Origin of the sequence: Plantibacter sp. LMC-P-059a, assembly GCF_030209505.1 — a bacterium.
Lineage (GTDB): Bacteria > Actinomycetota > Actinomycetes > Actinomycetales > Microbacteriaceae > Plantibacter.
Map to the genome: position 1 here is coordinate 454,683 of NZ_JARVRZ010000001.1, position 57,671 is coordinate 512,353.

At 69.5% G+C, this 57,671-nt stretch carries 46 protein-coding genes, 1 tRNA gene and 1 pseudogene (2 of these 48 cut by a window edge); 21 read left to right on the forward strand and 27 right to left on the reverse strand.

The features are described 5' to 3' along the window. Positions 1–951, reverse strand: the 5' portion of a protein-coding gene (locus QRN27_RS02195; protein WP_285040553.1) for a glycosyltransferase family 2 protein. 117 nt of this gene lie to the left of the window's left edge; the window shows 951 of its 1,068 coding nt (coding positions 1–951); its start codon is at positions 949–951; its stop codon lies beyond the left edge, outside the window. A 120-nt stretch (positions 952–1,071) separates the two neighbouring features. Next, entirely contained in the window at positions 1,072–2,739 is a 1,668-nt protein-coding gene (locus QRN27_RS02200) for a S1C family serine protease (RefSeq protein ID WP_285040554.1), read from the reverse strand. A gap of 158 nt (positions 2,740–2,897) precedes the next feature. Here QRN27_RS02200 and QRN27_RS02205 point away from each other — a divergent pair, with 158 nt between their 5' ends. After that, entirely contained in the window at positions 2,898–4,094 is a 1,197-nt protein-coding gene (locus tag QRN27_RS02205; protein WP_285040555.1) for an aminotransferase class I/II-fold pyridoxal phosphate-dependent enzyme, read from the forward strand. 60 nt (positions 4,095–4,154) lie between these two features. Here QRN27_RS02205 and QRN27_RS02210 read toward each other — a convergent pair whose 3' ends face one another. From QRN27_RS02210 to QRN27_RS02225, 4 genes are all read right to left on the reverse strand, one after another. Continuing rightward, positions 4,155–5,051: a glycine betaine ABC transporter substrate-binding protein gene (locus tag QRN27_RS02210; protein ID WP_285040556.1), complete on the reverse strand. Its 897-nt coding sequence runs from the start codon at positions 5,049–5,051 to the stop codon at positions 4,155–4,157. 68 nt (positions 5,052–5,119) lie between these two features. Further along, positions 5,120–6,121 carry an ABC transporter permease gene (locus tag QRN27_RS02215; protein ID WP_285040557.1) on the reverse strand — a complete coding sequence of 334 codons (1,002 nt, stop codon included), beginning with the start codon at positions 6,119–6,121 and terminating at the stop codon, positions 5,120–5,122. Further along, positions 6,118–7,488, reverse strand: a complete 1,371-nt coding sequence (locus tag QRN27_RS02220; RefSeq protein WP_285040558.1) for a quaternary amine ABC transporter ATP-binding protein — start codon at positions 7,486–7,488, stop codon at positions 6,118–6,120. The genes QRN27_RS02215 and QRN27_RS02220 overlap by 4 nt, the downstream gene beginning before the upstream one ends. 397 nt (positions 7,489–7,885) lie before the next feature. Then, entirely contained in the window at positions 7,886–8,368 is a 483-nt protein-coding gene (locus QRN27_RS02225) for an Lrp/AsnC family transcriptional regulator (protein ID WP_285040559.1), read from the reverse strand. A 170-nt stretch (positions 8,369–8,538) separates the two neighbouring features. Here QRN27_RS02225 and ald point away from each other — a divergent pair, with 170 nt between their 5' ends. Then, positions 8,539–9,660 carry an alanine dehydrogenase gene (gene ald / locus QRN27_RS02230; RefSeq protein WP_285040560.1) on the forward strand — a complete coding sequence of 374 codons (1,122 nt, stop codon included), beginning with the start codon at positions 8,539–8,541 and terminating at the stop codon, positions 9,658–9,660. 96 nt (positions 9,661–9,756) lie between these two features. On the opposite strand, the gene QRN27_RS02235 is transcribed toward ald, so the two are convergent. From QRN27_RS02235 to QRN27_RS02245, 3 genes are all read right to left on the reverse strand, one after another. Beyond that, a tRNA-Met gene (locus tag QRN27_RS02235) sits at positions 9,757–9,830 on the reverse strand. 168 nt (positions 9,831–9,998) lie between these two features. Further along, the gene (locus QRN27_RS02240; RefSeq protein WP_285040561.1) at positions 9,999–12,923 is read right to left on the reverse strand and encodes a UPF0182 family membrane protein; all 2,925 of its coding nucleotides are present in this window, start codon (positions 12,921–12,923) and stop codon (positions 9,999–10,001) included. Between the two features lie 70 nt (positions 12,924–12,993). Further along, positions 12,994–14,124: a YlbL family protein gene (locus QRN27_RS02245; protein ID WP_285040562.1), complete on the reverse strand. Its 1,131-nt coding sequence runs from the start codon at positions 14,122–14,124 to the stop codon at positions 12,994–12,996. A 120-nt stretch (positions 14,125–14,244) separates the two neighbouring features. Between QRN27_RS02245 and QRN27_RS02250 the strand changes: the two genes are divergently transcribed. Then, the gene (locus QRN27_RS02250; RefSeq protein WP_502929460.1) at positions 14,245–15,660 is read left to right on the forward strand and encodes a zinc-dependent metalloprotease; all 1,416 of its coding nucleotides are present in this window, start codon (positions 14,245–14,247) and stop codon (positions 15,658–15,660) included. A 171-nt stretch (positions 15,661–15,831) separates the two neighbouring features. Next, positions 15,832–16,539, forward strand: a pseudogene (locus tag QRN27_RS02255) (TOMM precursor leader peptide-binding protein); the annotation flags it as partial. Here QRN27_RS02255 and QRN27_RS02260 read toward each other — a convergent pair. Further along, complete coding sequence (locus QRN27_RS02260) at positions 16,493–18,223, reverse strand: ATP-dependent helicase (protein WP_285040563.1); 1,731 nt, start codon at positions 18,221–18,223, stop codon at positions 16,493–16,495. The pseudogene QRN27_RS02255 and the gene QRN27_RS02260 sit on opposite strands and share 47 nt — an antisense overlap. A gap of 25 nt (positions 18,224–18,248) precedes the next feature. Then, complete coding sequence (nudC, locus tag QRN27_RS02265; protein ID WP_194669578.1) at positions 18,249–19,187, reverse strand: NAD(+) diphosphatase; 939 nt, start codon at positions 19,185–19,187, stop codon at positions 18,249–18,251. A gap of 63 nt (positions 19,188–19,250) precedes the next feature. On the opposite strand from nudC, the gene QRN27_RS02270 reads away from it, so the two are divergent. After that, complete coding sequence (locus QRN27_RS02270; RefSeq protein ID WP_285040564.1) at positions 19,251–20,480, forward strand: phosphotransferase; 1,230 nt, start codon at positions 19,251–19,253, stop codon at positions 20,478–20,480. On the opposite strand, the gene QRN27_RS02275 is transcribed toward QRN27_RS02270, so the two are convergent. After that, positions 20,390–23,698 (reverse strand): ATP-dependent helicase, encoded by a 3,309-nt coding sequence (locus QRN27_RS02275; RefSeq protein ID WP_285040565.1) that lies wholly within the window; start codon positions 23,696–23,698, stop codon positions 20,390–20,392. The two genes, QRN27_RS02270 and QRN27_RS02275, sit on opposite strands and share 91 nt — an antisense overlap. Next, positions 23,662–26,835 carry a UrvD/REP family ATP-dependent DNA helicase gene (locus tag QRN27_RS02280; protein WP_285040566.1) on the reverse strand — a complete coding sequence of 1,058 codons (3,174 nt, stop codon included), beginning with the start codon at positions 26,833–26,835 and terminating at the stop codon, positions 23,662–23,664. Before QRN27_RS02280 ends, QRN27_RS02275 begins: the two co-directional genes overlap by 37 nt. Positions 26,836–26,975: 140 nt before the next feature. Here QRN27_RS02280 and QRN27_RS02285 point away from each other — a divergent pair, with 140 nt between their 5' ends. Beyond that, positions 26,976–27,200: a DUF3107 domain-containing protein gene (locus QRN27_RS02285; RefSeq protein ID WP_056007232.1), complete on the forward strand. Its 225-nt coding sequence runs from the start codon at positions 26,976–26,978 to the stop codon at positions 27,198–27,200. A 2-nt stretch (positions 27,201–27,202) separates the two neighbouring features. After that, positions 27,203–27,502, forward strand: a complete 300-nt coding sequence (locus QRN27_RS02290) for a hypothetical protein (protein WP_194669575.1) — start codon at positions 27,203–27,205, stop codon at positions 27,500–27,502. A 76-nt stretch (positions 27,503–27,578) separates the two neighbouring features. Here the strand turns inward: QRN27_RS02290 and QRN27_RS02295 are convergent, their stop codons facing one another. After that, positions 27,579–28,301: a ferritin-like fold-containing protein gene (locus QRN27_RS02295; protein ID WP_285040567.1), complete on the reverse strand. Its 723-nt coding sequence runs from the start codon at positions 28,299–28,301 to the stop codon at positions 27,579–27,581. 136 nt (positions 28,302–28,437) lie between these two features. On the opposite strand from QRN27_RS02295, the gene QRN27_RS02300 reads away from it, so the two are divergent. Beyond that, complete coding sequence (locus tag QRN27_RS02300; RefSeq protein ID WP_502929461.1) at positions 28,438–29,997, forward strand: DEAD/DEAH box helicase; 1,560 nt, start codon at positions 28,438–28,440, stop codon at positions 29,995–29,997. A gap of 143 nt (positions 29,998–30,140) precedes the next feature. On the opposite strand, the gene QRN27_RS02305 is transcribed toward QRN27_RS02300, so the two are convergent. Further along, a complete protein-coding gene (locus QRN27_RS02305) occupies positions 30,141–30,995 on the reverse strand; it encodes a PHP domain-containing protein (RefSeq protein WP_285040745.1) in 855 nt (284 codons plus the stop codon). An 82-nt stretch (positions 30,996–31,077) separates the two neighbouring features. On the opposite strand from QRN27_RS02305, the gene QRN27_RS02310 reads away from it, so the two are divergent. Further along, positions 31,078–32,115 carry an endonuclease/exonuclease/phosphatase family protein gene (locus QRN27_RS02310; protein ID WP_285040569.1) on the forward strand — a complete coding sequence of 346 codons (1,038 nt, stop codon included), beginning with the start codon at positions 31,078–31,080 and terminating at the stop codon, positions 32,113–32,115. A 41-nt stretch (positions 32,116–32,156) separates the two neighbouring features. Beyond that, complete coding sequence (locus QRN27_RS02315) at positions 32,157–33,554, forward strand: aminopeptidase P family protein (RefSeq protein ID WP_285040570.1); 1,398 nt, start codon at positions 32,157–32,159, stop codon at positions 33,552–33,554. A 43-nt stretch (positions 33,555–33,597) separates the two neighbouring features. Here QRN27_RS02315 and QRN27_RS02320 read toward each other — a convergent pair whose 3' ends face one another. After that, on the reverse strand, positions 33,598–34,101 hold the full coding sequence (locus tag QRN27_RS02320) for a YflT domain-containing protein (protein WP_056778286.1): 504 nt from the start codon (positions 34,099–34,101) through the stop codon (positions 33,598–33,600). A 68-nt stretch (positions 34,102–34,169) separates the two neighbouring features. On the opposite strand from QRN27_RS02320, the gene QRN27_RS02325 reads away from it, so the two are divergent. The 3 genes from QRN27_RS02325 to QRN27_RS02335 are packed head-to-tail and all read left to right on the forward strand — an operon-like array spanning position 34,170 to position 37,156. After that, on the forward strand, positions 34,170–35,483 hold the full coding sequence (locus QRN27_RS02325; protein ID WP_285040571.1) for a magnesium transporter MgtE N-terminal domain-containing protein: 1,314 nt from the start codon (positions 34,170–34,172) through the stop codon (positions 35,481–35,483). Next, on the forward strand, positions 35,461–36,003 hold the full coding sequence (locus tag QRN27_RS02330; RefSeq protein ID WP_056007258.1) for a DUF1003 domain-containing protein: 543 nt from the start codon (positions 35,461–35,463) through the stop codon (positions 36,001–36,003). Before QRN27_RS02325 ends, QRN27_RS02330 begins: the two co-directional genes overlap by 23 nt. After that, positions 35,996–37,156: an Mrp/NBP35 family ATP-binding protein gene (locus QRN27_RS02335; protein ID WP_285040572.1), complete on the forward strand. Its 1,161-nt coding sequence runs from the start codon at positions 35,996–35,998 to the stop codon at positions 37,154–37,156. Before QRN27_RS02330 ends, QRN27_RS02335 begins: the two co-directional genes overlap by 8 nt. A gap of 39 nt (positions 37,157–37,195) precedes the next feature. Here the strand turns inward: QRN27_RS02335 and QRN27_RS02340 are convergent, their stop codons facing one another. Then, entirely contained in the window at positions 37,196–37,624 is a 429-nt protein-coding gene (locus QRN27_RS02340) for a twin-arginine translocase TatA/TatE family subunit (RefSeq protein ID WP_285040573.1), read from the reverse strand. A 71-nt stretch (positions 37,625–37,695) separates the two neighbouring features. On the opposite strand from QRN27_RS02340, the gene QRN27_RS02345 reads away from it, so the two are divergent. Continuing rightward, positions 37,696–38,328 carry an O-methyltransferase gene (locus QRN27_RS02345; protein ID WP_285040574.1) on the forward strand — a complete coding sequence of 211 codons (633 nt, stop codon included), beginning with the start codon at positions 37,696–37,698 and terminating at the stop codon, positions 38,326–38,328. A gap of 88 nt (positions 38,329–38,416) precedes the next feature. Here QRN27_RS02345 and QRN27_RS02350 read toward each other — a convergent pair whose 3' ends face one another. The 3 genes from QRN27_RS02350 to dapE form a co-directional block, all read right to left on the reverse strand. Then, on the reverse strand, positions 38,417–38,590 hold the full coding sequence (locus tag QRN27_RS02350) for a DUF3117 domain-containing protein (RefSeq protein WP_079002123.1): 174 nt from the start codon (positions 38,588–38,590) through the stop codon (positions 38,417–38,419). Positions 38,591–38,693: 103 nt separating this feature from the next. Beyond that, positions 38,694–39,917 carry a hypothetical protein gene (locus QRN27_RS02355; protein WP_285040575.1) on the reverse strand — a complete coding sequence of 408 codons (1,224 nt, stop codon included), beginning with the start codon at positions 39,915–39,917 and terminating at the stop codon, positions 38,694–38,696. Next, positions 39,907–41,004: a succinyl-diaminopimelate desuccinylase gene (dapE, locus tag QRN27_RS02360; RefSeq protein ID WP_285040576.1), complete on the reverse strand. Its 1,098-nt coding sequence runs from the start codon at positions 41,002–41,004 to the stop codon at positions 39,907–39,909. The genes QRN27_RS02355 and dapE overlap by 11 nt, the downstream gene beginning before the upstream one ends. A gap of 70 nt (positions 41,005–41,074) precedes the next feature. On the opposite strand from dapE, the gene dapD reads away from it, so the two are divergent. Then, a complete protein-coding gene (gene dapD, locus QRN27_RS02365; protein WP_285040577.1) occupies positions 41,075–42,052 on the forward strand; it encodes a 2,3,4,5-tetrahydropyridine-2,6-dicarboxylate N-succinyltransferase in 978 nt (325 codons plus the stop codon). Positions 42,053–42,185: 133 nt separating this feature from the next. On the opposite strand, the gene QRN27_RS02370 is transcribed toward dapD, so the two are convergent. The 4 genes from QRN27_RS02370 to QRN27_RS02385 all read right to left on the reverse strand — a co-directional run bounded on the left by QRN27_RS02370 (position 42,186) and on the right by QRN27_RS02385 (position 45,646). Further along, positions 42,186–43,445, reverse strand: a complete 1,260-nt coding sequence (locus QRN27_RS02370) for a citrate synthase (RefSeq protein WP_056011358.1) — start codon at positions 43,443–43,445, stop codon at positions 42,186–42,188. Positions 43,446–43,624: 179 nt separating this feature from the next. Continuing rightward, positions 43,625–44,746 (reverse strand): succinyldiaminopimelate transaminase, encoded by a 1,122-nt coding sequence (gene dapC / locus QRN27_RS02375; RefSeq protein WP_285040578.1) that lies wholly within the window; start codon positions 44,744–44,746, stop codon positions 43,625–43,627. A gap of 4 nt (positions 44,747–44,750) precedes the next feature. Then, positions 44,751–45,074, reverse strand: coding sequence for a ferredoxin (gene fdxA / locus QRN27_RS02380; RefSeq protein WP_056007281.1), 324 nt, complete (start codon positions 45,072–45,074; stop codon positions 44,751–44,753). A 38-nt stretch (positions 45,075–45,112) separates the two neighbouring features. After that, a complete protein-coding gene (locus tag QRN27_RS02385; protein ID WP_285040579.1) occupies positions 45,113–45,646 on the reverse strand; it encodes a hypothetical protein in 534 nt (177 codons plus the stop codon). 202 nt (positions 45,647–45,848) lie between these two features. On the opposite strand from QRN27_RS02385, the gene efeU reads away from it, so the two are divergent. The 3 genes from efeU to efeB all read left to right on the forward strand — a co-directional run bounded on the left by efeU (position 45,849) and on the right by efeB (position 49,403). Continuing rightward, the gene (efeU, locus tag QRN27_RS02390; RefSeq protein ID WP_285040580.1) at positions 45,849–46,697 is read left to right on the forward strand and encodes an iron uptake transporter permease EfeU; all 849 of its coding nucleotides are present in this window, start codon (positions 45,849–45,851) and stop codon (positions 46,695–46,697) included. A gap of 52 nt (positions 46,698–46,749) precedes the next feature. Then, positions 46,750–47,961, forward strand: coding sequence for an iron uptake system protein EfeO (efeO, locus tag QRN27_RS02395; RefSeq protein ID WP_285040581.1), 1,212 nt, complete (start codon positions 46,750–46,752; stop codon positions 47,959–47,961). A 110-nt stretch (positions 47,962–48,071) separates the two neighbouring features. Further along, positions 48,072–49,403 carry an iron uptake transporter deferrochelatase/peroxidase subunit gene (gene efeB, locus QRN27_RS02400; protein WP_285040582.1) on the forward strand — a complete coding sequence of 444 codons (1,332 nt, stop codon included), beginning with the start codon at positions 48,072–48,074 and terminating at the stop codon, positions 49,401–49,403. 190 nt (positions 49,404–49,593) lie between these two features. Here the strand turns inward: efeB and QRN27_RS02405 are convergent, their stop codons facing one another. From QRN27_RS02405 to QRN27_RS02415, 3 genes are all read right to left on the reverse strand, one after another. Then, a complete protein-coding gene (locus tag QRN27_RS02405) occupies positions 49,594–50,025 on the reverse strand; it encodes a hypothetical protein (protein ID WP_285040583.1) in 432 nt (143 codons plus the stop codon). A 70-nt stretch (positions 50,026–50,095) separates the two neighbouring features. Beyond that, complete coding sequence (typA, locus tag QRN27_RS02410) at positions 50,096–52,003, reverse strand: translational GTPase TypA (protein ID WP_056007297.1); 1,908 nt, start codon at positions 52,001–52,003, stop codon at positions 50,096–50,098. 161 nt (positions 52,004–52,164) lie between these two features. After that, positions 52,165–53,889, reverse strand: coding sequence for an ABC transporter family substrate-binding protein (locus QRN27_RS02415; protein ID WP_285040584.1), 1,725 nt, complete (start codon positions 53,887–53,889; stop codon positions 52,165–52,167). Between the two features lie 296 nt (positions 53,890–54,185). Here QRN27_RS02415 and QRN27_RS02420 point away from each other — a divergent pair, with 296 nt between their 5' ends. The 3 genes in view from QRN27_RS02420 to QRN27_RS02430 are tightly spaced (at most 52 nt apart) and all read left to right on the forward strand, a layout consistent with a single transcriptional unit that may run on beyond the window. Further along, on the forward strand, positions 54,186–55,169 hold the full coding sequence (locus QRN27_RS02420; RefSeq protein WP_285040585.1) for an ABC transporter permease: 984 nt from the start codon (positions 54,186–54,188) through the stop codon (positions 55,167–55,169). A 52-nt stretch (positions 55,170–55,221) separates the two neighbouring features. Beyond that, the gene (locus tag QRN27_RS02425) at positions 55,222–56,097 is read left to right on the forward strand and encodes an ABC transporter permease (RefSeq protein ID WP_056011361.1); all 876 of its coding nucleotides are present in this window, start codon (positions 55,222–55,224) and stop codon (positions 56,095–56,097) included. Beyond that, a protein-coding gene (locus QRN27_RS02430) for an ABC transporter ATP-binding protein (RefSeq protein ID WP_285040586.1) crosses the window boundary here: on the forward strand, positions 56,060–57,671 show its 5' portion. The gene runs 524 nt beyond the window's last position; 1,612 of the gene's 2,136 nt are visible here — the first part of the coding sequence; its start codon is at positions 56,060–56,062; its stop codon lies off the right edge, out of view. Before QRN27_RS02425 ends, QRN27_RS02430 begins: the two co-directional genes overlap by 38 nt.

Consider the following 57,671-nt stretch of genomic DNA (forward strand, 5'->3'; position numbering starts at 1 on the left):
CAGGCTCGTACGCACGCCGTCCCGCCCGGTGACGACGATGCTCGCGAGCAGCACGATGAGCGCGTACCCGATGGGTGCCGCGAACCCGATCAAGAGCCACGGTGGGATGCCGGCAGCGAGCTGGAGGAGCCCGCCGAGGCCGAGCAGGGTGCCGAGGACGATCCCGAGCACGAGCACCGGCGGGGCGAAGTACCTGAGCGTGCCGCGAGTGGGGAAGCTGCGACTGAGCTCGCCGCGCCAGAGGCCGGTGGAGAAGAACTGGCGGGCGAGGGCGCGCAGGCTCGCGCGCGGGCGGTACACGACGCGCAGTTCGGGCGTGAACCAGACGAGGCCTCCCGCATGCTTGATGCGGCGGTTGAGCTCCCAGTCCTGCCCGCGCTTGATGCGCTCGTCGAACATGCCGACCCGTACGAGCATCTCGCGGTCGAACACGCCGAGGTAGACCGTGTCGGCCGGCCCCTCACGCCCGCCGACGTGGTGCGGCGTGCCGCCGAGGCCCACCCGCGAACCGTACGCGCGGGCCACCGCCGTCTCGAACGCGGTGCGGCCGCGGGCGTCCATGATCCCGCCGACGTTCTGCGCACCGGTGCGCAGCATCGTCTCCACGGCGGTCCGGGCGTAGTCGCTCGGCAGCTCCGAATGGGCGTCGACCCGGATGACGATCGGATGCGTCGACGCCGAGATGGCGAGGTTCAGCCCGGCCGGGGTCGAGCCGACGCGGTTCTCGAGCACGTGGATGCGCGGGTCCGCGGCTTGGAGCGACCGGACCAGCTCCGTCGTGCCGTCGATGCTCGGACCGACGGCGATCGTGATCTCGACGTCGCCCGGGTAGTCCTGAGCCAGCAGGCTGTCGACGGCTGCTCGGACGTGCCGCACGTCGTTCAACACGGGCATCACGTAGGAGACTCCGGGCAACGACGGTGCGTCGGCCTGGCCTCGGTCGTTCGACATGTGGGGTTCACTCCGTGATTCGTTCGATCGAGCCTAGCAGCCGGTCGCGGGCACGGCCCCGGACGCGGAGACGCCCGCACGGTGCCGTGCGGGCGTCTCCTGGACTGCGGGTCCCGAGCGTCAGAGCGCGAGTTCCCCGAGGGTGACCTCGGCACTCTGCGAATCGCTCCCCCGGGTGAAGGTGACCTTCGCCGTGGCCCCACCGGCGAGCGCCCGGACCTGCGCGGTCAGGTCGTTCGCCCCGGTGATCGGCACGCCGTTGAACTCCGTCACGACGTCGCCCGACTTCAGGCCGGCGGCCTGGGCGGCGCCGTTCTCCGTCACCTTGTCGATGAGCGCCCCGGCGACGGTGCTCTTCGCGTCGCTCGCGGCATCCTTCACCGTGGCGCCGAGCAAACCGTGGGTCGCCTTCCCCGTCTTGATGATCTCGTCCGAGACGCGCTTGGCGATGTTGGCGGGGATGGCGAAGCCGACGCCGATGCTCCCGCTCTGCGAGGACGCGTCGGTGCTCCCGGCGCTCGCGATGGCGACGTTGACGCCGATGAGCTTGCCGGTGCCGTCGACGAGTGCGCCACCGGAGTTGCCCGGGTTGATCGCCGCGTCGGTCTGGATGACCGCGATGGAGATCGAGGAGGTCGGCGCCGTCGGCGTCTTGCCCGGGACGTCGAAGTTCCAGGGGCTCTGGTTGTCGCCGTTCGGGTCGTCCGACCCGCCGTCGTCGCCGGACCCGGAATCGGGCACGGCGGACGAAGCGACGGTGATGCTGCGGTTCAGGGCACTGACGATCCCGTCGGTGACCGTTCCGGCCAAGCCGAGCGGTGCGCCGATCGCGACGGCCGTCTCGCCGACGTTGAGCTTGTCGGAGTTCGCGAACTCCATCGGGCTGAGGCCGGATGCGTCCTCGAGCTTGATGACGGCGAGGTCGTAGACGGGGTCGGTGCCGACGAGCTTGGCGGTGTACAGCTTGCCGTTCGCGTCCGTGACCCGGATGGTGGGGTCGGCGACCTGACCGTCGAGGGTCACGACGTGGGTGTTCGTCAGGACGTACCCGTCCTTGCTGAGCACGATGCCGGAACCGGTACCGGCGCTCTGGCCTCCCTGCACCGACAGCGTCACGACACTCGGCCCGGCCGTCGCGGCGATGGCCGTCGTGAGGCTGACGTCGGCGTCGTCGTTGATCGCGAAGGCCTTCGACCCGGCCTCATTGCTCGACACGCTCGACTTCGTCGCGTTCGTCACCCAGAGGGTCGCTCCCGCGCCGGACGCACCGCCGATGAGGGCTCCGACCGCGAGCATCGCGACCATCCCGGCGAGCGGGCGGTTCGTCTTCTTTGGGCGGGGCGGCGTCGGGGTCCCGCCGTGCTGCTGGGCGTAGGGCGACGCACCGTAGGCACCGGGCTGGTACTGCCCGGTGCCAGGCTGGCCGGACTGCGGGTGTCCGGGCTGCGGGTGCCCTGCCTGCGGCTGGGCGGGCTGCTGGTAGGCGCCGTACGCGTTCGGCTGCGGTTGACGCGTGAACGCCGCGCTCGGATACTGCGACGGCTGCTGGTAGGGAGACCCCTGCTGCGGCGACCCGAGCGGCTGCTGCGCGGCCTGGCCGTACAGCGGCTCGGTCGGCTGCGTCGCGGTCGGCGGCGGGAAGTACGCACCGGCCGTGGACGGCCGGGTCTCACCCGCGGCGGCGGGACCGCCGGCCTGCTCAGCGGCTGCGGACTGCGGCGTGGTCTCCCCGGCGGGGGTGGACTCGGGGTGTTCGGCGGGCTGCTGTCCGTCTGCGGGTTCGGTCATGGTGGTTCTGCTCCTTCCAAGCGCAGTCAGCTTCGCGCGCCGAGCTGTGTGTTTCATTCGCACGGGCTGTACGCGGGCTAGGTCTTCGCCGCAAGCCGCCGTGGGTGGTGTCCTAGATTGGAGACGGCCTGTCACTCAGGCCGCGGAGGGAGATCGACATGGTGGTTGACGGACCCTGGCGCCGCACTGCGGAGGGCGCCGGACTCGTGGACGAGGAGGGCGCCGTCTCCTCGACGATCTTCGCCGAGATGAGCGCCCTCGCCCTGGAGACCGGCGCGGTGAACCTCGGCCAGGGGTTCCCCGACGAGGACGGACCGGAATCCGTCCTCGCCGAAGCGATCGCCGCGATCGAGCGGGGCGAGAACCAGTACCCGCCGGGCCCCGGCACCCTCGACCTCCGCACCGCCATCGCCGAGCACCAACGACGCTTCTACGGTCTCGACCCCGATCCCCAGGGAGAGGTGCTCGTCACGGCCGGAGCGACCGAGGCGCTCGCCGCCTCCCTGCTCGCCCTCGTCGAGCGCGGCGACGAGGTGGTGACCTTCGAACCGTTCTACGACGCGTACGGCGGCCTCATCGCGCTCGCCGGGGGCAGGCACCGGACCGTGAAGCTGCGCGCACCGGACTTCCAACCCGATCCGGAGGAACTCCGTGCCGCGGTGACCGACCGGACGCGGATCATCCTGGTCAACACGCCGCACAATCCGACCGGCACGGTCCTCGACCGGTCGACCCTCGAACTCATCGTCGAACTCGCCGACCGCCACGACGCGCTCATCGTGACCGACGAGGTCTACGAACATCTGACGTTCGACGTCCCCCACGTCCCGATCGCGACCCTTCCGGGTGCCGCGGAGCGGACGCTGACGATCTCCTCGGGCGGCAAGACCTTCAGCACGACGGGCTGGAAGATCGGTTGGCTGACCGGTCCACGCGAGCTCGTCACGGCGGTCTCGACCGTGAAGCAGTACCTCAGCTACGTCAACGGAGCGCCGTTCCAGCCGGCCATGGCGACGGGGCTCCGCCTCCCCGACGCCGCCTTCACCGCGATCGCCGACGGTCTCCGGGGGAAACGCGACCTCCTGAGCGCGGGGCTCTCGGCGGCGGGCTTCGAGACCTTCCGACCCGACGGCACCTACTTCATCGTCGCGGACGCGGCACCACTCGGCCACCGCGACGCGGCCGCGTTCTGTCGCGCCCTGCCGGAGCTCGCCGGCGTCGTCGCCGTGCCGTTGTCGGCGTTCTGTCTGGACCGCCGCGACCCGGACTACGCGTCACTCGTCCGATTCGCGTTCTGCAAACGCACCGAGGTCCTCACCCGCGCCGTCGACGGGCTCGCGCGGTTCGCCGGCTGACCTCCGCGCGAACGACGACGGGCACCGGATCGCTCCGGTGCCCGTCGTCGTGTCGAGCCGCTACTTGGTGAGCGAGTCCACGTACTCCTGGTTGTCGCTGATCCACTTCTCGACGACCGGCGCGTAGTCCTTCGAGTCACCCTCGTTGAACATGGCGTTCTCGAGCGAGAACAGGCGTTCGGAGTCGAAGTCGAAGTCCTTCAGCCACCCGGCGAGCGTCGGGTACTCCTCGGCGAAGTCGGCCTTGCCGAAGCTGTGGATGCCTTCGGCGTCTCCGAGCGCGCCCTTCGGATCCTCGAGGTCCTTGATCGGGAACGCGTCGTAGGCCCAGTGCGGACGCCAGAGCGTGACGGCAATGTTCTCGCCGGCATCGGTGGCCGCCTTGAGCTCGGAGAGCATCGCGGGAGTACCCGAGGTGAGGAACTCCCAGTCCTCGAGACCGTACTCGGGGATGACCTTGTCCTGGGTCGCCTCGGTGAGGCCTGCACCCGGGTCGATGCCCACGAGGCGGTTGTCGAAGAGGTCGGCGTTCGCGGCCAGGTCCTCGAGGGAGTCGACGGGAGCGTCCTCGTTCACCGCGATCGTGAGCTTCGCGTCGGTGTTCCACGCACCGAGGTCGACGACGTCGTCCCCGAACTTCTCGATGTAGCTCGCGTGGGTGGTCGGCAGCCAGACGTCGAGCGTGAGGTCGTAGTCGCCCGTGCTCAATCCGGAGAACACCGGGGCCGGCTCCGCCTCCTCGAGCGTGACGTCGTAGCCCTGCTTCTCGAGCACGGCCTTCCACAGCTCGGAGGCGGCGATGCCCTCGTCCCAGCCGCTGAAGACGGCGATGGTCACGGCCTGCTTGTCGCCGTTCTCGAGCGTCTCGTCGGAGGCGCCTGCGGAGCAACCGGAGATGGCGAGCGTCGCCGCCGCCCCCGCTGCGATGGTGGTGGCGATCTTGGTGCGGTACTGCATGTTCGATGATTCCTTTCGTCCCGCGAACGGGGATCGGTGTCGTCGGTTGAAGTCGAGAGGGACGGGCGTCAGCGTGAGCCGGCCGGGGACGGAGCGGGCTTCCCGCTCGGCTCGACGTGGCTGGTCGAGTCCGTCGTGGTGGTGCTCGAGGCAGGCGCGGGGCGGATGCCGCCCGGTGCCGGTGTCGGCTTCACACGGCGCCCAGGCTTGCGACCAGCACCGAGCGAGGCGGTCAGGCGGTCCAGGAAGATCGCCAGGATGACGACCGACAGGCCCGCTTCGGAGCCGAGCTGGATGTCGATCCTGGAGAGGCTCTTGACCACGTCGCCACCCAGCCCGCCGGCGCCGACCATGCCCGCGATGACGACCATGGAGAGCGAGAGCATGATGACCTGGTTGACGCCGGCCATGATGTTCGGCATCGCGAGCGGCAGTTGGATCTGGCGCAGGATCCTCCACGAGGAGGCTCCGAACGCGTTGCCGGCCTCGACGACCTCCCGGTCGACGTTGCGGATGCCCAGCTCCGTGAGCCGGACGGCCGGGGCCAACGCGAAGACGATCGTCGCCACGATGCCCGGGACGACACCGATGCGGAAGAGGATGAGCGCCGGGATGAGGTAGACGAACGCCGGGGTGGTCTGCATGAAGTCGAGCAAGGGCCGGATGATCGACGAGGCGACCTTCGACCGGGCGGCCAGGATCCCGAGCGGTATGCCGATGACGATCGCGATGAGGCCGGCGACGAGGACGAGCGAGAGCGAGTCCATCGCGTTCTCCCACTGCTCCACGCCGACGATGATCAGCAGACCGACGGCCGAACCGATCGCGAACACGGGGCCGCGGGCGATGAGCGCGAGGATCGCCGCGACGAGGATGATCACCCAGAAGGGCGGTCCGCTGAGGACCGTGTCGACGCCGTCGTAGAGCCCCTGGAAGACCGCCCGGATCACGTCGAACACCGGCTGGAACACGTCGGTGATGAAGTCGACGAACGCTTCGACCCACGCACCGATCTCGGGGCGGGTGATGGCGTCGACGAGGTCGGACGATTGGAGACGCAGGCCGTTCATCGGACGCTCCCTTCCTGCACGGAGGCGGACGGTTCGGTCATGGACGGTTCAGCGGCCGTCGGATCGACGGACCCACCGTCGTCGGGGTGCTGCGGGTCTTCCGCGGTCGACCGCAGGGTCGCCGTGATGAGCTCGACGGGCACCGTCGCCGGCGGACCGACGAGGCTGATCTCGTCCGTGTTGGTGGAGACGTTGCCGACGGCGGCGAGCAGGGTCACCCGCGGGACGACGCCCAGGAGACGCGTCCGCTCGTCCACGACGGCGACCGGGAGGGCGCTTTCGACCGCTGACTCGAACAGGTCGACGAGCGCGGCCTCCGGGGAGACCGTGGCGAGGTCCGCCGTGATGACGCTGCCGAGTTCGTGATCGCCGGCCCGGACGAGCCGCAGCACGTCCTTGTCGCGGACGACGCCGAGGAGCTGCCGACCCGGGCCGACGACGAAGGCGGTCGAGGTCTGCAGATCGCGCATGATGCGGAGGGCTGCCCTCGGACCGGCGGACGCGGAGACGACGGAACGCGCCGGTTCCATCACACCTCCGGCGGTGAGCACGCGAGCGCGGTCGACGTCCTGGACGAACTGGGCGACGTAGTCGTTCGCCGGGTCGGTGAGGATGTCGTTGGGGGTCCCCACCTGCACGATCCTGCCGTCGCGCATGACGGCGATCCGGTCGCCGAGGAACATCGCCTCGTTGAGGTCGTGGGTGATGAAGATGATCGTCTTCCCGAGCTCGGCCTGCAGCTCGACGAGCTGCTCCTGCATCTCACGACGGATCAGCGGGTCGAGCGCGGAGAAGGCCTCGTCCATCAGGAGGATGTCGGTGTCGGACGCGAGTGCGCGGGCCAATCCGACGCGCTGCTGCATCCCGCCGGAGAGCTGGCCGGGGAGCTTGTCCTCCCAGCCGGCGAGTCCCACCCGTTCGACGACGGCCTGAGCACGCTCGCGACGCTCCGCCGCGGGCACACCCTTGACCTCCAGCCCGTAGGCCGCGTTCTCGAGGACCGTGCGGTGGGGCAGCAGGGCGAAGTGCTGGAAGACCATGGAGATGTTCTCCTGGCGCACCGCACGCAACTGCTTGGAGGAGACGCCGGAGATCGGCTGCCCGGCGACCGTCACCGTACCGGCGGTCGGCTCGAGCAAGCCGTTGAGCATGCGGATGAGCGTCGACTTCCCTGAGCCGGAGAGGCCCATCACGACGAAGATCTCGCCCTGCTTCACGTCGAACGACGCGTCGATGACGGCAGCGGTCCCGCTCGTCGCGATCTCGTCGCGGGACGCACCCGCTTGCAGACGCTTGACGGCGTCCTTCGGCTTCCTGCCGAAGACTTTGTACAGACCCGTCGCGGAGACGGCAATCGTTTCGGTCATTCTTTCTCCCGGAAGCGCACGCGGAGCCGCGTTGCACTCTTCCTGTCGATCGTCAGGCCGGGTCGAACGACTCAGGATCCGCCCCATCGGCGCACTGACAGACAGCGCGCGGGCTCGGATCACGTGGGGCGTCGACGGCTACCACGTTGCGTTCGACCGTACGTCCAGCACGCCGTCACAAGGCGACAGGGGGCGGGACGCGGTTACGTAGGTCAGCCCTTGCGGGCCGTCGACAACGCTAACGAAACTCACAGCTGGTGGCTAATCGACAATCCCCCGAAAGGCGGACATGGCCGCGGTGGCGCACGCGAAAACCGATCATCACCAGGGTTTTCCGCAGCGCGCCTTCGTTACCTGTTCGTGACCTTGGCGTGGCCGGTCCACCTCGAACCGAGGCTCACTCCCCCACCGTGACACCGAGGAACGAGTGGTCGAACACCAGACTCGTCCGCGTGGAGGCGACGGTCGGGTCGGCGGAGAGGTGCTCGACGACGAAGTCGCGGACGTGTGCACTGTCGCGGGCGGCCAGGTGGATGACGAAGTCCTCGGAGCCGCCGAGGAAGAACACCTGGACGACCTCGGGCAATCGACGGATCCCGGCGCTGAATTCGGCGATCCGCGCTCGCGCGCCGGCTCGGATGTTGACACTGATGAGGGCTTCGAGCCCGAGCCCGACCGCCACCGGGTCGATACTCGCGGCGAACCCGGTGATCACCCCGCGTTCGACCAGCGAACGGATCCGCGCGACACAGGTCGACGGTGCGATCCCCGCGAGCTCCGCCATCCGGGCGTTCGTCATCCGCGCGTTCTCCTGCAGCAGTCGAAGCAGGGTGCGGTCCACGTCGTCGAGGTCGACGGTGCGGCGCAGATTGTTCGTCATCCTGCGATCATCCTCGCTTTCGGACGAATGATCGTCGAATTCCGGGACGAATATTCGGATTTCTGCAGCCCTTCGCGGTCAGGCTCGCAGGAACCCCAGAATAGTCGCACACCGTCCACCGACGAGCGGGAGCCGAGCTGAACGCCGCGGGCCCGCGAGAGGAAGCACTCATGCGCATCGGCATCCCCACTGAGGTCAAGAACAACGAGAACCGGGTCGCCGCGACCCCAGGCGGCGTCCACGAGCTCGTCCGCCACGGACACGAGGTCGTCGTCCAGGCGGGCGCCGGCACCGGCTCAGGCAACCTCGACGAGGCGTACCGCGACGCCGGGGCGACCGTGCTGCCGGATGCAGCCTCCGTCTGGGCGGCGGGCGACCTCCTCCTCAAGGTGAAGGAACCCGTCGCCGCCGAATACGGGTACCTGCGCGCCGATCAGACGCTCTTCACCTACCTGCACCTCGCAGCGGATCGGGCATTAACGGACGCCCTGCTCGCCTCGGGGACGACGGCGATCGCCTACGAGACCGTGCAGCTCGCGAACCGTTCACTCCCCCTGCTCCAGCCCATGAGCGAGGTGGCCGGGCGACTCTCCACCCAGGTCGGGGCCTACCACCTGATGCGGGCGGCCGGCGGCCGGGGCATCCTCCTCGGCGGCGTGCCCGGCACCCCGAAGGCGAAGGTCGTCGTCATCGGTGGTGGCGTGGCCGGCGAGCACGCCGCAGCGAACGCCCTCGGGATGCAGGCGGACGTCACGATCATCGACATCTCGATCCCCCGCCTCCGGGAGCTCGAGAACCGCTTCGGAGGACACGTGCAGACGAGGCCGTCGTCCGCCTACGAGATCGCCGAACAGCTCCGGGACGCGGACCTCGTCATCGGGTCGGTGCTCATCCCCGGCGCCCAGGCACCCAAGCTGGTGACCGATGCGATGGTGGCCGACATGAAGCCGGGGTCCGTCCTCGTCGACATCGCGATCGACCAGGGTGGTTGCTTCGAGGGGTCCAAGCCCACGACGCACGACGACCCGACGTTCCGGGTCCACGACAGCCTCTACTACTGCGTCGCCAACATGCCCGGCGCCGTCCCCGAGACCTCGACGCGGGCCCTGACCAACGCGACCCTCCGCTATGCGCTGGCGATCGCGGATCAGGGCACCGAACAGGCGGTGGCAGCCGACCCGGCCCTGCGCGCCGGCGTGAACGTCCGTGCGGGCGAGGTCACGAACAGCGGCGTCGCCGCCGCCTTCGGCCTGCCCCTCGCGGACCTGGAGGAGCGTCCCTCGGTGCGATGACCCTCGGGTCGCGCCGACGCCTCCGCGCCGGCGCGACCGTAGGTGTGTTAACGAAGAAATCCCGGTCTCAATGAGACCGGGATTTCTTCTTTTCTGTTGCAGGGGCAGGATTTGAACCTACGACCTCTGGGTTATGAGCCCAGCGAGCTACCGAACTGCTCCACCCTGCGGCACAAGAGATAAAGCTAGCATGCATTTCCAGACCCCGCAAATCGAGTGCCGTCAGCGGTCCCGATCAGGGCCTCCGGATGACGATCCTCCGACGAGGACGTCGGCCTCGAACGCTGGAACGGCGCCACCCCGGAGGGTGACGCCGTTCCGTCGAGCAGCAGCTCGGATCAGCCGTTCAGCAGGTCCAACGCCTTCGCGAGCGCGTCGGAGACCTTCTTGTCGGCGACGCCGTAGGCCGCCCAGTCGCCACTGGCCATCGCAGCGTCCTTCTCGAGGATGGCCGCGCGGGCCTCGCTCAGCAGGGTCTTGATCTGCGCGTCGACCGCGGGATCGCCCGTGCTCGGGGTCGTTCCGGTGTCGGTGCCGTCGCCGGTGTCCGTCCCGTCGGCCGGTGGCGTCGTCGTGTCTCCCGGGACGTTCGTGTCACCGGCGTCGGCTCCCGAGTCTCCGCCGAAGAGCGTGTCGAGCGCCTCGTCGAGCGTGTCCTCGAAGGCGATCTGATCACCGAAGGCCACGAGCACCTTCTGCAGCAGCGGGAAGCTCGTGTCACCCGTCGACTTGACGTAGACCGGCTGCACGTAGAGGAGCCCGCCACCGACGGGCACCGTCAGCAGGTTGCCGTTCAGCACCTCCGTCTGGCCCTGCTTCAGGATGTTGATCTGGCTCGACACGCTCGGATCCGAGTCGAAGGTGTTCTGCACCTGGCCCGGGCCCGGGACGGTGTCGTCCTTCGGCAGCGTCAGGAGCCTGATCTTGCCGTAGTCGGAGCTGCGCTTGCCGTCTTCACCGCCCGCGTTCGCGTCCACCGCCAGGTAGCCGGTGAGCACGTTCCGCGACTGTTCGCCACCCTGGCGAGGGATGAAGGTCGAGTACAGCGAGAACGACGGCGCCTGCTGCTCGGGGAGCTGCATCGTCAGGTAGTACGGCGGCTGGTACTTCTTCTCGGTGTCGGTGGACTGCGGGTCGTTGGGGGTCACCCACGCGTCCTCGCTCGAGTAGAAGGAACCGGCGTTCGTGACGTGGTACTGGCCGAGCACCGAACGCTGGACCTTGAAGAGGTCGGCGGGGTACCGGACATGGCTCATGAGGTCGCCGGACATCTCGGACATCGGCTTCACCGTGGACGGGAAGACCTTCTGCCAGGTCTCGAGGATCGGGTCCTTGTCGTCCCAGCTGTAGAGCGTGACCTTGCCGTCGTAGGCGTTGACCGTGGCCTTCACCGAGTTGCGGATGTAGTTCACGTCGTCGAGAGCGTAGTTCTGCACCGGCGTGACCGAGTCGGAGATCGTGTCCGAGAGGCTCACGGTCTTGGAGTACGGGTAGCTGGCGCTCGTCGTGTAGCCGTCCACGATCCAGACGATCTGACCGTCCACCACCGACGGGTAGGGGTCGGAGTCGAGCGTCAGGTAGGGCGCGACCTTCTGGACGCGCGTGAGCGGCTCACGGTCGTACAGGATCTGCGACTGGTCGTTCACCGAGTCGGACAGGAAGATCTGCTCGGACTGGAACTTGAGCGCGTAGACGAGCTTCTTGAAGACGTTGTCGAGCTTGGGCCCGCCGTCACCGTCGAAGGTCGTGTACGTCTGCGACTCCCCCTGCGTGCCCGAGGGGTAGTCCAGCTCGATCGGATCGCTGCCCTTCGGCGCACCGACGATCGAGTAGTCGGGAGACTGCTCGCCGAAGTACACGCGGGGCTCGAAGTCTCCGAGCGCACCGGTCGTCGGGATGCCGGACTCGAGGAACACCGGCTCACCCGAGGCGGAGCGCTGGTTGCCGTAGGCGGCGACCAGGCCGTACCCGTGGGTGTACACGACCGTGTTGTTGATCCACGACTGCGAGTTGTCGAGGCCGGAGACGTTCAGTTCGCGGACCGCGACGACGGTGTCCTGCGTCTTGCCGTCGATCGTGTAGCGGTCGACGTCGAGCTGCTTGTCGAAGGAATAGAACTGCTTGAACTGCTCGAGCTGCGCGACCGAGGCGCTCACCAGCGAGGGGTCGATGATGCGGATGTTCGCGGTCGTCTCCGCGTCCTGACGCAGAGCACCCGGCGTCGCGTCGGTGGTCGCCTCGTACTCCTCCTCCTGCACGTCGGCGATGCCGTAGGCGTCGCGCGTCATGTCGATGTTCTTCTGGATGTACGGCGTCTCGAGGCTCTTCGCATTCGGCTCCACCTGGAACCGCTGGACGATCCACGGGTAGAGGCTGCCGACGATGAGGGAGGCGACGATCAGGAGCGCGGTGCCGACGAGCGGCAGACGCCAGCGGCCGATGAAGGCCGTCACGACGAACAGCACGGCGACCATGAGTGCGATGCCGGCGAGGATCACCCGGCCGGGGATGATCGCGGCGACGTCCGTATAGGACGCTCCGGTGATGAGGGTGCCGGTGTCGTTCAGGGTCGTGTACTGGTCGAGCCACAGGCTGACCGCCTGCAGGATCAGGTAGAGCGCGGCGAGCACCGAGATCTGCACCCGGGCGGCCATGGAGATCCAGACCTCACGGCTGACGACCCGGATGCCTCCGTAGAGGTACGTGACGACGGCGGTGGCGATCAGGGCGATCAGCACGACGGCGGAGGAGAACGCGACGACCGCCTGGAAGAACGGCAGGTCGAAGAGGTAGAAGGAGACGTCGAGGTTGAACTGCGGGTCCTTCGTGCCGGAAGGGGTGCCGTTCATCCACAGCAGGGCCAGCTGCCAGCGCGAGGCGGCGGCGACACCACCGAAGAGCCCGAAGAGCGCGGGGATGCCGTAGGTCGCCAGTCGGCGCAGCGGCTCGACCACCTGCTGGTAGCGGTCCACCTGCGAACTGAGCTTCGCGTAGACCGGGCGGGTCCGGTAGGCGATCTCGATGGCCAGCCAGACGAGCAGGGCCATGCCGACGAAGCCGATAAGGAACATGGCGATGGTGGCGATCCACTGGGTGGTCAGCACCTCGGTGAACCCGAGCTGCTGGAACCACAACAGATCGGCGTAGAACCCCGAGAACACGAAGAACCCGATGAGGAGCGCGGCGATGACCGCCACCGTGATCGCTATCGGGGCGCGTCGGCGCTGAGTGGACAGGGGCTTCTCTGCTGCTGCGGATGTCACGTATGGCCTCTTCAGATAGGGGTCGTCGTGACCATCCTAAAGCGGCGGGCCTGAGAGAGCGCCCTAGAGGTCAACCCGCGGGGCAGGTCGGGAGGGCACTGGTGTCGCCGCCGTCGGCGATGACCTTGAGTGCCGCGAGCGAATCGTCGAGCGTCTTGACGGCGAAGACCTGCAGGCCGTCCGGGATGTGCCCGGAGACCTCGTCGCAGTTGCTCTCCGGTGCGAGGAACCACTCGGCCCCGGCGTCCTTGGCGCCGAAGAGCTTCTGGCGGATGCCGCCGATGGCCCCGACCCTGCCGTCGGCGTCGATCGTGCCGGTTCCGGCGACGTCCTTCCCGCCGTTGAGCTCTCCTGGCGTGAGCAGGTCGATCATCCCGAGGGCGAACATCATGCCGGCGCTCGGCCCGCCGACGTTGTCGAGCTGGATGGTGATGTCGACCGGGAGGTCGTAGGTGATCTTCGTGCCGATGCCGATCACCGTCGAGGTCGTCCCATCGCTCGCGGTCGCCGTCGTGGGCGTGATCTGCACCGTGGCCGGCGAGCCCCCACGCACGATGTCGAGGGTGACGGGGGTCTCCGTCCCGTTCTCGGCGATGGCGCCGCGCAGGCTTTCGAGCCCCGTCACCGGTGCGCCGTCGACGGCGACGATCTCGTCGTCGAGTCGCAACACGCCCTGCGCCGGCGCCCCCTCGGCGATCTGCGCGACGACGACGTGCTCCGGCACCTCGTAGCCGAGCTCGCGCAACGCCGCGGCGACGGAGTCCTGCTGGGAGTCGACCATCAGCGTCGCGTTCTGCTCGTCGCGCTGCTCCGTCGTCACGCCCGGCGGGAAGTAGAGGTCCATCGGGACCACGGCGCGGCTCGGGTCGAACCAGGCCGAGACGATGTCGAGCCAACCGGGGCTCCGCTGCGGGTTGCCGACGAGCTGCACCGTGAGCATGTCGAGGGTGCCGCCGGTGTCGTAGGTCTTCGCGTTGTGGACCTCGATGAGCGGAACGTCCTTGTCCTCGCCCTCGGTCGTGCCGAGCACGTTGAAGACCGGCCCCGGCTGTTCGATCACGTACGGAGCGGGCACCGCGGAGAGGACGCCGAGGAGGACCAATGAGAGGACGAGGACGATCCATCCGAAGCGCGCACGGCGGTTCCGGCCATGGCCGGTCGGCGCCGAAGCGGTGGGAGCCTCATCGGCGAAGAGCGACATGCAAGCCTTCCGGACTGTTCGCGGTGGGCGGAAACCCGACCAACCATACCCCGGCGATTCTTCAGCGAGGTGCGACTAGCGTAGAAGGCCCAGCACCGAGCAATCTGAGAGGCGGCTGACGTGCCAGAGGATTCCGACAAGAGTCCGGAGGACGAGTTCCGCGACATGCTCCGCGAGCTGCTCTCCGGCAACGGCTCGTTCGATCCGAGCCAACTCGCCGGCGCCGCCGGCTTGCCGAGCGACCCGGCCAGTCTCGCCGCGCTCATGTCACAGCTGCAGGGCGCGCTGCGTTCGAACGGCGACGGCATCAACTGGGACACTTCGCTGCAGCAGGCGAAGACGATCGCCGGCGACGGTGCGCGCGACACGACGCCCGAGCAGCGCGTCGAGTACGAGCAGGCGTTCCACATCGCCTCCCTGTGGCTGGCCGACGTCACCGATGTCGCCGAGCTCTCCAGCGAGCCCGCCCTCTATACGAGGACGCGTTGGGCGACGAAGACGATGCCGTTCTGGACCCAGCTCGCGGAACCGGTGGCGACCAACATCGCGAACGCCCTCACGGGCGTCCTCACCGAACGGGCTCCCGAGGAGCTCTCCGGCATGATCGCGAACGCCGGACAACTCGTCCGCGGCATCGGCGGCACCCTCTTCGCGATGCAGCTCGGCCAGGTGGTCGGTCAGCTCTCCAAGGAGGTCGTCTCCGGTGGCGACATCGGCATCCCGCTGCTCGACGACAACGAGGCGGCACTCGTCCCGCAGAACGTCGCCGACTTCGGCGAGGGTCTCGACATCCCGGCGGACCAGGTCCAGATCTACCTCGCCGTCCGCGAACTGGCCCACGCGCGACTCTTCCGCCACGCACGGTGGCTCCGCCTGCACCTCATCTCCTCGATCACGGACTTCGCACGCGGCATCCGCATCGACACGGAACGCCTCGAGGAGCTCGCCGAGAGCTTCGATCCGTCCAACCCCGAGGAGCTCCGCGAGGCGATGACGAGCGGGGCCCTCATCCCCGCCCGGACGGAGTCGCAGGAGGCGAGTCTCGCGCGGCTGGAGACCACCCTGGCACTCATCGAAGGCTGGGTGGACGTCGTCACCGCCGCGGCGACCGTCCGTCTGCCGCGATCGGCGGCCATCGCCGAGACCGTCCGACGCCGGCGCGCCGCCGGCGGACCGGCCGAGCAGGCACTCGGAGCGCTCGTCGGACTCGAGCTCCGCCCCCGGCGCCTCCGCGAGGCGGCGGTGATGTGGCAGCAGGTCACCGACGCGGTCGGCACGGCGCAGCGGGACGCCCTCTGGTCGCACCCCGACCTCGTCCCCACCGCGTCCGACATCGACGCACCGGACGCCCTCGTGGCACGTCTCGAGGCCGAAGCCCGCGGGGAGCGCCCGGAACAGGACGAGATGGACCTCGCACTCGAGGACCTGCTCCGCGACGAGGAACGAGGCGACGCCGCGCGAGACGAGCAGGCTCGCACCGACGAACCGGGATCGGACCCCTCCGACCCGGACGGCACCGGTGGTCCCCCGGTCTGATCCGCCGCTCTCGAGAGCGAGCGGGCCTGTGGAGAGCCACGACGGACCCGCTCGCGGAACCGTCATCATCGATGGATGACGACCCGCCTCGATCCCAGCAGACCTCTCCTCTGGCGAACGCCCCACAGTCTGCAGATCGGGGTCGACGACGCCGTCGTCCTGGACAGCGTCATGACCGACACCGAGCAGGTCGTCTCCGCCCTGCGTGCCGGGTTCCCGGCGTCAGTCGGACGTCGACTGTCCGGCGCGTTCGGCGTCCCGGAGGCTGAGGTCGAGCGCGTCCTCACGGCGCTCGAGCCGGTGATCGAGCACGGCACGGGGCCAGGCACTCCCCCACGTCGGCATCGCGTCGTGGTGGACGGTTCGACCCCGTCCGCCGACCAGCTCCGCCGGCTACTCACGGATGAGTCGACGATCGAGCTCGTCGCAGCGGGGCCCGCCGAGGAACCGCCGGGGGCAGCCGCCGATCCGGTCGACATCGCGATCCTGTTCGGCGACTTCGTCCTGCCTCCGAGCCGGTACGCCCGGTGGCTCCGGGACGACGTCCCGCATCTGCCGATCGTCTTCGGAGACCGCTTCGTCCGTCTCGGTCCCTTCGTGACACCGGGCGCCGGGCCCTGCCTGCACTGCGTCGAGTTGCACCGCGCCGACGACGATCCGGCCTGGCCGGCCGTCGCATCCCAACTCCTCGAGCACCGTTCCCCTCTCGACACCCCGCTGGTCCGCTCGGAGGTCGCGGCCCGGGTCGCGCGCATCGTCCTCAGACGGATCGACGCGGCGCACCCCACCCTCGCGAACACCCAGTTGGTGATCGACGCCGCCTCAGGAGGGGTCAGGCGCCGCGTCGTCCGGGAGCACTCGAGGTGCGCATGCCGAGCTCTGCCAGGAAGCGGGACGGCTCCCGTCTCCCCCCGCGCTGCTGCGTCTCCGACCATGACAGGTGCAGGAGGCGCTTGGCCCGGGTGATCCCGACGTAGAGGAGCCGACGCTCCTCGTCCGCCTGCTCGAAGTGCTTCGCGTAGGAGATCGGCAGATACCCCTCGGACAAGCCGATGAGGTGGACGGCCTCCCACTCGAGCCCCTTCGCCGAGTGCAGGGTCGCGAGGGTGACCGCCTCGACCGTCGGTTCGTGCTGCGCCGCCTGACGGGTCTGCAGTTCGTCGGTGAAGGCGCGGAACGTCGTGCCCTCCGGTGCCTGGTCGACGAGCCCCATGATCGCGTTGAGCGACTCCCAGCGGTCGCGCACGGCGCCGCCGCCGTCCGGCGGATCCTGGCTCCACCCGAGGGACCGGAGCACGTCGCTGACGGACTTGAACAGCGGTTCACCGCTGATCGAGACGGAAGCCGCCCGGAGTTGCAGCAGCGCCTGGCGCACCTCGGGGAGTTCGAAGAAGCGCTTCGATCCGTGCATGACATACGGGATGCCGGCTTCGCCCAGCGCCGTCTCGAGTGCAGCGGCCTGCACGTTGATGCGGTACAGCACGGCGATTTCCGACGCGGGGACGCCGGACTGCAGCTGGTCGAGGATCTCCGATGCGACCCCTCTCGCCTCGGACAGCTCGTTGGGGTACTGGCGAACCCCGACGGCAGGGGTCTCGGGGCGCACCGACGGTGCCGACTCGTCCTCCGCTCGCACCGCGGAGAGCTGCAGGGCACCCGGACGCCCGCGCATGAGCGTGTTCGCGGCAGCGACTACGGGTGGGGCCGAGCGGTAGTTGCGTTCGAGGCGCACCACGGTCGCGTCGTGGTACCGGGTCGGGAAGTCCAGGAGGTAGTCGGCTCGAGCGCCAGCGAACGAGTAGATGGTCTGGCTCGCGTCACCGACGACGCACACGTCTCGGCGGCCGCCCAGCCAGAGTTCGAGCAGGCGGTGCTGCAACGGCGATACGTCCTGGTACTCGTCGACGACGAAGAACCGGTACTGCTCATGGACCTGCATCGCGACCGACGGTTCGGTCTCGATCATGCCGGCGCACGCGAGCAGGACGTCCTCGAAGTCGATCCGCCTGCGCTCGTCCTTGAGCTGCTCGTAGCTCTCCTGGAGGGCCACCACCTGCTCGAGGGAGAGCTTCGCCGGCAGCGGGCGGTTCGCCGCCGCATACTGTTCCAGCGTCAGGCCCGACACCTTCCGCCACTCGATCTCGCCGGCGACGTCGCGCAGCGTCGCCGTGTCGACCCTGAGACGGAGTCGTTCCGCCGCGTGGCCGAGGACACGCCCCTTGCTCTCGACGAGCGCCGGCACCTGCCCGCCGACGACCTGCGGCCAGAAGAAGTTCAGCTGCGACAGCGCCGACGCGTGGAAGGTCCTCGCCGAGACCCCCTCGGCTCCGAGCGCCCGCAACCGGCCGCGCAGTTCTGCAGCGGCACGGCTCGTGAAGGTGAGGGCCATCACCCTGGAGGCGGTGTACGTCCCGGTGGCGACGCCGTACGCGATGCGGTGCGTGATCGCCCGGGTCTTGCCGGTGCCGGCACCGGCGAGCATGCACACGGGTCCGCGAAGCGCCTCCGCCGCGACCGCCTGATCAGGGTCGAGTCCTGCGAGCAGTTCGGCCGGGCTGCTCATCGTCGACCCACGAATGCGGCGCCCCTCATCGGGTCCAGGATCCGCTCAGCCAGTCGTCGATGACGGCCCGGGCGATCGACGACGGGCCGGGCAGGATCACGTCCGTCGACGGGTCCTCGAGTTCCTCCCGCGTGAACCAGCGGAGGTCGAGGATCTCCTGCCCGTCCGGGACGAGCGCCTCGGGATCCTGATCCTCGGCGAGCGGCGCGACGAACCCGAGCATGAGCGAACGCGGGAACGGCCACGGCTGCGACCCGAGGTAGACGGGCGTTCCGAGACGCATGCCCGACTCCTCGAAGATCTCGCGGGAGACGGCCTGTTCAAGCGACTCTCCGGCGTCGACGTACCCCGCGAGCAGCGAATACCGGTTGTGCTCCCACATCGCGTTCGATCCGAGCAGGATCCGGCCGGCGGGGTCGACGACCGCCACGATGACCGCCGGGTCCATCCGCGGGAACAGCTCGTTGCCGTCGACCGGGCAGTGCCTGGCCCAGCCGGCGTTCCGAACCGTCGTCGGGGACCCGCAGTGCGCGCAGAAGGGCTCGGCGCGGTGCCAGCCTGCGATCGCCAACGAGGTGGCGAGGATACCGACGTCCGTGTCGGAGAGTCGGTGACCGCTCCGACGCAGGTCGAACCAGCGGTCCTCGTCGTCCGTGATCGTGTCGGCCTCCGCGTCGCCGAGCACCCACAGGAGGATGCCGGTGCCCGCGGGCATCTCGGGAGTCTCGTCGATCGTGCGGCCGAGGTACACCAGCAGCTCCGGCTCCGGCAGCTCGGAGGGCGTCAGCCGGTCCAGGGTGTCGCCGGTCACGAGCGCGCGTCGGCCCTTGAGGACGACGGCCCGCACCGTCGGATCGGCGCGCAGCTCGTCGAGCAGCTCGGGCCGCGATCGGACCTCACCGTGACGGTCGAGTCCGCCTCTCGCGAGCGGAAGGCCGGCGAGTGCGCGAACCTGAATCGTCATGGACAACCTCTCTGAGGGCGTGGCGAGCGCGGCTCGCCGGGACGGCCCCGTACCCTGGATGTCATGGCCAGATCCCATCTCACTCTAGCCGCGTTGGCCACCTCGGCCGTCGCCGACCTCCAGGTCCGCGGCTCCGGCGCGCACACCGCAGGAGGCGAGGGGAACTACGACGCGGCCCGACTCGTGACGGGCGACGGGCGCGAGCTGATCGTGCGCATCCCGACCTCGCAACAGGCCGAGACGGAGCAGTCCGCCGACCTCATCGCCCTCCGTGCCCTCACGCCCGGGATCCGCAGCAGGTTGCCGTTCGACGCGCCGACGGTCGTCGGTCAACTCCCGGTGGACGGCACCCGCGCCGTGGTGCTCGACTTCGTCGCCGGCACCCACCTCGACCCGACGGCGCTCAGCAGCGACGAGGTCCTCGCCGATTCGCTCGGAGCCGCGATCGCCGCGATCCATTCACTCCCGACCTCGTTCGTGGCGGAGGCCGGCCTGCCGCTGCTGACGACGGAACTCATCCGCGCGGACGCCCACCGCATCGTCTCCCGTGCGGCGGAGACACGACTCCTCCCGACCGCCGTCCGCGAGCGCTGGCAAGCCGCGGTGGAGGACAACTCGCTCTGGCAGTTCCAGCCGACGGTCATCCACGGCGCCCTGGCGGCCGACCGGATCCTCGTCATCCGCCAGGACGGCCACGGCCTCGTCAACGGCGTCCTCGACTGGGGCTCCCTGCGGGTCGGCGACCCGGCCCTCGACCTCCACTGGATCGCGACGCTCGGCGCCACGGGCGAACAGACCCTGTCCACGTACGCGGTCTCGTGCTCCCGTGGCCCGGACCGGTTCGTGACCCTCCGTGCACGCCTCTACGCGGAACTGGAGATCGCCCGCTGGCTGCTGCATGGCCGGGACAGCCACGATGAGACGATCGTCGAGGACGCTGTGGCCATGCTCGACGGACTCGTGGACCGGGTGCTCGGCGACGTCACCGACCCCCTCGGAACCACCACCGGCCCCGTCCTGGCGGTCGACGAGGTCGAGGACATGCTCGACCGCACCCCCCTCGGATCCTCCTCCCCCGGCATTGCGATGCAGACCGACACCTACGACCGCTCAGAGCTCGAACGGGCCCTCGGCCGGGACCCTGGAACCGCTGGCACCGACGAGGACGAAGACCCGTCCGCCGAGGACGCGAACGCCACGGATCAGATCGACACCTCGTCGTTCGAGCTCTGGGACGCCGCGGCCACCCCGAAGGACCGCTCCCACTCCGACAGGAGCTCCTCCTCCGAGTAGAGGCGTTCGGGACGCAGCTGCACGTCGTGCGTGACGTAGTAGAGCACGGCGTCGATGCGCTCGGGGTCGACGTCCCGGTGGTGTGCGTAGGCGAGGCGGTACAGCGCGAGCTGGAATGAGGCGTTCCGCACGTCCTCCGGCGTCGTCGGCACCGCACCCGTCTTCCAGTCGACGATCTCGAAGCGATCCCCGCGCTGGAACACGGCGTCGAGCTTGCACACCACCAGGCGACCGGTGTCGCCCAGCGGAACGTGGATCTCCGTCTCGACCTCGATCGGCCGGACGTCCGCCCACTCCGAGGCGAGGAACCGTTCTACGAGCTCCTCGAAACCGGTGCCCTCGGCGGCGTCCGCGCTTGGGGCTCCGAAGTCGAGCTCGTCGGGGCCGGCGTCCACGAGTTCCTGGAGCCCGTACCGCTCGTAGTGCGCCTCGACCCAGGAATGGAACCGGGTCCCCAGTCGGGTCTGTCGGTAGGGTCGCTGCGGCACCGGGCGCCGGAGCCGCTCGAGGGCGGCCTCGGGTTCGGTGACGAACTCCTTGAACCTCGAGGCCGGGATCCGCACGGGGAGTTCGCCGCGCGCGCTGGTCGTCGCGGCACGGCGACGTTCCTCCAGCAGCAGGGTCAGCTCGTTCTCGAGCGGTCCGAGGGTCGCCAGAAGTCCGGCCTCCGGGAGCCCGCGGCGTTCCTCGACCTCGGCCGCCGCCCGTTCCACGACGGCGCGACGGGGTCCGAGCGGGTCGAGCGGCCACTGCACGACGGCGGCGCCGGTGTCGATGGGGTTCTCCTCGAACGCCGACGCCGCGGGGAGGTCACCGATGACGCCGGCATCGGCCAGTTCCTCGAGGTAGGTGCTCGCCGCACGGGGTCGTTTCCGATCGCCGGACCAGAACGATCCGGTGAGCAGGAGGTCGTGCTTCGCCCGCGTGACCGCCACATAGGCGAGGCGCCGTTCCTCGTCGAGCGCCCGTGCGGATAGCGCCTCTGAGAATGAGGCCTGGGCGTCGACGACCTCCTTGCGGGTCTCGGCCGTCCGCCAGGCGAACTCCGGAAGTTCCGCCGCGTCGCCGCGGAAGTCGTAGGGCAGCGAGCCGAGCCCGACCCAACCTTTGCCGTCCTTCGGTTTCGCCGGGAGCTCGTCGACGACGAGCCGCGGGATCACCACGTGATCCCATTCGAGCCCCTTCGACCCGTGGATGGTCAGGAGTTGGACGGCCCCCTGGTCGGGTGCCTCACCGGCCGGACCGAGATCGTCCCGGCCGAGCGATCGGTCGATCCAGGCGAGCAGACTCCCGAGGTTGACCTGCTCCTCGGCCGCGATGAACGAGATGATCTCGTCGTGGAACGCCTGCAGTCGTGCGGACGCCCGGGCCGCGGATCCGGTGGACTCGTTCGCGACGACCTCGATGTCGAGTCGCAGCTCGCGCTCGACGGCCCTGACGAGGTCGGGGAGGCCGCCGCCCACCCGGCGTCGGAGGGAGGCGAACACCAGCCCTGCCTCCCGGATCCGCGACCGACCCTCCTCGGTGAACCCGGCCGCCAGTCCGGCCGGCACACGGTCGGCGGCGATGAAGTCGACCGCGTCGATGATGGAACGTCCGTCGTCGTCGGCGACCGATTCGCGGAGCCTGGCGGCGAGCTCGGCGTCGTATCGTTTCGTCTTCCAGTCGATGGCCTGCAGATACCGCGCCACCTCCACGAGGTGACCGAGATCGCGGACGCCGATCCGCCACCGCGGCCCGCTCAAGAGCCTGATGAGCGCGGATCCGGCGCCAGGGTCGTGGATGACGCGGAGCGCCGCTGTCACGTCGACGATCTCGGGGGACGAGAGCAGACCGCCGAGCCCGAGGATGTGGTGCGGTACGCCGAGCGCGGCCAGGCCGTCGGCGAAGTCCTGCATGGGCCGGCGGGCTCGGAACAGGATGGCGGCGGAACCGGCCGGGTCTCCCCCGCGGTGGGCGAGCAGGCGGTCGGCACACCACTCGGCGACCACGCGCACCTCCTCGGTACTCGTCTCGCTGACATCGACCGAGAGCGATCCCTCGCCCGCTCCCGGCTTCGGCTCGAGGTCGAGGACGCGCAGCCGCGCAGCCGCCTGCGCCTGCTGCTGGAGGGGACGGACGAGGACGTTGGCCGCCTCGAGGATCCTGCGGTCGTTCCGCCAGCTCGTCGACAGGTTGAACTGCGTCGCGGCGACCTCCCGCCCGAAGTCCCGGGAGAACCGCGCCAGGTTCGCGGCGCTCGCCCCGCGCCAGCCGTAGATGGACTGGTGCGGATCGCCGACCGCCATGACGGGGTGGTCGGCGAACAGCGTCGACAGGAGCCTCGTCTGCACGACTGACGTGTCCTGGTACTCGTCGAGCAGGACGACGCCCGCTCGTTCTCGTGCGACCTTGGCGACCTTCGGTGACCGCTCGCACGCGGCCAGCGCGAGCGCGACCTGGTCGGAGAACTCGACGAGCCCCTGACGTCGCTTCTCGTCGGCGTAGCGCAGAGCCAGGTCGAGCAGGACCGGCAGGGCACCCACGACGGCGACCGCCTGATCCACCTGTGCGTAGGAACCACGGCCGCCGTCGGGCAGCTCGGCGATCCCGACGAACTGCTCGACGAAGCCCAGCAGGTCCTCGGTGGTGCCGTCGATCTCCGCCAGCTCGTGACTGAGCGAGAGGACGAGTTCGGCGACCTGGTCGACCGATTTGCCGAGGGTCGACAGCCGTTCGTCGCCGTGTCGGACGACGATCCGGCGTGCCAGCCGCCATGCCGACGCCTCCGACAGGAGGACGGACTCCGGTTCGCGGCCCACGAGGAGGGCGTTGTCGCGGAAGAGCGCGTTCGCGTAGGCGTTGTAGGTCGAGACGTCCGGGCGGTCGAAGAGGGCGTCGGCCGCGGGATCGAGGATCCCGACGTCCTGCAGCGCGGCGATCCGCTTCCCGATCCTCGCCGCGAGTTCGCCGGCGGCCTTCCTGGTGAAGGTGAGACCGAGGATCCCGCCGACGTCCACGTGCCGGTTGGCGAGCAGCCAGACGACCCTCGACGCCATCGTCTCGGTCTTCCCGCTCCCCGCTCCGGCGACGACGAGGACCGGAGCCATCGGTGCCTCGATGACCTCCACCTGCTGTGCCGTCGGCTGCGGGAGTCCGAGCAGGCCCGCGAGCGTCTCGGCCGAATACGTCTGCTCCGTGCTCACGAGCTCACCGCCGGAACGACGTGGATCGCGCACTCCCCGAAGGCGAACGGGTCGTGACAGTGGGTGCCGACCCGCGCCTCGAACACCGCGCCGGCCATGCCGATGGCGTCGGCGACCACGCGTTCGCGGAAGCGGTCGAGGGCGTCGTCGTCGAGCGCCGGCTGAGCCGGGTCGTAGTACTCCTTGCGCTTGGTACCCGCCGAGACGACGATGAGCTTCGCCCCGCCGCTCGGCATCCCTTCCGTGCCGTCGATCGCGCCGGACGCGAGGGCGAGCTGGTAGGCGCCGAGCTGAGCCATGTCGGCGACATCGCGATCCTGTCGGGGCGCTGAACCACCCGTCTTGAGGTCGGCGATCACCACCCGCTTCGTCCCGTCGGCGGCCGGCACGACCTCGACGCGGTCGATCGACCCGCCGAGGACGGCCGCCCCGCCCAGCTCTCCGATCGGGATGCGGAGGCTGAACCGGCTCTCGTTCCCGATGGACGTCACCCCGGCCCGCTCCGCGTCGTGCAAGTACGCCGACAGCCGGTGGACGAGTTCCGCCGCCCGGCGCTTCGTCGCCTCGCCTTCCCAGGAGGCCTCGAAATGCAGCTCGTCCCAGCGATCCTCGACGGCCGCCCAGAGAGCCGATTCGTCGGACGACTCGGCGTGTTCGAGGGCGGCATGCACGATCGTGCCGAGTCCGGAGGCGAACCCCGACGCTCCGCCGCCCAGGCGTGCAATCGCCCAGTGCAGCGGGCACTCCTCGAAAGCCTCCATGCGCGACGGGGAGACGGGGAGCTCCTCGACCGTCGGGTCATGGAGCGGTTCCGTCGAGGTGGGCTCAGCCACGCCGTACCACTCCGCCGGCGGCGCGCCGGGCACGCCCGCCTCCGCGAGGATGGCCAGGGCGGACGCCGAGGCGGCGCGCTCCGCCGGGTCGGCGGGACGCACGCGCCGGGTGAGCGACCGACGGAGGGTGCCGACGAGCCCGCGGAGCGACAGCGGTGAGAGCGCCGCGCGGTGTGGGTCCGGATCCGGGAGCAGGGAGAGGAACGGGCTCGCCTGGTGGTCGTCGTCGACGACCGCGACCACCATGAGCGACCGGTTCGCCCGCGAGGTCGCCTGGGCGAAGAGTCGGAGCTCGTCGTGGAGGACCGCCCGTCTGGCGTCGGCGGTGGCCGTCGCGGTGCCCTCCAACAGCTCGACGAGCTCCGAGGCCCCGAGCAGGGAGTCCCGGACCCGGAGATTCGGCCAGACCCCGTCCTGGACCCCGGCGACCACGACCGTGTCGAACGCCGTCCCGACGAGGGCGGCCGGTGTCGCGATCGTGACCGCTTGCCGGAATCCCGTCGGCGCCAGCGAATCGTCGCCGACCGTCTGTTCGAGGAGTCGGTCGAGGAAGACGGAGGCCGGGGTGTCCGGTTCGGACTCGACGAAGGTGCGCGCGGCGTCGGCCAACTGTGTGATGGCGTCGAGGTCGCGGTTCGCCTCCTCGGCGGCCTGCCCGCTGCCTTTCGACAGCGCCACCCAGCCGCGTTCGAGACCGCTGCGGGACCAGAGCCCGTAGACGAGTTCCTCGGCCGACGCCCCTGCCGCCGCCTGCGCGCGGGCCTCGGCGAGGCTGTCGGCGAGGGACCGGGCGCGGGCGGCCGACGGCGTCTCGAGACCGATCAGCGCGCCGGGGACGGCGAACGCCTCTTCCAGCAGACGATCGGCGCTGCGGTCGAGCCCGTGCGCGAGGTCGGCGTGCCGGAGCGCCGCTCGGAGGCGTCTGACGCCGATCGAGTCGAGCCCGCCGAGGGCGCTGTGGAGGAGTTCGGTCACGACCTCCGCGTCGAGCGGCGTGCGTCCGAGCGCGACCGAGACGGCGAGCAGCACTGCCCTGACGAAGGGGTGCTCCCGCAGTGGTGCTCCACCGGTACTCGCCCGAGTGGGCACCTCGAGCGACGACAACCCCCGCTCGATCGCCGGGATGAGTCCACCACTCCGCGCGACCACGGCCATCTCGGCCCACGGGACCCCGTCCAGCACGTGACGTTCGCGCAGGAACCTCGCGATGACCGCGATCTGCTCGGCCGGCGATCCTGCAGCGACCGTGACGACCGGACGCTCGGGAGCTGCAGCGTTCGCGATCGGAGCAGCGGCCTGCCGGTGGCGCCCCGCGCCCGCCGTACCGATGCGATCGGTCACGCCGCGCACGGTCGCGCGGATGCCGGGGGTGCCGCGATGCACCTGTTCGAGCACCAGTGCCTCCACGGGGCGGCCGAGCACCTCGCCGAACCGCCCGAGCGCGTCGGCGCGAGCACCGTGGAAGGCGCCGGTGGTGAGGTCGGGGTCGCCGAAGGCGACGATGGAGATCCCGTGGCGGGCGAGAGCGGCCAGGAGCTGCAGCACCCCGTGCGTCGCCTCCTGCGCATCGTCCACGAAGACCACCCGGAGCCGACCGAGGACACCGGTGCCCGGTTGCTGCTCGTCGAGGAGCCGTGCCGCACGCGCCAGCGCGGCAGCCGGTGTGAGGTGGCCGCGCCAGTCGTCGGCCAGGAAGCCCTCGATGAAGGCGGCGGCGGCGATCCACTCCGCGCGGTCGTGGAGCGAGCCGAGCCGACGCAGCTCCGCGGGCGCGACGTCGTGTTCGACGCTCCGCTCCATGAGGTTGCGGAGTTCGGTACGGAAGCCCTGAAGATGCCTGACCTCGGGCCCGAGCTCCGCGGGCCAGACCGGGCCGGTGCCGTCCGCCTCGTCGCCCAGGAGGCGTTCGGCGATGGTCTGGTCCTGCTCGCCTCCGGTGAGCAGCCGGGGCCGCCCGGTGCCAGCGAACGCGCCGGAACCCGCGATGACCTCGAGCGCCAAGGAGATCGCCGTGCGGGCGAGCGACCCGGGCGTCGCTCTGGCGACCCGCGCCTCGAGGCGGTCGCGGAGGACTTGCGCGGAGGATCGGGACGCGGCGAGGACGAGCAGTTCGTCGGTGCCGTAGCCGCGCGCGTGCACGCGCTCCGCGACCGCTTCGACGAGTGTCGTCGTCTTCCCGGTGCCCGGCGCACCGAGCACCACGGCCGACCGTGCGTCCGGGAGCCGCAGCACGGCGGACTGCGTGCCGTCGAGCGGGGCGAGTGCCTCGACGGAGGCCGCATGGTGCTGGTCGTGGACCGCGACCGTGGGGAGGTCGGAGGCGTCGGAACCGGTCATGGACCGCACGTTACCGGAGCCCGCCGACATCGTCGCGACCCGGGGCGGCGTTCCGGTGTTCGCTGACAGCAGGCGACCGCGACCGGTCCGTCGACGGTGACTCCCGTAGTCTTGCCCTACGCAACCGAAAGGCACTCAAAGTGGAAATTCGCATCGGAATCCTCAACAGCCCTCGCGAGATCGGCTTCGAGACCTCGCAGCCCGCAGCCGAGATCGAACAGGCGGTCAAGACCGCCCTCGAGACGGACGCGAAGCTGCTCTCGCTGAAGGACGACAAGGGCACCAGCTACCTCATCCCGACCGCCGGCATCGGCTATGTCGAGCTCGGAACCGAGGAGTCGCGCCGCATCGGATTCGTCGGCTGATCATGGAGCTCCTCTTCGTCGTGCTCGGCGGCGCCATCCTCGGGCTGGCCGTCCGCTACCTCCTGCCGGGCAGGGACCAGCACGGAGCGGCGCTCGTCCCGGCGGTCGCCACCCTCGTCGCCGCCGTCGTGTGGGTCGTGGCGACCTGGGCCGGCATGGCCTGGGACGGCGGTTGGATCTGGGTCGCCGCCTTCGGCGCCTCAGCGATCGTGAGCATCGTGGTCGACATCGTGCTCGTGCGTGTCCGCACCGCCTCCGACGACGCCATGCTCGCGCGGCTCCAGAACGGGGCCACCGTCTGACGCGCAGGCCAGACCGAACGATGCCGCCGCTCCATCCGGAGCGGCGGCATTGTTCGTCAGGGGGCGGTGCTGCCGCTCAGGCTGTCAGGCCGAGGGCGTCCATCCGCCTCGTGTGGTTCGCGATGAGTTCCGTGTAGATCGGTTCGACCCTGGCGTCGTCGGGCAGCGCCTTGCTCTCGGTGACGAGCGCCGACCTCGCGACGAGCATCGTGTCGCCGAGGAGGCGTCGTCCCCACATCGCGAGCGTTGAGGCACGCTCCGGGTGGGAGGCGATCACGCGGTGCAGGATCCCGACGAGCGGGTCCTCCTCAGGACCCGGGGCGACGATCGCCGCGAGGTCGCGGGCGTCCGCTCCGTCGAGGCCACGAGCGAGTTCCGCGAAGAACTCGTCGAGGAATCCGCGGGTGACGAGGATGCCGAGCAGGAGTTCGTCCCACGTGCCGGTGCGCAGGATCGCCTGGAACTCGTCACGTGAGCGCGCGAACGGTTCGAGCACCGCGGCCGGGTCGTCGTTCGTCCGGCGGAGCCAGGCGAGGAGCGCCTGATGTTTGCGCAGGGCGGTCGCGGCCGCCTCGGCGAGCGTCTCCCGGTCGGCGTCGTTGGGGGCGTGCTCGACGGCGAACGAGAGCGTCATGAAGAAGCCGAGCTGGAGTTGCGCCACCTGACCGAGGTAGTCCGCCGTGCTCGGGGCGAGTTCGTGGAGGTCGACGCGCGTCGCCTGGACCGTGTCGCCGCGGGAGCGCAGCCGAGGCGTCTCCGTGCCGGGACGACGCCGACGTCGTGCAAACCACAGTGCCATGCGACCACCCTATCCGTCGCGCAGCGATCGCCGTGTTCCGCGCGCCCAGCGGCCTCTCGGGACCTCCCGGGTAGAATAGCGGTGCCCCGGCGTCGGATCGGGGCCCTACACCTGTGTGCAATCGAAGGTGTAGACCATGACTGCACTGACAGGTATCTCCGTGACTTTCTCTGATCTCGGTGTCGACCAGGACATCGTCGACGCCCTCACGACCAAGGGCATCATCGACCCATTCCCCATCCAGGAGCAGACGATCCCCCTGGGGCTCGCCGGCCAGGACATCATCGGCCAGGCCAAGACGGGAACCGGTAAGACCTTCGGGTTCGGCATCCCGATCGTCCAGCGCCTCGGTCTCGACCCGGCACCCGGCGTCAAGACGCTCGTCGTCGTCCCGACCCGCGAACTCGCCGTCCAGGTGTCCGAGGACATCGAGATCCTCATCTCGAACCGGTCCACGACCCTCGTCTCCATCTACGGCGGCAAGGCCTACGAGGGTCAGATCGAGCAGCTGAAGGCCGGCGCCCAGATCGTCGTCGGCACGCCCGGTCGCCTCATCGACCTCAACAACCAGCGCCTGCTCGACCTCTCGAACATCACCGAGATGGTGCTCGACGAGGCCGACAAGATGCTCGACCTCGGCTTCCTCGCCGACATCGAGAAGTTGTTCTCCAAGACCCCGGCCGCCCGCCACACCATGCTGTTCTCGGCGACCATGCCCGGCCCGATCGTCGCCCTGGCCCGCCGCTTCATGAGCAAGCCGATCCACATCCGCGCGAGCGACCCGGACGAAGGCCTCACCCAGGCCAACATCAAGCACCTCATCTACCGCGCCCACTCGCTCGACAAGGACGAGGTGATCTCCCGCATCCTGCAGGCCGAGGGTCGCGGCAAGACCGTGATCTTCACGCGGACCAAGCGCGCGGCCGCGAAGCTGGTCGAGGAACTCAGCGACCGCGGGTTCAACGCCGCAGCGGTGCACGGCGACCTCAACCAGGAGCAGCGCGAGCGCGCGATGGCGTCCTTCAAGGCCGGCAAGCGCGACGTGCTGATCGCCACCGACGTCGCCGCCCGTGGGATCGACGTCGACGACGTCACCCACGTCATCAACCACACGATCCCCGAGGACGAGAAGACGTACCTCCACCGCGTCGGACGTACCGGTCGCGCCGGGAAGACGGGTATCGCCGTCACCTTCGTCGACTGGGACGACCTGCACAAGTGGGCGCTCATCAACCGCGCGCTCGAGTTCGGGCAGCCGGAGCCGACGGAGACCTACTCGTCGAGCCCGCACCTGTTCACCGACCTCGGGATCGCCGAAGGCACGAAGGGCCGGCTGAAGCCCGCCAAGGCCGTCGAGCCCGCTCCGCGCCGCGAGGGTTCGCGGAGCGCAGGAGGACGCGACGGTTCGCGGACCGGCGGCGGACGCGAGGGTTCGCGGACCAGCGGCGGTCGCGGTGGTGAGCGCGGCGGACGCGGAGGCGAGCGCACGCAGCCGAGCAGCACCCGGCTCGAGTCCCAGCCGAGCACCCGCGCCCACTCGCGGACGCACGACGCCGCCTCGACCGACACCGTCGACCGCAGCGCGCCCGCAGCGGGCACCCACGACGGCCATGGCCCGGAGCACCGCGACGGCAACAGCGCTCCCCGCCGTCGGAGCCGCACGCGTCGCACCGCTCCCCCGGCCCCCACGGCGTAGATCCGTCACGCAGAACGCCCGCGCCCTTCCGGGTGCGGGCGTTCTGCATGTCGCGAGCGTTGCGCCTGGGGCTGGATACCCGCGTGCACGTCGGCACGCTCGGTGACCGAAGGATGTTCGACCGGGACGCCGGCCGCGCCGGATCAGTCGGGCAGGACGGGTTCCGAGCCGGTGGCCTCGTCGACGATGCGCCGGACGACATCCATGTCGGTCGTGTTCTCCCCGAGACGGTTCGGTTTCCCCGTCCCGTGGTAGTCGCTCGAACCGGTGGCGACGAGACCGAGCTCGGAGGCGATCCGCCGCACGACGACCTTGCCCTCCTCGGTGTTCTCCCGGTGTTCGATCTCCAAACCGAACAGGCCCGCGTCGGCGAGTTCGCGGAAGTACGACTCAGGCAGCATGCGATCACGACCGGCGGGAACCGGGTGGGCGATGACCGGGACGCCGCCGGCGGCACGGACCAACCGCACCGCGGTGAGCGGGTCCGGGGCGTAGTGCGGCGCATAGTAGCCGGTGCGGGGGTGCAGGATGCCGTCGAAGGCCTCGCCGCGGTCGGCCACGATCCCGAGGGCGATCAGCGCGTCGGCGATGTGCGGACGACCGACCGTCGCGCCCTCGCGGGTCTGCGCGAGGACGTCGGCCCAGGAGAGCGGGTAGTCGCCGCCGATCCGAGCCACGATGGCCTCGGCCCGGCGCAGGCGGGACTCCCGGATCTTGGCGGTCTCCTGGAGGAGGTCGCCGTTGAGCGGGTCGATGAGGTAGGCGAGCAGGTGCACGCTCCGCCACTCGTACCGGGTGCTGAGTTCCATGCCGGGGAGCAGGGTGATGCCCTGCCGACGCGACTCGAGGGACGCCTCGGCCCAGCCTGCGGTGGAGTCGTGGTCCGTGAGGGCGATGGTGCCGAGCCCCGCTGCACCCGCTGCACGCATGAGTTGCGTCGGCGTCTCCGTGCCGTCCGAGACACTCGAGTGCGTGTGCAGATCGGCGGGACCGTGCATGTCTCGAGCGCTCACCACGGTTCCACCCTAGTCGCAGCTCGTCCTCCGGTGACTCCCAGACCGCTCGCCTACGCTGGCGCGAATGCTGAAGACCGTCGGTGGCGTCATCGCGGCCGTGATCGCGACAGCGGTCACGGTCCTGCTCGGCGTCGCCATCCTGCCCGGCCTGTTCGGTCTGGAGCAGGCGCAGATCATCGTCCAGCTGAGCGCGTTCCGGCTGCTGCTCGCGATCCTGGCGGCGGGCGCAGCACTCGTGGCCGTCGTCGTGGGGGTCCTGCTGCGGGGATCCCGCCGGGTGCTCCCCTTCGTGCTCGCCTCGGCGCTCGCCGCCGTCTCGGTGACCGGTGCCGTCGTCACCGCGAGTCGAGGCGTCGACGACCGGGTGGTCGCGGGTGAGGCGACCGACCTCGCCGACCAGGTCACTGTGCTGGCGTGGAACACCTTGGGCGACGCGGTCGCCCCGGGGACGATCGCGGCCATCGCGGTCCGTGAAGGCGCCGACGTCGTGTCCCTGCCGGAGACCTCCGCCACGGCCGCCGATGCGGTGGCAGCCGCGATGACCGCCTCCGGACGGCCCATGGTGGCCCATTCGACGTCGTCTGACGCTCACGGGACGAGTCTGCTCGTGAGCACCGGGCTCGGCGAGTACGCGGTCCGAGCCCCCTCCGGGAACGGGGCGACGGCCATCGAGGACTCGGAGACGCTCATCGCGGACCCGGTCCTCGGTCGTGGACCGACCCTCGTCGCCGTCCACACGACGGCTCCGCTGCCGAGCCGGCTCGACGACTGGCGCGCGGAACTCGCCGACCTCGCGGGTCACTGCGTCGCCGGCACCGACGTCATCATGGCGGGCGACTTCAACGCGACGCTCGACCATCTGGCCGGTCTGCGCGACGGCGGCGACCTGGGCGACTGCGATGATGCGGCGGCAGCGGACGCCGCCGCAGGGCTCGGCACCTGGCCGACGGAGCTGCCCGCCGTCCTCGGCGCGCCGATCGACCACGTCATGGCCAGCCCCACGTGGGTGTCCGTGTCGGCCCATGTGCTGAGCGACGTCGACGGCACGGGCAGCGACCACCGCCCGGTGGTCGCGACCTTGCTCCCCCGGACCCCGCGCTGACCGACGGACCGGCGCCTCGGTCCCGGTGCGACAATGGATCCATGGCGACTTCCGCAGACACATCCAGTTCGAACACCGTCCAGACCGAGGCGACCTCCAACCGGGCGGCCGCCTGGTCGGAGGGCTTCCGCGCGTTCATCGGCACCGGATGGGCAGACCGCCCCGAGGTGCTCCCCGAGCCACGCGAGACGGCGAGCCTCGCGGCGGCCCGTCGCGATCGGCTCTCGACGCTGTTCCCCGGTCAGCGCCTCGTCCTCCCCGCGGGTGGGATGAAGCAGCGCTCGAACGACACCGACTACCTGTACCGGGCGCACTCGGCCTTCTCGTACTACACGGGCTGGGCCGCGGACGCCGAGCCGGACAGCGTCCTCGTCCTCGACCCGGAGGAGTCCGGGCACACCGCGACGCTGTACTTCCGGGAGCGGGCCGGACGCGACACCGACGAGTTCTACACGAACGCCGCCATCGGCGAGTTCTGGATCGGAGCCCGCCCGTCACTGGCCCAGGTGGCCGCCGACCTCGCGATCGCGACGGCAGACCTCTCGTCGTTCCACGCGGACGCGGCCGACCTCACGGTCGACGTCGACGCCGACCTCACCCGGGCGGTCTCCGAGATGCGCCTCGTGAAGGACCGGTACGAGATCGCCCAGATGCGTCTCGCCGTCGACGCGACCGCGAGAGGGTTCGACGACGTCATCGCCGAGCTGCCCAAGGTGCTCGCACACGAGCGCGGCGAGCGCATCGTCGAGGGCGTCTTCGCAGGTCGTGCCCGTGCCGACGGGAACGGCGTGGGCTACGAGACCATCGCCGCAGCAGGGCCACACGCCTGCATCCTCCACTGGACGCGGAACGACGGACGGGTCCGCCCGGGCGACCTCATCCTGATCGACGCCGGCGTGGAGCTCGACAGCTACTACACGGCGGACATCACCCGGACGATCCCGGTCTCGGGCACCTTCACCGAGGTGCAGCGTCGGGTGTACGAAGCCGTTCGCGAGGCCGCAGACGAGGCCTTCGCCATCGTCCGCCCCGGCATCCGGTTCCGCGACGTGCACGCTGCGGCGATGGCCGTCATCGCCCGCAAGACGGCCGAGTGGGGACTGCTCCCCGTGACCGCGGAGGAGGCGCTGCTCAAGGAGAACGAACAGCACCGGCGGTACATGGTCCACGGCACGAGCCACCACCTCGGGACGGATGTGCACGACTGCGCCCAGGCGCGGCGCGAGATGTACGCTGACGCGGTCGTCGAACCGGGCATGGTGTTCACGATCGAGCCCGGGCTGTACTTCCAGGTCGACGACCTGACGGTGCCCGAGGAGTACCGGGGCATCGGCGTCCGGATCGAGGACGACATCCTCGTGACCGAGGACGGCGCGGAGAACCTGTCCGCCGGCATCCCGCGCACCGCCGACGAGGTCGAGGCCTGGCTCGCCCGCTGAGGCCCGCTGGTCGCCCGGCGGCTCGGCGTCCGACGCCGTGGGGTCAGCCCGCGTCGGACGCCGGGCCGCGCTCGAGCAGGTTACGCGCCCGGTTCGCGAGCTCGTCACCCACGACGAGGTCGTACCGCGTGGCGATGACGAGGGTGGCCGAGGTGTACTCCTGACGCTTCCGTGTCACCGAGTAGGAGACGATGCCGAACAGCATGCCGAACGCGGCACCCATGAGCACCGCCGCGCCGAGCAGCATGAGGTTCGTCTCCGGGTTGAAGATGACGAGGACGAGTCCGAGGAACAGACCGAGCCAGGCGCCACTGACCGCTCCGGCGCCCGCGGCACGCCCGTAGCTGAGCCGCCCGGTCACGCGTTCGACGCTCTTCAGGTCGCTGCCCACGATCGAGATCTCCTTGACCGGGAAGTCGGTGTGGGCGAGGGACGAGATCGCAGCCTGCGCGGACTCGTAGCTGTCGTAGCTGGCCACCGTCTCGCCTCGCGGGATGACGCCGAGCGCCGGGGCGCCCTTGCGGCCGAACTGTCGCGGATCACTCATGCCTCCATCCTCTCATCCCACCCCGAGGGGTCCCTCCTGGCAGGCCACCGGCGGGTAGGTTAGTAGGCGTGAGTGCAACCAGAGTGTTCGTCGCCAGGCTCGCCGGGTGCACCGTCTTCGACCCCGCGGGCGATCGTGTCGGCAAGGTCAGGGACGTGCTCGTCGTCTACCGCACCGGGAAATCCCCGCGCGTCGTCGGCCTGATCGTGGAGATCCCGGGCAAACGACGCGTCTTCGTCTCCATCGGACGCGTCACGAGCATCGGTGCCGGGCAGATCATCACCACCGGCCTCATCAACGTCCGCAGGTTCGAACAGCGCGGCGGCGAGGTCCGCGTGATCGCCGAACTCTTCGGACGACGCGTCGTCTTCCGGGCGAACGGCGAGGAGGCGACGATCGAGGACGTCGCGATCGAGGAGCAGGGGCCAGGCGAGTGGCAGGTGTCTCAACTCTTCGTCCGACGCCCGAAGACCACGGCCTCGCCCTTCGTCAAGGGTCCGACGACCTTCGCCACCTGGAACGAACTGCGGGAGGAGCAGGAGCTCGGTGAGGCGCAGTCCGCCGAGCAGCTGATCGCGACGTACGCCGATCTGAAGCCGGCCGACCTCGCCAACACGCTCCTCGACCTGCCGCGTGATCGGATGATCGAGGTCGCCGAGGAGCTGTCCGACGACCGGCTCGCCGACGTGCTCGAGGAGATGCCCGAGACCGACCAGGTGCACATCCTCGCGCAACTCGACGACGACCGCGCCGCCGACGTCCTCGATCAGATGCAACCCGACGACGCGGCCGACCTCATCGCCCAGCTCCCCGAGGATCGCGGTGAACACCTCCTCGAGCTCATGGAGCCGGAGGAGGCCGAGGACGTCCGCATGCTGCTCCGGTTCGATCCGGAGACCGCGGGTGGGCTCATGACGACCGAACCGATCATCCTCTCAGCCGACGCGACGGTCGCCGAGGCTCTGGCGTCCATCCGGCGCTCCGAGCTGGCCCCAGCTCTGGCCGCCGGGGTCTGCATCACGCTGCCGCCGTACGAGTCGCCCACGGGCAGATTCCTCGGCATGGTCCACTTCCAACGGATGCTCCGCTACCCGCCGCACGAGCGGCTCGGCACCCTGCTCGACCAGAGTCTCGACCCGGTGGGGGTCCGCACCTCGGCCGCCGAGGTCTCGCGCATCCTCGCGAGCTACAACCTCGTCCAGGTCCCTGTCGTGGACGAACAGCAGCGGCTGCTCGGGGTCGTGACGATCGACGACGTGCTCGACTACCTCCTCCCCGACGACTGGCGGAGCATCGACGAGAACGACGAACTCCCGGCTGCGGAACAGCGCATCGGATCGAACGGAAGGAGGGCAGGTCGTGGCACGAGCTCCCCGCAATGAAGTCCGACTCGACGCGCCCAAGGGGCTGCGCAGCTCCGTCCGTTCCATCCGGCGCGCGCCCGCCTCGCGCGACCGCTTCGGCCGGTTCACCGAGTGGATCGCCCGGGCGATGGGGACGCCCTGGTTCCTCGTCGGCCTGACCCTCTTCGTCATCCTCTGGATCGCCTGGAACACGTACGGCCCGATGTCCCTCCGGTTCGACTCCGTCGACATCGGGTTCGTCGCGCTGACCCTGGTGCTGTCACTTCAGGCGTCCTACGCCGCGCCGCTCATCCTGCTCGCCCAGAACCGCCAGGACGACCGCGACCGCGTGCAGATCGAACAGGACCGCCAGCGGTCCGAGCGCAACCTCGCCGACACCGAGTACCTCGCCCGCGAGGTCGTCGCGCTGCGCCTGGCGCTCAAGGACATGGCGTCGAAGGACTTCATCCGCGCCGAGCTGCGTTCCCTGCTCGAGGAGTTGGACCGGGACCGCACCGATCAGCCCGAGCACGACGGGCCAGAGCGTCGGCGTGGCTGACGCGGAGCTCGCCGACCGGATCAGGACCGCGCTCGCGCGGGTCGTCGACCCCGAGATCCGCAAGCCGATCACCGACCTCGACATGGTCGGTTCGATCGACGTCGACGATCAGGGCGCGGCCGACATCACGATCAAACTCACGATCGTGGGGTGCCCGGCGGCGACGAGCATCGAACGCGACGTCCGCGAGGCCGCCGCGTCGACGCCCGGCGTGACGCGGGTCGCGGTGGACGTTCAGGTGATGTCCACGGCGGAACGGCAGGCCCTGACCGATCGGCTCCGCGGCGGACGCGGCGCACGCGGCGTCCCGTTCGGCCCGGATTCACTGACGCGGGTGTACGCGGTCACGAGCGGCAAGGGTGGCGTCGGCAAGTCCACGGTGACCGCCAACCTGGCGGTCGCCCTCGCCGCTCGCGGCCTCCGGGTGGGGCTCGTCGACGCCGACGTCCACGGCTTCTCCATCCCGGGTCTGCTGGGCCTCGTCGAGCACGGCGTCGCCGTGAAGCCGACCCAGGTCGGTGACATGATCCTTCCGCCCGTCGCGCACGGCGTGAAGGTCGTGTCGATCGGCATGTTCATCGACGCGCCGACCGACGGGACCACCGCCGTCGCCGTCGCCTGGCGCGGGCCGATGCTCCACCGCACGATCCAGCAGTTCCTCACGGACGTGTTCTTCGGCGATCTCGACGTCCTGCTGCTCGACCTCCCTCCGGGCACCGGGGACGTCGCGATCTCGATCGGGCAGCTGCTCCCGCACGCCGAGGTGCTCGTCGTCACGACGCCGCAACCCGCCGCCGCCGAGGTCGCGGAGCGCAGCGGGGTGGTGGCGCGACAGACCGGCCAACGCGTGTACGGCGTCATCGAGAACATGGCCGGACTTCCACAGCCCGACGGCAGCATCCTGCCGTTGTTCGGCACCGGTGGCGGCGAGGCGCTCGCGACGCGGCTCTCCGTCGGTCAGACCGAACCGGTACCGCTGCTCGCCTCCGTCCCGCTGAGCGTCACGCTCCGGCAGGGCGGTGACACCGGACGACCGGTCGTGCTCTCAGACCCGGCGGATCCGGCGGCCGCCGAGATCCTCCGTCTGGCGGGGCAACTCGCGGCCCGTCCACGTGGCCTGGCCGGGCGACGCCTGGGCGTCAGCACGAGCTGAACCAGTCGGCGCGGAAGCGTCAGGCAAGGCGCTCGGGACTCAGGTGGCCTCGAGGTCGAACGGCGGTGCAGCCGTCTCGCCGGCGGCCAGACGGCGGAGACGCTCGTCGGTGGACGCCTGGATCGACTTCGGTTTCTCGAGGGACGGGGCGGTCGCGGCGGCGGCAGCGGCCGGCGCCGGCTCCAAGGGGGCGGTCGTCGGCGTCACCGGTGGCTCGTCGTCGAGCAAGGCCTCGCGGATGATGCGGCGGGGATCGTACTGACGGGGGTCGAGCTTCTTCCAGTCGACCTCGTCGAACTCCGGACCCATCTCCTCGCGCATCCGGTCCTTCGCGCCGGAGGCCAGGTCGCGGAGCGTCCGGACGAGCCTCGCCAGCTGGGACGCGTAGTACGGCAGACGTTCGGGACCGAGCAGGAACACGGCGATGACCCCGATGATGAGGAGTTTGTCGAACGTCAGACCGAACACGTCATCAGACTACCGCGCGAGCCTCAGCTCGCGGAGCCGTTGCAGGCCATACGCTGAGATCCGGAGGCAAGGTGTCAGAACACAATCTCAACTGGAAGTACGCGGGCGACGTGGTCGTCGAGAGCGCTGCGATGCACACGGCGCGTGCGCATGCGCACGAACTCGGCGTGGAGGCGATCTCCCCGGCGATCGGCGCACAGCTCGCGGTGGTCGCCGCGGCGACCCGCGCGGAGTCCATCGTCGAGGTTGGCACCGGGACGGGCGTCTCCGGACTGTGGTTGCTCCGCGGCGCCACGAACGCGGTGCTGACCTCCATCGACACGGAGATCGTGCACCAGCAACAGGCCAAGGCGGCGTTCACGGAAGCCGGCATCACCGCCAACCGCATCCGACTCATCACCGGCAGCGCGCTCGACGTCCTGCCCCGCATGAACGAGAACTCCTACGACCTCGTGCTCGTCGACGGCGATCCGGGATCCGTGATCGAGTACGTCGAGCACGGTCTCCGACTCGTCCGGCCCGGCGGAACCGTCCTCGTGCCGCACGCGCTCTGGCGCGGCAAGGTGGCCGACCCGACACAGCGCGACGAGACCACGGGCCTCTTCCGGTCGCTCGTCCAGGAGATCTCCGCGTCCGACGCGGTCGTCAGCGCCCTCTCCCCCGCCGGAGACGGCCTGCTGCAGATCACCAAACCCGGCGTCTGATCACCGAGTACGACGAACCGGCCGCCACCCTCGCCCTGGGGCGATGATGACGGCCGGTTCTCAGCTCATGCGGCATCGGTGACGGGGCTCAGCCCGCGCTCACCACACCCGCGAGTGCATCGTGCAGTTCTTGAGCCTCTGCGTCGTTGACCGACACGACGAGACGCCCTCCCCCTTCAAGAGGCACTCGCACGATGATGAGCCGACCCTCCTTCACGGCCTCCATTGGCCCGTCTCCGGTGCGTGGCTTCATTGCGGCCATGCGAGTCCCCTCTCGTTATTCGACTGACCCCCATTATCGCGTATCACGGGGGCTCGTGATAATCCTGAACGCGGCGAGGCGCGGGATGACGACTGATCAACGGCTACGGAATGGTCCAATAGGCGTTCGCGAGGCCGTACATGACGAAGATCCAGCACCACTGGAGCGCCAGGGAGAGGACGACGACGCCACCGCGGTACCACCGGTTTCGCGGGACGGCGACGGCGCCGAGGAGCGGGAAGACCGGGATGAGCAGTCGGAAGACGCTCGTCTGCGGGAAGAAGACCGCGAAGAGGTACAGCAGGTACGACGCCACCCACAGCCGAAGGTCGACGCCGAGGCGACGGACTGCCGGGACGAACAGGAGGAGCGCGGAGCCGACGAAGACGGCGAGGACGACCACGAGGCCTGGCCCATCCCCGAACCAGAACTGCCCGCCCTGGATCCACGCCGAGAACGGCACGAGCGGTTGCTCACCGATGAAGGCGGCGCGCCAGGCCAGCTCGGTCTGGAGGTACGCCTCAGGACGGCCCGTCGCGAGGCCTGCGATGACCATCCAGGCGAAGCCCGCCACCGCGGCCAGCGCTCCCCCGACGAGGATGAGGAGGACCTCGCGCCTGGCGAGCGGGTCGCGGCGACGCGTGACCACCCGAACGACGAGGTGGAGTCCGAGCAGGAGCGCGAACGCCAGGACCCCCGGGCGGGTGAAGGCCATGACCGGGATGACCGCGAGCAACCACCCGTACCGGCGGGTCACGAGGAGCAACAGCGCCAGCGTCAGCAGGAGGAGGAACATCGACTCCGCGTAGGCGAGCTGGAACACGGCGCTGAGCGGTGCGATGCAGAACAGGACGACGGCGAACATCGACCGGCCGGCGTCCAGACGCGTCCGCATCAGCCGATGGAACAGCAGCGCACTGCCGAACCCGCAGCCCAGGGACACGAGCACCGCCATGACCGGCCACGGCAGGAACGTGACGACCGACAGCCCCTTCACCACACCGGGATAGACGGGCATGAAGGCCCAGGCGTTCTCGGCGACCCGTCCGGCGCTGTCGAACGGCAGCTGGCTCGGGTAGCCGTACGTCGCGATCCACCAGTACCACTGGCCGTCCCACCCCGCGGCGAGGGTGCCGAGCGAGGGGAACGCGCCGAACCGGGAGTCCGGAGCCGACAGGAGGCTCGCGAGCGCGAACATCGCCGTCGTCACGAGCCGGGACAGCACGTAGACGATGCCGATGCGCCCCCACACGGGCAGGCGCACCCACCGCCGGAGCATCGAGGGCCGTTCGTCGACCGCTACCCGGACCTCCGCGTCAGCGGCCATCGGAGCCCTGCAGCCAGGCGCGGAGGCCCCGCTCGCACTCCTCGATCTGGGCGAGCGGGACGCGTTCGTCGTCCGCGTGGGCGAGCAGCGGGTCGCCCGGGCCGTAGTTGACCGCGGGCACGCCCAACGCGGAGAAGCGCGCGACGTCCGTCCAGCCGTACTTCGGTGCCGGCGTCCCCCCGACCGCCGCCAGGAAGTCCTGGGCGATCGGCGCGTCGAGGCCCGGGCGGGCACCTTCCGCGACATCGGTCTGCACGACCTCGAAGCCGGAGAAGAGCTCCTCGAGGTGGGCGAGTGCCTCCGCTCCCGTCCGGCTGGGCGCGAACCGGTAGTTCACCTCGACGGTGACCAGATCCGGGATCACGTTCCCGGCGACGCCGCCGTGGATGGCGACCGCGTTGACGCCCTCGCGATAGACGAGCCCGTCGACCTCGACCTCGCGAGGGGTGTAGGCGGCGAGCGTCGCGAGGACCGGCGAGATCGCGTGGATGGCGTTGACGCCGACCCAGCTCCGCGCCGCGTGCGAGCGTTTGCCGAAGGCGCTGACCTCGACGCGGAGGGTGCCGTTGCACCCGCCCTCGACGCCCGCGTTGCTCGGCTCCCCGAGGATGGCGAAGTCCCCGACGAACAGCTCCGGGTGGTGCTTCGCGAGCCGGCCCAGACCGTTGAGGTCCGACGCGACCTCCTCGTTGTCGTACCACATCCAGGTGATGTCGACGATGGGATCGGTGAGCTCGGCCGCGAGTTTCAACTGCACGGCGACACCACCCTTCATGTCGACCGTTCCTCGCCCCCACAGCGTCGCCTCGCCCGCGTGCTCCTCGAAGCGGGTCGGGACGTTGCCGTTGATCGGGACGGTGTCGAGGTGGCCGGCGATGATGACCCGCTGCGGGCGGCCGAGGGACGTCGACGCGACCACCGTATCGCCGTCGCGCACGATCGTGAGGTGGTCGAACCCGCCGAGCGCCGCCTCCACCGCGTCGGCGATCCGAGCCTCATCCCCCGACACGGAGGGGATGTCGCACAACTGCCGGGTGAGTTCCACGGAGGAGACGGACAGGTCGAGTACGGGGACATCGGCTGGCATGGAACCAGTGTATTGGCCGCGACCCTGGGCGTCGGCCGCCTCCCCGGACGTTCGCCGCTACCCTGGAGCCATGACTGCCGCGACTCCCGAAACGCCCGTTCCGACCCACGCCTGGGGCTCCGGCCTCGCGACGATCGCCGCCGACGGTACCGTGCTCGACACCTGGTTCCCCGAGCCGACGCTCGGCCGGATCCCCGAGGGCCGCGACCGCTGGATCGCCCCCGCGGAGCTCGAAGCCCTGGCGACCGACGACGATCGGCGGGCCGTCCGGATCGACATCGTCACGGTCGAGATCGAGTTGCAGGCTGCCCCGGCGAGCACGCCGGACGCCTACCTGCGGCTGCACCTGCTCAGCCACCTCCTCGTCCGTCCCAACACGATCTCGCTCGACGGCGTCTTCGCACACCTGCCCATCGTCGTGTGGACCAACGCCGGACCGGTGCACCCGGCCGACTTCGACCGACTCCGGCCGTCGCTCCTCCGCGCCGGCATCCATGCGGCCGGTATCGACAAGTTCCCGCGGCTCCTCGACTACGTGACGCCGGACAAGGTGCGGATCGCCGACGCCTCCCGCGTCCGGCTCGGCGCCCACCTCGCGCCGGGCACGACGGTCATGCACGAGGGCTTCGTCAACTTCAACGCCGGCACCCTCGGGTCGTCCATGGTCGAGGGCCGCATCTCCCAGGGTGTCGTCGTCGGTGACGGCAGCGACATCGGTGGCGGCGCGTCCATCATGGGCACCCTGTCCGGCGGAGGCACGCAGCGGGTGGCGATCGGCCAGCGCGCGCTCCTCGGGGCGAACTCCGGCATCGGCATCTCGATCGGCGACGACTCGGTCGTCGAGGCCGGCCTCTACGTGACGGCCGGCACCAAGGTCGTCCTCGCGGGAGCCGCCGCGACCGCCGAGGGGGCTCCGCGTACCGTCAAGGCCGTCGACCTCTCCGGGGTGCCCAACCTCCTGTTCCGGCGCAACTCGCTCACGGGCGCTGTCGAGGTCCTCCCCCGCTCCGGCTCCGGTGTCGAACTGAACGCGGCCCTGCACGCCTGAGCCCTTCGACAGGCTCAGGGACCGGACGACCGGCTCCGGGACCGGAGAACCGGTTCGGCGCCCGCGGTCACAGATACAGAACGGCCCCGCATCCTCGGATGCGGGGCCGTTCTCGTGATCGGCCAAGGCGCGACTACCGCGTCGGGAAGGACCGCTCGGGCGAACCCGTGTACAGCTGCTGCGGGCGACCGATCTTGGTCTGCGGGTCGAGGTTCATCTCACGCCAGTGCGCGATCCATCCGGGAAGACGCCCGATGGCGAACAGCACCGTGAACATGCGCGTCGGGAAGCCCATGGCCTTGTAGATGACGCCCGTGTAGAAGTCCACGTTCGGGTAGAGCTTCCGCTCCTTGAAGTAGTCGTCCTCGAGGGCGATCTGCTCGAGTTCCTGCGCGAGGTCGAGCAGGGGGTCGTTGATCCCGAGTGCGCGGAGGACCTCGCCGGCGCTCTCCTTGACGAGCTTGGCCCGCGGGTCGTAGTTCTTGTAGACGCGGTGCCCGAAGCCCATGAGCTTCACGCCGTCTTCCTTGTTCTTGACGCGGTCGACGAACCGCTGGACGCCCTCACCGGACTCCTGGATCCGACCGAGCATCTGCAGCACGGCCTCGTTGGCGCCACCGTGGAGTGGCCCGGACAGGGCGTTGATGCCGGCCGACACGGAGGCGTACAGGTTGGCGCCCGTCGAGCCGACCAGGCGGACCGTAGAGGTCGACGCGTTCTGCTCGTGGTCCTCGTGGAGGATCAGGAGCAGGTCGAGGGCCTTCGACAGGACCGGGTCGATCTCGTAGGGCTCGGCCAGGTTGCCGAAGTTCAGCTTGAGGAAGTTGTCGACGAAGCTCAGGGAGTTGTCGGGGTACAGGAACGCCTGGCCCACCGACTTCTTGTGCGCGTACGCCGCGATGACCGGGAGCTTCGCGAGCATGCGGACCGTGGTCAGCTCGACGTGGTCGGGGTCGTGCGGGTTCGCGTCCGACTCGTAGTACGTCGACATCGCCTGCAAAGCGCTGGACAACACCGCCATGGGGTGCGCCGTGTGCGGGAGTGCCGAGAAGAACCGCTTGAGGTCCTCGTGCAGCAGGGTGTGTCGACGGATCTTCTCGTCGAACCCGCCGAGCTCGTCGGCAGTGGGGAGCTCGCCGTGGATCAGGAGCCAGGCGACCTCGAGGAACGTCGACTGCTTGGCGAGCTGCTCGATCGGGTATCCGCGGTAGCGGAGGATGCCCTGGTCGCCGTCGATGTAGGTGATCGCCGACTTGGTGGCCGCCGTGTTGACGAACCCGTAGTCGAGCGTCGTCAGGCCGGTCTGCCGGGTGAGCGAGGAGACGTCGATACTCGACGCGCCTTGGGCTGACCGGTGGATCGGGAATTCGGCTGTTCCGCCGGGGTAGTTCAGGGTGACCTGCTGCGTCTCGGTGGAAGCCTGTTTCTCGACGTCGCCCACGGCGCCTCCTCGTATCTTCGTGCGATAGGGACTGGACATCGCCCTCCGATACGACGGCGTGTCACATACAGCCTAATCGGGTTCCGGGCCCACTGCTGTTTCCCACAGTGATCCGGCGACTTCCTTGGAGTTCACCCTGAAATCGGGCGGACGCCCCGGAGTCGCTCGGCGGCCGTGGCGATCCGCTCGTCGCTCGCCGTCAACGACAGGCGCACGTGATCCGGGTAGGCATCTCCGTAGAACACGCCAGGGCCTCCGAGGATGCCGATGGACGCCAGGCGGTCGATGCTGGACCACGCGTCGCGACCCTCGGTGATCCACAGGTAGAGGCCGGCTTCGCTGTGATCGACCCGGAAGCCTGCCTCGCGGACCGCCGGGAGCAGCACCTCGCGCCGAGCGCGATACCGCGCCTTCTGCTCGGCCACGTGCGCGTCGTCGCCCAGGGCCGCGACCATGGCCGCCTGGAGCGGGGCCGGCAGCATGAGTCCCGCATGCATTCGCACGGTGACGAGGCGCTTGACGAGCCGTTCGTCTCCGGCGAGGAAGGCGGCACGGTACCCGGCGAGGTTCGACTGCTTGCTCAGGGAGTAGATCGCGAGGACGCCACTGTGGTCCCCATCGGTCACGCGCGGATCGAGCACCGACGGGGTCGGGGTGTCGGACCACTCCCCCTCCCAGCCGAGTTCCGCATAGCATTCGTCGCCCACGAGGACGGCGCCGAGCTCGCGTGCCCGCAGCAACGCGGCATGCAGTTCCTCGACCGAGAGCACCCGACCGTCCGGGTTGCCCGGCGAGTTGAGCCAGACGAGGCGGGTGCTCTCGGGCCACTCGGCGGGGTCGTCGGCCGCGACCGCTTCGGCACCCGCGATCGCCGCGCCGACGGCGTACGTCGGATAGGCGGCGACCGGATGGACGACCGTGTCGCCCTCGCCGAGCCCGAGCAGGAACGCGAGCAACGCCACCAGTTCCTTGGAACCGATCGTCGGCAGGACGGCGTCGGGCGTCAGTCCGCCGACACCACGACGGCGGGCGAACCACGCGATGATCGCCTGACGGAGCTCGGGCGTACCGATCGTCGTCGGGTACGCGTGGGCGTCGGTGGCCTCGCGCAGGGCGTCGCGGATGAGGTCCGGCGTCGCGTCGACCGGCGAGCCGATCGACAGGTCGACGATGCCGTCCGGGTGCTGACGCGCCCGTTCCGCGTACGGGGCCATGAGGTCCCAGGGGTAGTCGGGCAGCGGCTGCAGTGCCACGCGGCTACTCGTGGGCTTGCGGCGGCAGCGCGGCGATGAGGGGGTGGTCCGACGGGATGACCCCGACCTTGGCGGCACCGCCCGGCGACCCGACCTCGTCGAAGAACTCGACGTTGGCCTTGTAGTAGTCCGCCCATTCCTCGGGCAGGTCGTCCTCGTAGTAGATGGCCTCCACCGGGCAGACCGGCTCGCACGCACCGCAGTCGACGCACTCGTCGGGGTGGATGTAGAGCGAGCGTTCACCCTCGTAGATGCAGTCGACGGGGCACTCGTCGATGCAGGCGCGGTCCTTCACATCGACGCACGGCAGAGCGATCACGTAGGTCACGGGCGGGTGGCTCCCTTCACGAGCACTGAGTGTCCAGTCTACGCCTGCGGCGAGCTGGCGAACGGCTCCGACGGCGGCCCGGCGGGACGTGCCACCGGGGTCTCGCGCTTGCGCTCGGGCAGCTTCGGCCAGGCCACGACCAGGACGGCGACGAGGCCGGGGGCGATGGTCCACACGAGGCCGGACACACTCTGCGGGATGAGGACCGACCCGCCCGTGCTCTCGAGCAGGAGCACCCCGATCATGAGGATGACGCCGAAGGCGGCCGCGGCGGCCGCGAGCCGGTCGCCGAGGACGATGCGCAGACCGAGCAGCAGCATGCCGACGCCGAGGATCCCGAGGATCAGCCCGACGGGGAGGGCGATGCCGAGCACCGACGGCGCCCAGGCGTGCGCGACCGTGCCGATGGCCCCGTAGGCGAGCCCGACGAGGAAGGCGAGGACGACCCCGATGATCCGCGATGCGGTGGTCTGCTCGCGCGGAGCGTCGTCCGGTTCCGCCGGCGCCGGGAGCCAGTGGTCGGCAGCGGCGGGGGCGCTCGCGAAGCGGGGGTCGGAAGCCGGATCGGTCATCCGCCGATTGTATCTGGACAGTCTCGGCGTCTGCCGCTATGGTCGAGGGCGGATAAGGTTAGCCTTACCCAACCGCGTTCCGAAGTCGCAGCGCCCCGCCCGGACCACGGTCCTCGCCCGGCGCGCCCTCGGATGCCTCCCACCCCAGCAACGACGGCCTCCCCCGGGCGACCGCCTGCTCGACGCCCGAAAGTCCGGTCACGTGCTCGCGAACTATCTCATCGGCCTCCGCGAAGGCCTCGAAGCCGGCCTCATCGTCGGCATCCTCGTCGCCTACCTCAACAAACTCGGCCGACGCGACGTCCTCCTCCGCCTCTGGCTCGGCGTCGCCGTGGCGATCGTCGTCTCGCTCGGCGTCGGCGCGATCCTCACCTGGGGACCCTACGGGCTGGGTTTCCAAGCGCAGGAGATCCTCGGCGGCGGCCTCTCGATCCTCGCCGTCGGCCTCGTCACCTGGATGATCTTCTGGATGGGCCGCAACGCCCGCGAACTGAAGCACGACCTCGAGTCGCGACTCGACGCGGCCGTCGCCGGTTCCGCCGTCGGCATCGTCGTCCTGGGCTTCATCAGCGTGGGACGCGAGGGCATCGAGACCGCCCTGTTCATCTGGGCCAGCGTCAACTCCGGCGAGAACGCCGTCGTCGGCTCCATCGGGGCCCTCCTCGGCATCCTCACCGCCGTCGTCATCGCCTACCTCATCTACCGCGGCTTCGTCCGGATCAACCTCGGCACCTTCTTCACCTGGACCGGGCTGTTCCTCGTCGTCGTCGCCGCAGGCGTCCTCGCCTACGGGGTCGGCGACCTCCAGGAGGCCGGTGTCATCCCCGGCTGGGGCCAGGCCGCCTTCAACCTCAGCGCCGTCGTCCCGCCCACCAGCTGGTACGGCACCGTGCTGGGCGGCCTCTTCAACTTCACCCCTGCCCCGACCTGGGCGCAGTTCATCGCGTGGCTGCTGTACCTGGTCGTCACGCTCAGCTGCTTCATCCGGGTCTCAGGACTCGGGCGTCGTCGTCCGGCCACGGTCACGAACCGCGTCGCGACGAACGGCTGACGCGACCGGGCCCACGTTCACACAGCACCAGCACCTTCCGACAGGAGTCTCCATGCAGCACCGCACCATGACCGGCCTCGCAGGCGCGGGCGTCCTCGCCCTCGCGCTCACGGGCTGCGTCCCGAACAACACGGGCACCGACGCGCTCACCGTCGACATCACCGACGACTCGTGCTCCGTGTCCGTCGCGAAGGCGACGGCCGGCGCCGTGACGTTCTCCATCACGAACAACGGCACCGACGTCAACGAGTTCGAGATCCTCGCCTCCGACAAGCTCCGCATCGTCGGCGAGAAGGAGAACGTCACCCCCGGACAGACCGTCTCCTACGTCGCCCAGCTGAACCCCGGCACGTACTACACGGCCTGCAAGTTCCAGCTCGTCGGCGCTCCCGTTGGCCTCGCCGAATTCACCGTCAGCGGTGAGAACGCGGCCGTGTCAAAGGACGAGCAGGAGCTCACCGACCAGGCCGTGACGAACTACGTCGCCTACATCAAGTCCCAGGTGGCCGAGCTCGTGCCGCAGGTCAAGGCGTTCACCGACGCGTACGCAGCCGGCGACGACGAGACCGCCCGCGCGCTCTTCGCCTCGACCCGCGTCTCCTACGAGCGCATCGAGCCGACCGCCGAGGCGTTCGGTGACCTCGACCCGAAGATCGACTACCGCGAGGTCGACGCCGTCGCCGAGGGCCTCGACTGGACGGGCTTCCACCGCATCGAGAAGGACCTCTGGCCGCCGGCAGCGGACGCCCTCAACTCCGATGGGACGAGCGCCCTCATGGACTGGACCGCGTCCACGCCGGAGCAGCGGCAGCAGTTCGCCACCGGACTCGTCGACGACGTCCAGCAGCTCTTCGACCTCGTCTCCGAGAAGGACTTCACCGTGAGCCTGGGCGACATCTCGAACGGCGCCATCGGCCTCCTCGACGAGGTCGCCGTCGGCAAGATCTCCGGCGAGGAGGACTGGTGGTCGCACACCGACCTCTACGACTTCGCCGCGAACGTCCAGGGCGCCGAGGTGGCCTTCGGCAACGTGAAGGACATCGCCGCCGGCAAGGGCGACGCCGGCACGAAGCTCGTCGGCCAGATCGAGACGGAGTTCACGGCACTGCAGGACCTGCTCGCGAAGTACGGCAGCCTCGACAGCGGGTTCGTGAGCTACGACACCGTCACCGAGGACCAGCGCAAGGAACTCTCCGACCAGGTCAACGCCCTCTCCGAGCCGCTCTCGCAGCTCACCCACACGGTACTCGGCGTCGCCGAGTAGAGCCCACCGGGTCCGCCGCCGTCGCGGCACACCGGGCCGGAACGACTCAGAGCATTCTGGGGGTTCCGGCCCCGCGGTCTTCCAGCCACCCCTGAATAGCATGAGGTCCGATGACCGAGCAGACTCCCCCCACCAGTCCTCAACCCCAGGCGCCGTCCACCCCGACGGACGACACCCCACCGCGGGGTCTCTCGCGTCGGGCGCTCTTCGGCCTGGCCGGAGCCGGGGCCGCCGGACTCGCGGCAGGCGCTGGCGCGACGGCCGCGATCACCGCGGCCGCGACGGCCTCGGCGAGCAGCGCGGGCGTCACCACCGTGTACCCGTTCGCCGGAGCGCACCAGAGCGGGATCACGACGCCGGCTCAGGACCGGCTGCACTTCGCCGCCTACGACGTGTCGGCGGGCACCACCAGGGAGGAACTCATCGAGCTGCTTCAGGACTGGAGTGTCGCCGCGGCACGGATGACGCAGGGGCAGGAGGTCGCGGCGGGTGGCGCCGTCGACGGTTCCCCGCTCGCTCCCCCGGTCGACACCGGAGAGGCGCTCGGGCTCCCCGCCAGTGGACTCACCATCACCTTCGGGTTCGGTCCCACCCTCTTCGCCGCGGAGGACGGCACCGACCGCTTCGGCATCGCCGACCGACGGCCACCTGAGCTGCAGAAACTGCCTCGATTCACGGGCGACAACCTGCAGGCCGGCCTCACCGGCGGCGACCTCTGCATCCAGGCGTGCGCCGACGACCCGCAGATCGCCGTCCACGCGATCCGCAACCTGAGCCGCATCGCGTTCGGACGCGCCTCGATCCGCTGGTCGCAGCTCGGCTTCGGTCGCACGTCCTCCACGTCCACGAGCCAGGTCACCCCGCGCAACCTGTTCGGCTTCAAGGACGGCACCGCGAACGTGAAGTCCGAGGAGACGAAGACGGTCGAAGCGCAGGTCTGGGTGCAGGACGGCGACACCGCCAGTTGGCTGAGCGGCGGCTCCTACCTCGTTGTCCGCAAGATCCGCATGATCATCGAGACCTGGGACCGCGCGCAGCTCCAGGAGCAGGAGCGCGTCATCGGCCGGAGCAAGGGCGAGGGTGCACCGCTGTCGGGCGGCAAGGAGTTCACGGAACCCGACTTCGCCGCGGTCGGCGCGACGGACCAACCGCTCATCGACAAGCACTCCCACGTGCGTCTGGCCCACCCCACCCAGCTCAAGGGCACGAAGCTCCTGCGGCGCGGGTACAACTTCGTCGACGGCAACGACGATCTCGGCCGCTTGAACGCCGGGCTGTTCTTCATGTCGTACCAGCGCTCACCGCAGCAGTTCATCGACGTGCAGCGCGCCCTCGCGACGGACGCGCTCAACGAGTACATCAAGCACGTCGGTTCCGCGATCTTCGCCGTGCCCCCGGGCGCGACGACCGACGGCTGGGTCGGCGAGACGCTCTTCGCGTAGGACCGCCCGGTTCCTGACCGACCAACCCCGGTCGCTGACCGACCGACCCCGGTCACTGACCGACCGACCCCGGTCACTGAGCCTGTCGAAGTGCGCCCTTCGACAAGCTCAGGGACCGGCGGGGCGCTCAGGGACCGGCGGGGTGTTCAGGGATCGAAGCAGCGCCAGCCCCGGTCACTGAGCCTGTCGGCTACTTGACCGTCACCGTGTAGAGGATGCTGTCGGCCGAGGCCACGAGCTTCACGTCGTAAGCCGTCGTCGACAGCGTCACGATCGAACCGTCGCCGTTCGCGATCTCCCCGTCGATCGTGAAGCCGGCCGCGACGAGGGCGTCCTTCGCGGCCGTCGCGGCGTCGCTCGCCTGCACCGTGACGACGAAGGTGTCCTTGCCATCGACCGTGCCGCGTCCGCCGTTGACCGTGCCCTCCACGACCGGGACGGCGTCCGTCGGATAGCCCTCGGGCAGTCCCTCGTCGAGGTTGACGTCGAAGTCCCCGCCAGTCGCGTCTCGGATGCCCTGCTCGACCGAGTCCTTCACGGTCGATTCGATGACGCTGCACCCGGCGAGCGTGGGAGCGAGGACGAGGGCGGCCAGCAGGGCGAGGGAGGCGGGTCGGCGCATGCCATCAGCTTAACGAGCCGACGCCCGGTCTTCCTGGGAGGACCGGGCGTCGGCGATGCGAACGTGCTGCCTACTCGGACTGCTTCTTGAGACGCGAGTAGCTGCGCTGGCGGGCCTGAGCGTCGAGCTCGACCTTGCGGATGCGCACGTGCTCGGGCGTGACCTCGACGCACTCGTCCTCGCGGGCGAACTCGAGGCTCTCCTCGAGCGTGAGGACGCGCGGCGGCGTCATCGACTCGAAGTTGTCCGCGGAGGACTGACGCATGTTGGTCAGCTTCTTCTCCTTGGTGATGTTCACGTCCATGTCGTCGTTGCGCGAGTTCTCGCCGATGACCATGCCCTCGTAGACCTCTTCGGTCGGCTGGACGAAGAACGACATGCGCTCCTGCAGGGCGATGATCGCGAACGGCGTGACCACACCGGAGCGGTCGGCGACGATCGAGCCGTTGTTGCGCGTCGTGATCGCACCGGCCCACTCGCCGTAGCCGTGTGCCAACGCGTTGGCGATACCCGTGCCGCGCGTGGCGGTGAGGAACTCGGAGCGGAAGCCGATGAGGCCGCGCGACGGGACGATGAACTCCATGCGGACCCAGCCGGTGCCGTGGTTCGCCATGTTCTCCATGCGGCCCTTGCGAGCGGCGAGGAGCTGGGTGATCGCGCCGAGGTGCTCCTCGGGTGCGTCGATGGTCAGGTGCTCGTACGGCTCGTGGACCTTGCCGTCGATGCGCTTGGTGACCACCTGCGGCTTGCCGACGGTGAGCTCGTAGCCCTCGCGACGCATCTGCTCGACGAGGATGGCGAGCGCGAGCTCTCCACGACCCTGGACCTCCCAGGCGTCGGGGCGGCCGATGTCGAGGACCTTGAGCGAGACGTTACCGATGAGCTCGCGGTCGAGGCGGTCCTTGACCATGCGGGCGGTGAGCTTGTGGCCCTTGACCTTGCCCATGAGCGGCGAGGTGTTGGTCCCGATGGTCATCGAGATGGCCGGGTCGTCGACCGTGATGGCCGGGAGGGCGCGGACGTCCTCGGGGTCGGCCAGCGTGTCGCCGATCATGATGTCGGCGAAACCGGCGACGGCGACGATGTCGCCGGGGCCGGCGCTCTCGGCCGGGTAGCGGTCGAGCGCCTTCGTGATCATGAGCTCGGTGACGCGGACGTTGTGAACGTCACCGTCGTGACGGACCCAGGCGACCGTCTGGCCCTTCTTCAGCGTGCCGTTGAAGATGCGCAGGAGCGCGAGGCGGCCGAGGAACGGCGAGGCGTCGAGGTTGGTGACGTGCGCCTGGAGCGGGTGCTCGTCGTCGTACTGCGGAGCCGGGATGTGCTCGAGAATCGCTGCGAACAGCGGTTCGAGGTCTTCGCTGTCGGGCAGTTCGCCGTTGGCGGGCTTGTTGGACGACGCGCGGCCGGCCTTACCCGAGGCGTAGACGACCGGGACGTCGAGGACTGCGTCGAGGTCGAGGTCGGGGACGTCGTCGACCATGTCGCTGGCGAGACCGATGAGGAGGTCCTGGCTCTCGACGACGACCTCGTCGATGCGGGCATCGGGACGGTCGGTCTTGTTGACGAGCAGGATGACGGGCAGCTTGGCCTCGAGCGCCTTGCGGAGCACGAAGCGGGTCTGCGGGAGGGGGCCCTCCGAGGCGTCGACCAGCAGCACGACGCCGTCGACCATGGAGAGGCCGCGCTCGACCTCACCACCGAAGTCGGCGTGGCCCGGGGTGTCGATGACGTTGATCGTGATCGGGCCGTCGGTGGCGTGTTCGCCCTTGTACGAGATCGCCGTGTTCTTGGCGAGGATGGTGATGCCCTTTTCGCGCTCGAGCTCATTCGAGTCCATGGCGCGTTCTTCGAGGTGGGCGTGTTCGGCGAAAGAGTTGGTCTGTCGCAGCATGGCGTCGACGAGGGTCGTCTTGCCGTGGTCAACGTGGGCCACGATCGCGACATTGCGCAGATCGGAACGAGTGGCGAGCGCCATAAAAGGGTGGCTTCCTTCAAGTGGATGGGATTCGGGCACGATGGTGCCGACGGACCATCATACCGCAGGCGACCTCCCCGGCGCCTGAACGCCGACGGGCACCGGCGGAAGGACCGCCGATGCCCGTCGTTCCGAGGCTCAGGTGAGCCCCGCAATGTCGCCTACTTCTTCCAGCCCACGTTCTTCCAGTCGATGGTCTCGAACTGGGTCGGGCCGTAGTTCACGAGCCCGGTCTTGACGCCGTAGGTGTACGGCACGGGGAACAGCGGGATCGTCGTCGCGAGGGCGACGATCTTCTTGTCGATCTCCTTCGCGATCTCGAGACGCTTCTGCGGGTCGAGCTCGGCGTTCGCGCTCGCCCACAGGTCGCCGAGCGAGTCGTCGGTGACGCCGGGGAAGTTCTGCCCGGAGTCGGCCGGGTAGAAGATCGACTCCGTGCTGGAGATCGGGAACGCCGTGCCCTGCCAGGCGAAGCTCACGGCGTCGAAGTCGCGGGTCTCGGTGGTGACGTACTTCGTGAAGAAGTCATCAGCCGGGACGGTGTCGATCTGCAGGTCGAAACCGGCTTCCTTCACCTGGGCCTGCACCTGCTGCGAGGTCTCGGCCGAGACCGGGTTCTCGGAGTCGATGACGTAGCGGATGGTCAGCTTCTTGCCGTCCTTCTCACGGATCCCGTTGCTGCCCTCGGTCCAACCGGCATCCTCGAGCTGCTTCTTGGCGGCGTCGATGTCGTAGCCGAGCACCTTCGAGGCGTCGTCCTCGTAGCCGTCCTGGCCGGGGAGGAAGATGAGGTTGTTCAGCAGGTCGGTCGGGGCGTCGATCGCCGCCAGGCGGGACTCGGCGATGGTCTTGCGGTTGATCGACTTCGCGAACGCCTGTCGGACCTCGGGGTCACTCAGGACCTCGGACGTGCCGTTCAGCGTGATGTGGTTGTAGTTCGTGCCACGTGACCGCTGGATCTGGGCGTCGCTGCGCTTCTGAGCCGTCTGGTAGTTGTCGGCGTTCGAGCCGATGCTGAAGACGTCGATCTCGCTGTTCGAGAACGCCTGGGCGAGACCCGAACGGGAGACCTGCTTGAAGATGATGTTGTCGAGCTTCGGCTTGTCGCCCCACCACTTCGGGTTGGGCTCGAAGGTCACGACCGCACCGGTCTGGTCGATCTTGCTCACGATGTACGGCCCGCCGGATACGTAGGTGGTGCCGTCGGCGGCGTAGGGGCCGGTCGCCCAGAGGGTGTTGAAGGACTCGGGCGTCGCGCCGAGCCACTTCGGCCAGATGTTGCCGAGGATGGAGGGCCAGTCGGCGTTCTTGTTCTTGAACGTGATGAGGACGTCCTGCGGGCTGTCGCCGGCCGTGACGGACTCGATGTCCTTCCAGACGTTCGTCGCGGTGGGCGCGTACGCGGGGTCGACGCCGTTGAGCGACTTCCACGTCGCGGCGAAGTCGTCGACGCTCATCGCCGTACCGTCCGACCAGACGGCGTCGGGGTTGATCTTGACCTCGACGACCTGCGGGTCCTCGGTCTTCAACTCGACGGAGGTCGCGAAGTCGGGGTTCGCCTCCCAGGTGCCGTCTTCCTTGATGTTGATGAACGACGGCGTGTAGAGGTTGCTGAGGAACTGGTCGTCGACGGTGCCGCTGTCGAGGTTGTACAGGTTCCAGTTCGCGGGGATCGCATCGACCGCGAGGTTGAGCGTGCCGCCCTGCGCGATCTGGTCGGCGTCCGCTCGCTCCCAACCGGTACCGGACAGCTCGATCGGCTTCGCGGTGGAGCCGCCTCCGCCTGAACCGCCGCCGGTGCAAGCCGTCAATGCGAGGGCGACGATCGAGACGCCGGCGAGGATCATCCCGCCGCGGCGCCGCGATCCCTGTGTTCTGGAACTCATCGAGATCCACCTTTCGTGACGTGTTACTGCACGAGCCCGCACCGATGCGGAGCGGAAGGCGCGCAGGCCAATGTGGACCATCTTGCACCCGCTCCGACGATCCCCCACAAGTGGGCACGAATTGTTACCGTTTCGATTTCTCGACGGCACGAGCCGGAAACATACGTTCCGTTTCCTGAGAACACGCGTCGTTTTCTGATTCCCCGCGGTTGGGGGTTACAGTGTCTCCACCCCACGAGGGGAGCACAGCTGACGGGACGACGCGGTCCCCGTCCACGACTTCGCAAGGCTGGTACATGATCGGGTTCATTGCACGGCGGTTGGTCAACTACCTGTTCCTCTCCGCGATCGCCACCATGCTCGGCTACGTCCTCGTGAGCATGACCCTCCAGCCCTCGGCCCGGTTCCTCGGCAAGAACCCGCCCATCCCCCAAGCCTCGATCGACGCCGCGCTGGACAAGATGGGCGTCAACCCGAAGGTGCCGTTGCTCGAGCGCCTCTGGGACTGGGTGACGCACCTCGTGACCACCGGCTCCCTCGGGGTGAGCACCCGCGGGACGCAAGTGACGGCGGACATCTTCGAGCGGTCGGGCACGAGCCTCCGGTTGCTCGTCATCGGCACGATCCTCGGCGCGGTCATCGGCGTCGCCCTCGGCGTCTGGGGCGCCGTCCGCCAGTACCGGGCCAGCGACCAGATCATCACCTACGCCTCGTTCACGATCCTGGCGATGCCGGTGTTCGTCATCGGCGTCGTGCTCATGATCCTGGCGACGACGCTCAACCAGACGGTCGGAACGAACGTCATCAACTTCACCGGCGAGTACACCGCCGGCCTCCAAGGCGGCTTCTGGACCCAGCTCGGCGACCGGGCCATGCATCTGCTGCTGCCCACCATCACCCTGACCGTCGGCGCCGTCGCCTCGTACTCCCGGTATCAGCGGAGCGCGATGCTCGACGTGATGAGCGCCGACTACATCCGCACCGCCCGGTCGAAGGGTCGCACCCGCGGCTCGGCGATCATCCGACACGGCGTCCGCGTCGCCCTCATCCCGATGTCCACCTTCTTCGCCTACTCGTTCGGGCTCATCCTCACGGGTGCCAGCGTGACCGAGAACGTGTTCAGCTGGCACGGCATGGGCGAGTACCTCCTCACCAGCGTCTCGAACTCGGACATCAACGCCGCGGCCGGGACCATCCTCTTCACCTCCATCCTCGTCCTCATCGCCGGAACGCTCTCCGACGTGATCTATGCGGCGCTCGACCCGAGAGTGCGGGTGTAACGACATGGCACTGACAGACCCAACGACGCTGACCGTCGGTGAACCTGAGACGATGCGCGGCGCACCCAAGCGCCCGCAGTCACGTGGTCGCACGATCCTCCGGAAGGTGCTCGCCACGAAGCGCGCGCGCATCGGTGGCGGCGTCCTGCTCTTCATCATCCTCTGGGCCTTCATCGGACCGCTGCTGTCCCCGTGGTCCTTCACCGACCAGGACGGCCTCGCCTTCAGCCAGCCCCCGTCGCTCGACCACTGGTTCGGGACGAACAACATCGGCCAGGACGTGTACGCGCAGACCCTCGTCGGGCTGCAGAAGTCGATCGTCATCGGACTCATCGTGGGACCGGGGGCGGCCATCATCGCCGGGCTCGTGGGCGCGATCGCCGGCTACGTCGGCGGCGTCTGGGACAAGGCGATCGTCTGGTTCATCGACCTCCTCCTCGTCATCCCCGGCTTCTTCCTCCTCGTCCTGCTGAGCCCCGCGTTCAAGTCGCTCTCCTGGCTCGCCCTCGTGGTGTTCCTCGTGCTCTTCGGATGGATGGTGCTCGCCCGGGTGATCCGCGGACAGACGATGTCCCTGCGGGAGCGCGAATACGTCAAGGCGGCGCGGTTCATGGGCGTCCCCGGGTTCACCATCATCCGTCGGCACATCATCCCGAACGTAGCCAGCCTCCTCATCATCGACGCGACCCTCGGCATCGGAGCGGCGATCCTGTCCGAGACGACCCTGAGCTTCTTCGGCTTCGGCGTCCAGGCACCCGACGTCTCCCTCGGCACCCTGCTGGCCGCGGGCGCGAGTGCTGCCGTCACCCGCCCCTGGCTGTTCGTCTTCCCCGCAGCGATCCTCGTCATCACCGTGCTCGCGTCGAGCCTGCTCGGCGACGCCCTCCGCGATGCCATCGACCCGACCTCAGGAGCCAACCGTGACTGACCCCCAGGCGGCCGAGCCGCTCCTCCAGGTCCGCGACCTCAGCGTCACCTTCCCGAACGCCGGAACACCGGTGCACGCCGTCCGCGGGGTGTCCTACGACGTCCACCGGGGCGAGTTCCTCGGCATCGTCGGCGAGTCCGGCTCCGGCAAGAGCGTGTCGTCGATGGCGGTCATGGGCCTGTTGCCCACCAACGCGCAGGTCAGCGGCAGCATCCGGTACGACGGGGTCGAGCTGCTCGGGCAGTCCGACCGCGAACTGTCCCGGATCCGGGGCCGCGACATCGCGATGATCTTCCAGGACCCGCTCTCCGCGCTGACCCCGGTGTACACCATCGGCCAGCAGATCGCCGAGGGACTCCGACTGCACGACTCCGCACTCTCCCAGCGGGCCGCCGAGACGCGCGCGGTCGAACTCCTCAAGATCGTCGGGATCCCGAACGCCGAGCGCCGGGCGAAGTCCTTCCCCCACGAGTTCTCGGGCGGTATGCGGCAGCGGGCGATGATCGCGATCGCGATCGCGAACGACCCGCAACTCATCATCGCCGACGAGCCCACCACCGCCCTCGACGTGACCATCCAGGCGCAGATCCTCGAGGTGCTCCAGGAGGCGAAGGACATCACCGGCGCCGCCGTCGTCCTCATCACCCACGACCTCGGTGTCGTCGCCGGCAACGCCGACCGCGTCGCCGTCATGTACGCCGGCCGCATCGTCGAGACGGCACCGGTCGTGCCGCTGTTCCGCGAGCCGCTCATGCCGTACACGATCGGCCTGCTCCGGTCGATGCCCAACATGGCGGCGAACCAGCAGGAGCGGCTCGTCCCCCTCGAGGGTCGTCCCCCGCTGCTGACGAACGTCCCGACCGGTTGCCCGTTCGCCCCGCGCTGCCCGATCGCCGTGGCCGCGTGCCTCGAGGGCGAACCGGCGCTCCTCCCCGTGCTCGACGGCCCGGCCACCGATCCGGCCACTTCGATCGAGCACACCGCGGCGTGCATCCGCGCCGGCGAGATCGCGGACGGATCGCTGCTCCGCCCCGACATCTTCCCCCGGCCGGACGAGGTGCCGGAGGAACTCGTCGCCGAGGTCGCCCCCGAGACCGTCCTCGACGTCAAGGACCTGACCCGCGCCTTCCCGCTCACGAAGGGCGTGGTCTTCCGCCGCAACATCGGCACCGTCCGCGCGGTCGACGGCGTCTCCTTCAGCGTCCAGCGCGGCCGCACGCTCGGCCTCGTCGGTGAGTCCGGTTGCGGGAAGACGACGACCATCATGGAGATCCTCGAGCTCGCCGAGACCCAGGGCGGCACCATCCACGTGAACGGCGTCGACACCGCGACCCTCTCGAAGCCCGACCGCAGGAAGTTGCGCAGCGACATCCAGGTGGTCTTCCAGGACCCGATGGCCTCGCTCGATCCACGGATGACGATCGAGGACATCATCGGCGAACCGTTGACCGTACACGGGGTCTCGTCCTCCGAGATCCGGAACCGGGTCGGTGCCATGCTCGAACTCGTCGGCCTCGAACCGTCGTTCGCCGGCCGGTACCCGCACGAGTTCTCCGGCGGCCAACGGCAGCGCA

What these genes read in the sequence shown, in the direction of transcription:
- QRN27_RS02245 (WP_285040562.1), bottom strand. Translation starts at nt 14,124, where the DNA reads ATGTCGCTCTTCGCCGATGAGGCTCCCACCGCTTCGGCGCCGACCGGC.
- QRN27_RS02220 (WP_285040558.1), bottom strand. Translation starts at nt 7,488, where the DNA reads ATGACCGAAACGATTGCCGTCTCCGCGACGGGTCTGTACAAAGTCTTC.
- QRN27_RS02310 (WP_285040569.1), top strand. Translation starts at nt 31,078, where the DNA reads ATGCTGAAGACCGTCGGTGGCGTCATCGCGGCCGTGATCGCGACAGCG.
- QRN27_RS02280 (WP_285040566.1), bottom strand. Translation starts at nt 26,835, where the DNA reads ATGACCGGTTCCGACGCCTCCGACCTCCCCACGGTCGCGGTCCACGAC.
- efeO (WP_285040581.1), top strand. Translation starts at nt 46,750, where the DNA reads ATGCAGCACCGCACCATGACCGGCCTCGCAGGCGCGGGCGTCCTCGCC.
- QRN27_RS02305 (WP_285040745.1), bottom strand. Translation starts at nt 30,995, where the DNA reads ATGCACGGTCCCGCCGATCTGCACACGCACTCGAGTGTCTCGGACGGC.
- QRN27_RS02350 (WP_079002123.1), bottom strand. Translation starts at nt 38,590, where the DNA reads ATGGCCGCAATGAAGCCACGCACCGGAGACGGGCCAATGGAGGCCGTG.
- QRN27_RS02270 (WP_285040564.1), top strand. Translation starts at nt 19,251, where the DNA reads ATGGCCAGATCCCATCTCACTCTAGCCGCGTTGGCCACCTCGGCCGTC.
- QRN27_RS02355 (WP_285040575.1), bottom strand. Translation starts at nt 39,917, where the DNA reads ATGGCCGCTGACGCGGAGGTCCGGGTAGCGGTCGACGAACGGCCCTCG.
- QRN27_RS02425 (WP_056011361.1), top strand. Translation starts at nt 55,222, where the DNA reads ATGCGCGGCGCACCCAAGCGCCCGCAGTCACGTGGTCGCACGATCCTC.
- QRN27_RS02205 (WP_285040555.1), top strand. Translation starts at nt 2,898, where the DNA reads ATGGTGGTTGACGGACCCTGGCGCCGCACTGCGGAGGGCGCCGGACTC.
- QRN27_RS02385 (WP_285040579.1), bottom strand. Translation starts at nt 45,646, where the DNA reads ATGACCGATCCGGCTTCCGACCCCCGCTTCGCGAGCGCCCCCGCCGCT.
- QRN27_RS02215 (WP_285040557.1), bottom strand. Translation starts at nt 6,121, where the DNA reads ATGAACGGCCTGCGTCTCCAATCGTCCGACCTCGTCGACGCCATCACC.
- QRN27_RS02320 (WP_056778286.1), bottom strand. Translation starts at nt 34,101, where the DNA reads ATGAGTGATCCGCGACAGTTCGGCCGCAAGGGCGCCCCGGCGCTCGGC.
- QRN27_RS02260 (WP_285040563.1), bottom strand. Translation starts at nt 18,223, where the DNA reads ATGAGCAGCCCGGCCGAACTGCTCGCAGGACTCGACCCTGATCAGGCG.
- QRN27_RS02200 (WP_285040554.1), bottom strand. Translation starts at nt 2,739, where the DNA reads ATGACCGAACCCGCAGACGGACAGCAGCCCGCCGAACACCCCGAGTCC.
- QRN27_RS02415 (WP_285040584.1), bottom strand. Translation starts at nt 53,889, where the DNA reads ATGAGTTCCAGAACACAGGGATCGCGGCGCCGCGGCGGGATGATCCTC.
- QRN27_RS02210 (WP_285040556.1), bottom strand. Translation starts at nt 5,051, where the DNA reads ATGCAGTACCGCACCAAGATCGCCACCACCATCGCAGCGGGGGCGGCG.
- QRN27_RS02300 (WP_502929461.1), top strand. Translation starts at nt 28,438, where the DNA reads ATGACTGCACTGACAGGTATCTCCGTGACTTTCTCTGATCTCGGTGTC.
- dapE (WP_285040576.1), bottom strand. Translation starts at nt 41,004, where the DNA reads ATGCCAGCCGATGTCCCCGTACTCGACCTGTCCGTCTCCTCCGTGGAA.
- QRN27_RS02315 (WP_285040570.1), top strand. Translation starts at nt 32,157, where the DNA reads ATGGCGACTTCCGCAGACACATCCAGTTCGAACACCGTCCAGACCGAG.
- ald (WP_285040560.1), top strand. Translation starts at nt 8,539, where the DNA reads ATGCGCATCGGCATCCCCACTGAGGTCAAGAACAACGAGAACCGGGTC.
- QRN27_RS02225 (WP_285040559.1), bottom strand. Translation starts at nt 8,368, where the DNA reads ATGACGAACAATCTGCGCCGCACCGTCGACCTCGACGACGTGGACCGC.
- dapD (WP_285040577.1), top strand. Translation starts at nt 41,075, where the DNA reads ATGACTGCCGCGACTCCCGAAACGCCCGTTCCGACCCACGCCTGGGGC.
- QRN27_RS02405 (WP_285040583.1), bottom strand. Translation starts at nt 50,025, where the DNA reads ATGCGCCGACCCGCCTCCCTCGCCCTGCTGGCCGCCCTCGTCCTCGCT.
- QRN27_RS02420 (WP_285040585.1), top strand. Translation starts at nt 54,186, where the DNA reads ATGATCGGGTTCATTGCACGGCGGTTGGTCAACTACCTGTTCCTCTCC.
- typA (WP_056007297.1), bottom strand. Translation starts at nt 52,003, where the DNA reads ATGGCGCTCGCCACTCGTTCCGATCTGCGCAATGTCGCGATCGTGGCC.
- QRN27_RS02295 (WP_285040567.1), bottom strand. Translation starts at nt 28,301, where the DNA reads ATGGCACTGTGGTTTGCACGACGTCGGCGTCGTCCCGGCACGGAGACG.
- nudC (WP_194669578.1), bottom strand. Translation starts at nt 19,187, where the DNA reads ATGACGATTCAGGTTCGCGCACTCGCCGGCCTTCCGCTCGCGAGAGGC.
- QRN27_RS02290 (WP_194669575.1), top strand. Translation starts at nt 27,203, where the DNA reads ATGGAGCTCCTCTTCGTCGTGCTCGGCGGCGCCATCCTCGGGCTGGCC.
- efeB (WP_285040582.1), top strand. Translation starts at nt 48,072, where the DNA reads ATGACCGAGCAGACTCCCCCCACCAGTCCTCAACCCCAGGCGCCGTCC.